At 71.8% G+C, this 56804-nt stretch carries 52 protein-coding genes (2 of these 52 only partly in view); 31 read left to right on the top strand and 21 right to left on the bottom strand.

Annotated elements, in window-relative coordinates; translation table 11 throughout:
• The 8 genes from AB0B72_RS16500 to AB0B72_RS16465 all read left to right on the top strand — a co-directional run.
• Positions 1 to 296: the 3' portion of an ABC transporter permease gene (locus AB0B72_RS16500; RefSeq protein WP_367739611.1), read on the top strand. The gene continues 529 nt to the left of window position 1, outside the view; the window shows 296 of its 825 coding nt (coding positions 530-825); its start codon lies beyond the left edge, outside the window; it ends in the stop codon at positions 294 to 296.
• Between the two features lie 87 nt (positions 297 to 383).
• Entirely contained in the window at positions 384 to 1196 is an 813-nt protein-coding gene (locus tag AB0B72_RS16495) for an aminoglycoside phosphotransferase family protein (RefSeq protein WP_367739610.1), read from the top strand.
• A gap of 153 nt (positions 1197 to 1349) precedes the next feature.
• Complete coding sequence (locus tag AB0B72_RS16490) at positions 1350 to 2318, top strand: cobalamin biosynthesis protein (protein ID WP_367739690.1); 969 nt, start codon at positions 1350 to 1352, stop codon at positions 2316 to 2318.
• A 142-nt stretch (positions 2319 to 2460) separates the two neighbouring features.
• Positions 2461 to 2703, top strand: a complete 243-nt coding sequence (locus tag AB0B72_RS16485) for an SHOCT domain-containing protein (protein WP_367739609.1) — start codon at positions 2461 to 2463, stop codon at positions 2701 to 2703.
• A gap of 10 nt (positions 2704 to 2713) precedes the next feature.
• Positions 2714 to 3091 carry a thiol-disulfide oxidoreductase DCC family protein gene (locus AB0B72_RS16480; RefSeq protein WP_367739608.1) on the top strand — a complete coding sequence of 126 codons (378 nt, stop codon included), beginning with the start codon at positions 2714 to 2716 and terminating at the stop codon, positions 3089 to 3091.
• A gap of 113 nt (positions 3092 to 3204) precedes the next feature.
• Positions 3205 to 4113 carry an ABC transporter ATP-binding protein gene (locus AB0B72_RS16475; protein WP_367739607.1) on the top strand — a complete coding sequence of 303 codons (909 nt, stop codon included), beginning with the start codon at positions 3205 to 3207 and terminating at the stop codon, positions 4111 to 4113.
• Positions 4094 to 4894, top strand: coding sequence for an ABC transporter permease subunit (locus AB0B72_RS16470; protein ID WP_367739606.1), 801 nt, complete (start codon positions 4094 to 4096; stop codon positions 4892 to 4894). The genes AB0B72_RS16475 and AB0B72_RS16470 overlap by 20 nt, the downstream gene beginning before the upstream one ends.
• On the top strand, positions 4894 to 5946 hold the full coding sequence (locus AB0B72_RS16465; protein ID WP_367739604.1) for a PucR family transcriptional regulator: 1053 nt from the start codon (positions 4894 to 4896) through the stop codon (positions 5944 to 5946). The genes AB0B72_RS16470 and AB0B72_RS16465 overlap by 1 nt, the downstream gene beginning before the upstream one ends.
• A gap of 25 nt (positions 5947 to 5971) precedes the next feature.
• Here AB0B72_RS16465 and AB0B72_RS16460 read toward each other — a convergent pair whose 3' ends face one another.
• The 6 genes from AB0B72_RS16460 to AB0B72_RS16435 are packed head-to-tail and all read right to left on the bottom strand — an operon-like array spanning position 5972 to position 11668.
• On the bottom strand, positions 5972 to 6931 hold the full coding sequence (locus tag AB0B72_RS16460) for a quinone oxidoreductase (RefSeq protein ID WP_367739603.1): 960 nt from the start codon (positions 6929 to 6931) through the stop codon (positions 5972 to 5974).
• A 39-nt stretch (positions 6932 to 6970) separates the two neighbouring features.
• Positions 6971 to 7666, bottom strand: a complete 696-nt coding sequence (locus AB0B72_RS16455; RefSeq protein WP_367739602.1) for an HAD family hydrolase — start codon at positions 7664 to 7666, stop codon at positions 6971 to 6973.
• A 9-nt stretch (positions 7667 to 7675) separates the two neighbouring features.
• The gene (locus AB0B72_RS16450; protein ID WP_367739601.1) at positions 7676 to 8776 is read right to left on the bottom strand and encodes an ABC transporter ATP-binding protein; all 1101 of its coding nucleotides are present in this window, start codon (positions 8774 to 8776) and stop codon (positions 7676 to 7678) included.
• A complete protein-coding gene (locus AB0B72_RS16445; protein WP_367739600.1) occupies positions 8773 to 9651 on the bottom strand; it encodes an ABC transporter permease in 879 nt (292 codons plus the stop codon). The genes AB0B72_RS16450 and AB0B72_RS16445 overlap by 4 nt, the downstream gene beginning before the upstream one ends.
• Complete coding sequence (locus AB0B72_RS16440) at positions 9639 to 10514, bottom strand: ABC transporter permease (RefSeq protein WP_367739599.1); 876 nt, start codon at positions 10512 to 10514, stop codon at positions 9639 to 9641. The genes AB0B72_RS16445 and AB0B72_RS16440 overlap by 13 nt, the downstream gene beginning before the upstream one ends.
• Positions 10514 to 11668 carry an ABC transporter substrate-binding protein gene (locus tag AB0B72_RS16435; protein ID WP_367739598.1) on the bottom strand — a complete coding sequence of 385 codons (1155 nt, stop codon included), beginning with the start codon at positions 11666 to 11668 and terminating at the stop codon, positions 10514 to 10516. The genes AB0B72_RS16440 and AB0B72_RS16435 overlap by 1 nt, the downstream gene beginning before the upstream one ends.
• A 108-nt stretch (positions 11669 to 11776) precedes the next feature.
• On the opposite strand from AB0B72_RS16435, the gene AB0B72_RS16430 reads away from it, so the two are divergent.
• The gene (locus AB0B72_RS16430) at positions 11777 to 12520 is read left to right on the top strand and encodes a GntR family transcriptional regulator (protein WP_367739597.1); all 744 of its coding nucleotides are present in this window, start codon (positions 11777 to 11779) and stop codon (positions 12518 to 12520) included.
• On the opposite strand, the gene AB0B72_RS16425 is transcribed toward AB0B72_RS16430, so the two are convergent.
• Positions 12521 to 13006 (bottom strand): macro domain-containing protein, encoded by a 486-nt coding sequence (locus AB0B72_RS16425; RefSeq protein WP_367739595.1) that lies wholly within the window; start codon positions 13004 to 13006, stop codon positions 12521 to 12523.
• Between the two features lie 311 nt (positions 13007 to 13317).
• Here AB0B72_RS16425 and AB0B72_RS16420 point away from each other — a divergent pair, with 311 nt between their 5' ends.
• A complete protein-coding gene (locus AB0B72_RS16420; protein WP_367739594.1) occupies positions 13318 to 13584 on the top strand; it encodes a DUF6504 family protein in 267 nt (88 codons plus the stop codon).
• A 100-nt stretch (positions 13585 to 13684) separates the two neighbouring features.
• Positions 13685 to 17143 carry a DNA polymerase III subunit alpha gene (locus AB0B72_RS16415; protein ID WP_367739593.1) on the top strand — a complete coding sequence of 1153 codons (3459 nt, stop codon included), beginning with the start codon at positions 13685 to 13687 and terminating at the stop codon, positions 17141 to 17143.
• On the opposite strand, the gene AB0B72_RS16410 is transcribed toward AB0B72_RS16415, so the two are convergent.
• The 3 genes from AB0B72_RS16410 to AB0B72_RS16400 all read right to left on the bottom strand — a co-directional run bounded on the left by AB0B72_RS16410 (position 17038) and on the right by AB0B72_RS16400 (position 20012).
• A complete protein-coding gene (locus tag AB0B72_RS16410; protein WP_367739592.1) occupies positions 17038 to 17949 on the bottom strand; it encodes a hypothetical protein in 912 nt (303 codons plus the stop codon). The genes AB0B72_RS16415 and AB0B72_RS16410 overlap by 106 nt on opposite strands.
• Before the next feature lie 292 nt (positions 17950 to 18241).
• Complete coding sequence (locus AB0B72_RS16405) at positions 18242 to 19255, bottom strand: LLM class F420-dependent oxidoreductase (RefSeq protein WP_367739591.1); 1014 nt, start codon at positions 19253 to 19255, stop codon at positions 18242 to 18244.
• Positions 19256 to 19295: 40 nt separating this feature from the next.
• Positions 19296 to 20012 (bottom strand): FadR/GntR family transcriptional regulator, encoded by a 717-nt coding sequence (locus tag AB0B72_RS16400; protein ID WP_367739590.1) that lies wholly within the window; start codon positions 20010 to 20012, stop codon positions 19296 to 19298.
• Positions 20013 to 20103: 91 nt separating this feature from the next.
• On the opposite strand from AB0B72_RS16400, the gene AB0B72_RS16395 reads away from it, so the two are divergent.
• The 3 genes from AB0B72_RS16395 to AB0B72_RS16385 are packed head-to-tail and all read left to right on the top strand — an operon-like array spanning position 20104 to position 23023.
• Positions 20104 to 20856, top strand: coding sequence for a (Fe-S)-binding protein (locus AB0B72_RS16395; protein ID WP_367739589.1), 753 nt, complete (start codon positions 20104 to 20106; stop codon positions 20854 to 20856).
• A complete protein-coding gene (locus AB0B72_RS16390; protein WP_367739588.1) occupies positions 20853 to 22274 on the top strand; it encodes a lactate utilization protein B in 1422 nt (473 codons plus the stop codon). The genes AB0B72_RS16395 and AB0B72_RS16390 overlap by 4 nt, the downstream gene beginning before the upstream one ends.
• On the top strand, positions 22271 to 23023 hold the full coding sequence (locus AB0B72_RS16385; protein ID WP_367739587.1) for a lactate utilization protein C: 753 nt from the start codon (positions 22271 to 22273) through the stop codon (positions 23021 to 23023). The genes AB0B72_RS16390 and AB0B72_RS16385 overlap by 4 nt, the downstream gene beginning before the upstream one ends.
• A gap of 10 nt (positions 23024 to 23033) precedes the next feature.
• Here the strand turns inward: AB0B72_RS16385 and AB0B72_RS16380 are convergent, their stop codons facing one another.
• Both AB0B72_RS16380 and AB0B72_RS16375 read right to left on the bottom strand, forming a co-directional pair.
• Entirely contained in the window at positions 23034 to 24101 is a 1068-nt protein-coding gene (locus AB0B72_RS16380) for a Vms1/Ankzf1 family peptidyl-tRNA hydrolase (protein ID WP_367739586.1), read from the bottom strand.
• Positions 24102 to 24125: 24 nt separating this feature from the next.
• A complete protein-coding gene (locus AB0B72_RS16375) occupies positions 24126 to 24545 on the bottom strand; it encodes a DUF2795 domain-containing protein (protein WP_367739585.1) in 420 nt (139 codons plus the stop codon).
• A gap of 136 nt (positions 24546 to 24681) precedes the next feature.
• Here AB0B72_RS16375 and AB0B72_RS16370 point away from each other — a divergent pair, with 136 nt between their 5' ends.
• The 9 genes from AB0B72_RS16370 to ettA all read left to right on the top strand — a co-directional run bounded on the left by AB0B72_RS16370 (position 24682) and on the right by ettA (position 38374).
• A complete protein-coding gene (locus tag AB0B72_RS16370; RefSeq protein ID WP_367739584.1) occupies positions 24682 to 25770 on the top strand; it encodes a GNAT family N-acetyltransferase in 1089 nt (362 codons plus the stop codon).
• Between the two features lie 121 nt (positions 25771 to 25891).
• Positions 25892 to 27043, top strand: coding sequence for a sirohydrochlorin chelatase (locus AB0B72_RS16365; protein WP_367739583.1), 1152 nt, complete (start codon positions 25892 to 25894; stop codon positions 27041 to 27043).
• Between the two features lie 296 nt (positions 27044 to 27339).
• Complete coding sequence (cobT, locus tag AB0B72_RS16360; RefSeq protein WP_367739582.1) at positions 27340 to 28425, top strand: nicotinate-nucleotide--dimethylbenzimidazole phosphoribosyltransferase; 1086 nt, start codon at positions 27340 to 27342, stop codon at positions 28423 to 28425.
• Between the two features lie 117 nt (positions 28426 to 28542).
• Positions 28543 to 29775, top strand: coding sequence for a uroporphyrinogen-III C-methyltransferase (gene cobA / locus AB0B72_RS16355; RefSeq protein ID WP_367739581.1), 1233 nt, complete (start codon positions 28543 to 28545; stop codon positions 29773 to 29775).
• On the top strand, positions 29772 to 32192 hold the full coding sequence (locus AB0B72_RS16350) for a dynamin family protein (protein ID WP_367739580.1): 2421 nt from the start codon (positions 29772 to 29774) through the stop codon (positions 32190 to 32192). Before cobA ends, AB0B72_RS16350 begins: the two co-directional genes overlap by 4 nt.
• Positions 32193 to 32240: 48 nt before the next feature.
• The gene (locus tag AB0B72_RS16345; protein WP_367739578.1) at positions 32241 to 33875 is read left to right on the top strand and encodes an ABC transporter; all 1635 of its coding nucleotides are present in this window, start codon (positions 32241 to 32243) and stop codon (positions 33873 to 33875) included.
• A gap of 240 nt (positions 33876 to 34115) precedes the next feature.
• Complete coding sequence (locus AB0B72_RS16340) at positions 34116 to 34883, top strand: single-stranded DNA-binding protein (protein WP_367739576.1); 768 nt, start codon at positions 34116 to 34118, stop codon at positions 34881 to 34883.
• A 517-nt stretch (positions 34884 to 35400) separates the two neighbouring features.
• Positions 35401 to 36702: a GGDEF domain-containing protein gene (locus AB0B72_RS16335; protein WP_367739575.1), complete on the top strand. Its 1302-nt coding sequence runs from the start codon at positions 35401 to 35403 to the stop codon at positions 36700 to 36702.
• Positions 36703 to 36712: 10 nt separating this feature from the next.
• Entirely contained in the window at positions 36713 to 38374 is a 1662-nt protein-coding gene (ettA, locus tag AB0B72_RS16330; protein WP_367739573.1) for an energy-dependent translational throttle protein EttA, read from the top strand.
• Between the two features lie 54 nt (positions 38375 to 38428).
• Here the strand turns inward: ettA and AB0B72_RS16325 are convergent, their stop codons facing one another.
• The 4 genes from AB0B72_RS16325 to AB0B72_RS16310 form a co-directional block, all read right to left on the bottom strand.
• Positions 38429 to 39979, bottom strand: coding sequence for an alpha-amylase family glycosyl hydrolase (locus AB0B72_RS16325; RefSeq protein WP_367739572.1), 1551 nt, complete (start codon positions 39977 to 39979; stop codon positions 38429 to 38431).
• 30 nt (positions 39980 to 40009) lie between these two features.
• Positions 40010 to 40393, bottom strand: a complete 384-nt coding sequence (locus AB0B72_RS16320; RefSeq protein WP_367739571.1) for a globin — start codon at positions 40391 to 40393, stop codon at positions 40010 to 40012.
• A 34-nt stretch (positions 40394 to 40427) separates the two neighbouring features.
• Entirely contained in the window at positions 40428 to 41432 is a 1005-nt protein-coding gene (locus AB0B72_RS16315) for a mechanosensitive ion channel family protein (protein ID WP_367739570.1), read from the bottom strand.
• 542 nt (positions 41433 to 41974) lie between these two features.
• Positions 41975 to 42235 (bottom strand): hypothetical protein, encoded by a 261-nt coding sequence (locus tag AB0B72_RS16310; RefSeq protein WP_367739569.1) that lies wholly within the window; start codon positions 42233 to 42235, stop codon positions 41975 to 41977.
• Positions 42236 to 42578: 343 nt separating this feature from the next.
• On the opposite strand from AB0B72_RS16310, the gene AB0B72_RS16305 reads away from it, so the two are divergent.
• From AB0B72_RS16305 to purU, 4 genes are all read left to right on the top strand, one after another.
• Complete coding sequence (locus AB0B72_RS16305) at positions 42579 to 44165, top strand: XRE family transcriptional regulator (RefSeq protein ID WP_367739568.1); 1587 nt, start codon at positions 42579 to 42581, stop codon at positions 44163 to 44165.
• A gap of 42 nt (positions 44166 to 44207) precedes the next feature.
• Positions 44208 to 44771, top strand: coding sequence for a GNAT family N-acetyltransferase (locus AB0B72_RS16300; RefSeq protein WP_367739567.1), 564 nt, complete (start codon positions 44208 to 44210; stop codon positions 44769 to 44771).
• Positions 44772 to 44938: 167 nt separating this feature from the next.
• Positions 44939 to 46927, top strand: coding sequence for a tetratricopeptide repeat protein (locus AB0B72_RS16295; RefSeq protein ID WP_367739566.1), 1989 nt, complete (start codon positions 44939 to 44941; stop codon positions 46925 to 46927).
• A gap of 54 nt (positions 46928 to 46981) precedes the next feature.
• Positions 46982 to 47830, top strand: coding sequence for a formyltetrahydrofolate deformylase (gene purU, locus AB0B72_RS16290; RefSeq protein ID WP_367739565.1), 849 nt, complete (start codon positions 46982 to 46984; stop codon positions 47828 to 47830).
• A 66-nt stretch (positions 47831 to 47896) separates the two neighbouring features.
• Here purU and AB0B72_RS16285 read toward each other — a convergent pair whose 3' ends face one another.
• Positions 47897 to 49963, bottom strand: a complete 2067-nt coding sequence (locus tag AB0B72_RS16285) for a prolyl oligopeptidase family protein (RefSeq protein ID WP_367739564.1) — start codon at positions 49961 to 49963, stop codon at positions 47897 to 47899.
• Between the two features lie 299 nt (positions 49964 to 50262).
• Between AB0B72_RS16285 and AB0B72_RS16280 the strand changes: the two genes are divergently transcribed.
• The 3 genes from AB0B72_RS16280 (at position 50263) to AB0B72_RS16270 (ending at position 52067) form a co-directional block, all read left to right on the top strand.
• Positions 50263 to 50772 (top strand): HNH endonuclease, encoded by a 510-nt coding sequence (locus AB0B72_RS16280; RefSeq protein ID WP_367739563.1) that lies wholly within the window; start codon positions 50263 to 50265, stop codon positions 50770 to 50772.
• A gap of 11 nt (positions 50773 to 50783) precedes the next feature.
• On the top strand, positions 50784 to 51599 hold the full coding sequence (locus AB0B72_RS16275; RefSeq protein WP_367739561.1) for a GNAT family N-acetyltransferase: 816 nt from the start codon (positions 50784 to 50786) through the stop codon (positions 51597 to 51599).
• 252 nt (positions 51600 to 51851) lie between these two features.
• On the top strand, positions 51852 to 52067 hold the full coding sequence (locus AB0B72_RS16270; protein WP_367739560.1) for a zinc ribbon domain-containing protein: 216 nt from the start codon (positions 51852 to 51854) through the stop codon (positions 52065 to 52067).
• 10 nt (positions 52068 to 52077) lie between these two features.
• On the opposite strand, the gene AB0B72_RS16265 is transcribed toward AB0B72_RS16270, so the two are convergent.
• Together AB0B72_RS16265 and AB0B72_RS16260 are read right to left on the bottom strand one after the other, a co-directional pair.
• Positions 52078 to 53775 (bottom strand): hypothetical protein, encoded by a 1698-nt coding sequence (locus AB0B72_RS16265; RefSeq protein WP_367739559.1) that lies wholly within the window; start codon positions 53773 to 53775, stop codon positions 52078 to 52080.
• Between the two features lie 414 nt (positions 53776 to 54189).
• The gene (locus tag AB0B72_RS16260) at positions 54190 to 54900 is read right to left on the bottom strand and encodes an alpha/beta fold hydrolase (RefSeq protein WP_367739558.1); all 711 of its coding nucleotides are present in this window, start codon (positions 54898 to 54900) and stop codon (positions 54190 to 54192) included.
• A gap of 252 nt (positions 54901 to 55152) precedes the next feature.
• Between AB0B72_RS16260 and AB0B72_RS16255 the strand changes: the two genes are divergently transcribed.
• Positions 55153 to 55935, top strand: a complete 783-nt coding sequence (locus AB0B72_RS16255; protein ID WP_367739557.1) for a helix-turn-helix transcriptional regulator — start codon at positions 55153 to 55155, stop codon at positions 55933 to 55935.
• Between the two features lie 87 nt (positions 55936 to 56022).
• Here the strand turns inward: AB0B72_RS16255 and AB0B72_RS16250 are convergent, their stop codons facing one another.
• Positions 56023 to 56517 (bottom strand): helix-turn-helix transcriptional regulator, encoded by a 495-nt coding sequence (locus AB0B72_RS16250; protein WP_367739556.1) that lies wholly within the window; start codon positions 56515 to 56517, stop codon positions 56023 to 56025.
• A gap of 88 nt (positions 56518 to 56605) precedes the next feature.
• On the bottom strand, positions 56606 to 56804 hold the 3' portion of the coding sequence (ilvD, locus tag AB0B72_RS16245; RefSeq protein ID WP_367739555.1) for a dihydroxy-acid dehydratase. The gene runs 1640 nt beyond the window's last position; 199 of the gene's 1839 nt are visible here — the last part of the coding sequence; its start codon lies off the right edge, out of view; the stop codon is at positions 56606 to 56608.

Genomic DNA, 56804 nt, shown 5'->3' with positions numbered 1-56804 from the left:
CGTACGCGCTGGTCCTGCGGAGCAGGGAGTCGCTGATCGGCCTGACGATGTTCCTGACGCTCCCGCTGTCGTTCCTCTCGTCCGCGCTCATGTCCTCCCAGGCCGCGCCCGGCTGGATCAGGACGGCGGCCCGATACAACCCCGTGGACTGGGCGATCGTCTCCGCCCGGGAGGCGCTCGCGGGCGGCGCCGACTGGGCGGCCGTCTGGGCCCGCCTCGGCTGGCTCGCGCTTCTGGCGCTCGCGCTCGGCTACCTGGCCACGCGGGCGTTCGGGGCCTACCAGCGTTCGATCTAGCCGGCGTTCGATCTAGCCGGCGTTCGGATTCGAACGGCGCTTGATTCAACCGGCCCCGCCGGTCCCGCTGCACTACGATCGACGGCCATGTCCCTGCGCCTGGCCCCTCCGGAGCTCCCCCTCGGCGGCGACGCCACAGGGGGAGTGGTCCGGGTCGGGGACACGGTCCGGCGACCGGTGCGGCCCTCCACCCCTTCGGTACACGCGCTGCTGCGCCATTTGGAGGCAGCCACGTTCGACCGGGCGCCCCGCGTCCTCGGCGTGGACGAGCGTGGCCGGGAGATCCTCACGTACGTCGACGGGATCGTGCCCGCCCGCCCTCTCCCCGCGTACGCCATCAGCGACGACTCGCTCGCCGAGCTCGCTCGGCTGCTGCGCCGGTTCCACGACGCGGCGGCCTCTTTCACGCCCTCCGAGGGCGCGGTCTGGGAGGACGGCTCCGCGCCGGACGGCGAGCCCGAGTTGATCGGCCACTGCGACGTCACGCCGCAGAACGTGGTCTTCCGCGCCGCGCCCGGCGGGGGCCCGGTGCCGTACGCGCTGATCGACTTCGGCATGGCCCGCCCGACGACACGGTTGTACGACGTCGTCACCACGCTGCGCCACTGGGCGCCCATCGCCGACCCCCTCGACCGTGACCCGCTGCAGCGCGCACTCGACGCCGGCCCCCGCCTCCGGATCTTCTGCGACGCGTACGGCCTGACCGCGCGGGACCGGTTGCGGCTGCTGGCGACGGCCAGGACACGGTTCGACCGCTCCTATGCCGTGATGCGCCGCAAGGCGCGGACCGAGGGCGGCGGCTGGGCCCGCCTGTGGGCGGACGGCGCCGGTCAGCGCATCAGGAGAGGGGCCGCGTGGCTCGACGCCAACGAGGACGCCCTGCACGCGCACCTCATCTGACATCTACAGGAGCATCCCCGCGTCCGTCACGTCTTCACGCGATCATGTGCCCGCCTCCGCGCCTGATCCGCGGACGTCTCCGAGTGTGGCCGTGACACCCCCGCCTCGCGGGCCGTGCGGGGCTGCGGGACAATCGCGGGCGTGATCCGGATCATGGACGGGGCGACGGCGGCGGGGCTGCTCCTCGGCGCGGCGCTCGACGCGGTGGCGGGCGATCCACGGCGCGGCCATCCGGTGGCGGTGTTCGGCGGTCGCGCCGCCGCCCTGGAGAAGCGCCTGTATCGCGACTCGCGGGCGGCCGGCGTCGTGTTCGCCGCCACGTGCGTCGGCACGGTCGCCGCCATCGGGTTGCTGGCCGACCGGATGACCCGGTCACGCCCGGCCGCCCGCACGGCCGTCACCGCCGCCGCCACGTGGGCCGTGCTGGGCGGCACCTCCCTGGCCAAGGAGGGCGTCGCGATGGCCGCCGCCCTGGAGAGCGGTGACCTCCGAGCCGCCCGGGAGCGGCTGCCGAACCTGTGTGGCCGCGATCCGTCGGGGCTCGCCGCCCCGGAGCTCGCGCGCGGGACGGTCGAGTCGATCGCGGAGAACACCTCCGACGCCGTCGTGGCCCCACTCGTCTGGGGCGCGGTCTTCGGCGTGCCAGGCCTGCTGGGCTACCGGGCGGTCAACACGCTGGACGCGATGGTCGGCCATCGCTCGCCGCGCTACGAGCGATTCGGGTGGGCCTCGGCCCGGCTCGACGACGCCGCCAACCTCGTGCCGGCCCGGCTGACCGGGCTGCTCACGGTCGCGCTGGCGGGCACCGCCGGCGGCTCGCCTGCCAGGGCCGCGGCCATGCTGCGCCGGGACGGCCACCGGCACCCCAGCCCCAACTCCGGGCGGTGCGAGGCCGCCTTCGCCGGCGCCCTCGGCGTACGGCTCGGCGGGGCCAACGACTACGGCGGGCGGGTGGAGCATCGCCCCGGGCTGGGTGACGGACCACCGCCGGCCGTCGCCGACATTCGCCGGTCCGTACGGCTGGCCCGCGCGGTCTCCCTCGCCGCCGTCGTGGTCACGGCCGCCGCCCGGCTCGCCCGCGGCCTCAGCGCGCCGGCCCATCTCCCGGACGAGTGTCTATGACGGCTGCCATCGGCCTCGCCTGCGGCCTCCATGCCTCCGGCCCATCTCCCGGACGACCGCCTCGGCCCTGTCTGCCGTGACCTGCGTACCGCACGTTCCGTTCTCCGGCGTGCGGGCGGGCGGCCCACGTCATGATGAAGCCATGACTTCAATCATCGCCCTCCTGGTGCTCGCGGTGATCTTCAGCATCCTGGTGGCGGTCGTGGTGATCGTCGTGCTCGCCGCCGGCAAGCGGAGAGAGGCGGCCCGAGTGCCGCCGCCTCCCGTCCTGCCGCCCAGCCCGTACGGGGACCCTCGCGAGATCCTCCGGGCACGGTTCGCCGCCGGAGAGATCGACGAGGACGAATACCTGCGGCGAATGTCCGCCCTGGCCCAGGATTGGTAGATTCGGAAGGGTGGGCGACCGGGAGAACCAGATCTTGCTGGTGTTCGACGGGGACTGCCCCTTCTGCCAGATGTGCGTGAACGCCGGGCGGAGGGTCCTGCCGTACATGCCCGCCGTCCGGGCCTGGCAGTTCCTCGATCTCGACGCGGTCGGCCTGACCCGCGAAGAGGTGGCCACGTCGGTGCGGCTCGTCGGCCCGCGCGGTCTCCACGCCCACGGCGCCCGGGCGATCGCGCTGATGCTGGCCCTGCAGCCGCACCCCTGGTGGCGTGCGGCGGGTCGCGTCATGCTGACCCCGCCCGTGAGCTGGCTGGCCGAGGCGGCCTACCGGCTGGTGGCGCGCTACCGCCACCTCATCCCCGTCCCCGCATCCATGTCGTCCGACTAGCACGGGAGCTCTACGGCGGCTTCGCGGTTTGCCGGATGTGGGAAGCGAACGCGCGGGGAACTGTCCAAGGCCGGCCATATCGCGGCACCGGCGCCGGGCATCACCATTGCGGCATGACAGCAGTGGTGGAAACCGAAGGGCTGACAAAGTTCTACGGTTCGAGAAGGGGTCTGGAAGACCTCACGTTCGCGATCCAGCCGGGCGAGGTGTTCGGCTACCTCGGCCCCAACGGCGCGGGCAAGACGACGACGATCAGGCTGCTCCTGGACCTGATCCGGCCGACGTCCGGCCGGGCGACCGTCCTGGGCGCCGACACCCGTGACACCGCCGTCCGGGCGCGGATCGGATACCTGCCGGGCGAGCTCGCGCTGGAGGGCAAGGAACGGGCGCACACCTATCTGAACTTCCTGGCCGACGTCCGTGGCGGCGTGAGCCGGGGGCGGATCGACGAGCTGGCCGAGCGGCTGGACGCCGACCTGTCGATCACGATGGGCGAGCTGTCCAAGGGCAACAAGCAGAAGGTCGGCCTGATCCAGGCGTTCATGCACGACCCCGAGCTGCTCATCCTCGACGAGCCGACGAGCGGGCTCGACCCGCTGGTGCAGCAGGAGTTCCTGGCGATGGTCCGGGAGGTGCGCACGTCGGGCCGTACGGTCCTCATGTCGTCGCACGTCCTCGCCGAGGTCGAGCACGTCGCCGACAGGGTGGGCATCGTCCGGTCCGGTCGGCTGGTCGCGGTCGAGGACGTCGCCGCGCTGCGCGAGCGGGCGGTGCGGCACGTCGAGCTCCAGTTCGACGCGCCGGTCCCCAAGGAGGCGTTCGACGGCCTGCCCGGCGTACGCGACCTGGGGGTCGAGGGAGCGAGCCTGCGCTGCACGATCGACGGCCGCCCCGACGCGCTCATCAAGGCTGCGGCGAAGTTCACGGTGGTCCACCTGGTCAGCGCCGAGCCGGACCTCGAAGAGATCTTCCTGACCTACTACAGCGAGGAGGAGGCGCCCCATGACCGCGCTGACGCGTAAGACGCTCCGCGAGTACCGCAGGGCGCTCATCGGGTGGACCGTCGGCCTGTGCGCGTTCCTCGGGATGTACATCTCGATCTTCGCGAGCATGAAGGACGACCCTGAGACGCTCAGCGCGCAGGCCATCGCGAAGTATCCCGGGCCGCTGAAGGACCTGATGGGCGGCATGGCCGACATCGCCACGGGCGCCGGATTCCTTCAGACGATCGCCTACCAGCTCCTCGGCCCGATGCTGTTCATCATGTGCGCCTCCATCGTGGGCAACCGGGCGATCGCCGGGCCGGAGGAGTCCGGCGTCCTGGAGTTGACCGTGACGCTGCCGATCGACCGCAAGCGGCTGGTCCTCGACCGCTGGCTCGCCTTGGCGCTGGGCGTGCTGGCCGTGGCCGTCGTGACGTTCGCCGTCGTCGTCACGGCCGCCTCCGCGGCGGGCATGGGCGTGCCGTTCGGGCGGATCCTGGCCGCGCACACCGGCCTGTTCCTGGTCGTGATGTTCTTCGGCACGCTGGCGGTGTGCGTCGGCGCCGCCAGCGGGCGAAAGCAGATCGCCCTGGCCGTCGTCGGCGTCTGGGCGGTCGCCGGCTACGTGATCGAGACCCTCGGGAAGACCGTCGACGCGATCGCGTGGCTGCGCTGGCTGTCGCCGTTCCACTACTACCTGGACGGCAGGCCGCTTTACCAGGGATGGCCGGTCGGCGACTACCTTGTGCTGCTGGGCGCGACGGCCGTGCTGCTCATGACGGCGGTGCTCGCGTTCGATCGGCGCGACGTGGGAGTGTGATGGACGGCGTTCTCGCTCGCGTGAGCGAGGCGACAGGGGTGCCCGCCGATCTTCTCGGCGGGTTCCTTTCCGTGCTGACCGCCTCGGCCGCCACGGGGCGGCTGCCCGGCCGGGACGACGTCGACGGGCTGCGGGAGTGCGGCGCCCTCGCCGCGGAGCGCGGCATCCCGCTGCGCGTGCTCGCCGACGCCTGCCTGCGCGCCGCCGAGATCACCTCCGGCGGGGCCTTCGGCGCCGTACGGCGGAGCCTGGCGGCCTTCGCCGAAGGGTACGAGGAGGCCCAGCGCACCGCCGTACGCAGGGAGGAGGAGGCGCGCCGCCTGTTCGTCGACGATCTCCTGCTGGGCAGGGCCGACGCCGAGCGGGCCGAGCACTTCGGGCTGCGGCTGGCCGAGGCCTACGTCGTGACCGTGGCCCGCGCCGATCCCCCGCCGTCGGCGGCCGACCCGCTGATCGGGAGGATCGAGCAGGCGATGTTCGCCCGCTTCGGCTCGCACAACATCCTCGTCGCCGTACGGGACGGCCTGCTGGTCTGCGCGTCCCCCGCGTCGCTGGCCGCGGCGGGCGGCGAGTTCACCCACCACGTGCGGTCCTCCCTCAAGGAGTGGCGGGTGGGGGTGGGCAGGCCGCACAACGGGCCGGGCGGCATCGTCACCTCCTTCAGAGAGGCGGCGAACGCCATCGAGCTGGGGGAGCGGCTCGGCCTGCGCGCCCAGGTCCTCAAGGCGGCCGACCTGCTGGTCTTCCCGGTGCTGCTGCGGGACAGGGCGGCGATCGTGGATCTCGTCTCCACCGTGCTCGGGCCGCTCACCGGGGCCCGGGGCGGGCCCGAGCCGCTGCTGGAGACCCTGGAGGCGGTCTTCGCCGCCCAGGGCAACCACACCGCGGCGGCCCGCAGGCTCGGCGTCAGCGCCCGGTCCATCACCTACCGGCTGGAGCGGATACGCAGGCTGACCGGGTTCTCCCCGACCGACCCCACACAGCGGTTCACGCTGGAGACGGCCGTGCTGGGCGCCCGGCTGCTCGAGTGGCCCTCCCGGCCGCTGTCCTGACCCGCCTCAGCTGTCCCGACCCGCTTCAGGGGATGAGCAGCAGCTTGCCGGTGGTCCGCCGGGCCTCGAGATCGTCGTGGGCCCGGCGGGCCTCGGCCAGCGGGTAGCGCTGGGAGATGTGCACCTTGAGCGCGCCGGACACCACCCAGCCGAGCAGCTCGCCGGCGCGCGACACCAGCTCCTCCCGCGTGGCGGTGTAGTGGGCGAGCGTCGGCCTGGTCAGGAAGAGCGAGCCCGCCGTGTTCAGCCGCTGCGGGTCGAAGGGCGGGACCGGCCCGCTGGCCGCGCCGTACAGCGCGAGCATCCCGCGGGGGCGCAGCGACGCGAGCGACCCCTCGAAGGTGGCCGCGCCGACGCCGTCGTACACCACGTGGACGCCGGCTCCGGTGATCCGCCTTACGGCCTCGGGGACCTCGCCGTAGCCGATCACCTCGTCGGCGCCCGCCTGCCGGGCGAGCTTCTCCTTCTCGGGGCTGGAGACCGTCCCGATCACCCGCGCGCCGCGCAGCTTCGCCATCTGGGTGATCAGCAGCCCCATGCCGCCCGCCGCGGCGTGGACCAGCACGTCGTCGCCCTGCCGTACGGCGTAGGTGGAATGGGTGAGGTAGTGGGCGGTGAGACCTTGGAGCAGCACCCCGGCGGCGAGCTCCGGAGACAGCCCCTCGGGCAGCAGCACCGCCTTGCCGGCCGGGACGAGCGCCTTGGAGGCGTAGGAGCCGATGACGTTCGCCCACGCGACGCGGTCGCCGGCGACCAGGTCGGTCACGCCGGGGCCGACGGCCGCCACGGTGCCCGCGCCCTCGCTCCCCGGGACGAAGGGCAGCGGCATCGGGTAGCGGCCCTCGCGGTGGTAGACGTCGATGAAGTTGACGCCGCTCGCCGCCACGTCGACCAGCACCTCGCCCGGCCCGGGGACCGGGTCGGGGAGCTCGGTGTGTTCGAGCACCGAGGAATCACCGCTGACGGGGACGACGATGGCACGCATGTGCGGCTCCAGACTGTCGGCTCGCTTCCTTGCCGGGTTTCAACCTCCTCCGCCGTGCGCGTTGTTCCCCGCCCCCGCCACCAGAAGGCGCAGCAGCCGCAGGTCGACGCTCTCCAGCGTCGGCACGGTCACCACTCCCTCGGGTACGGCGGCCGGATCGAGGCCGACGGCGATGACCGCGCAACCGGCCGCGCGGGCCGACGCGATCCCCGTGGGGCTGTCCTCGATCGCGACGCACGAGGAGGGATCGACGCCGAGCCTGCCGGCGGCGGCCAGGTAGGGGTCGGGCGCCGGCTTGTTCCTCGCGCTGTCCCCGGCCGCGACCGACAGGCGGAACCGGTGGCCCCCGACGGTGTCCAGCACCATGTCGACCACCGGACGGGGGGACGCGCTGACCAGGCCGGCGGGCACTCCCGCCGCGCCGAGGGCCTCAAGCAGGGCGATCGCGCCGGGAAGCGTGGTCACCCCGCTCTCGATCCGCTCGGTGAACGCTCTGGTGAGCATGGCCTCGACCACGCGCGGGCCGGGGCCGCCGGCGACTTTTCCCGACACGAGGACGGCGGCGTCCTCGACCGGCAGGCCGAACAGCGCCTGCCGGTCGCCCTGGGCCAGGGGTGACCGCAGTCCCAGGGCGACCTCGACGCAGGCCGCCCACCACAGATCCTCGGTGTCCACGAGCGTGCCGTCCATGTCGAACAGCACGGCCGACGGCACGCCGTGGAGATCAGGCGGCATCGGCCGGCGTCAGACGGCGTTGTGCTCGGGCACGGCGACGGCGGCCCGCGGGGTCGCGCCTGCGGCACGCTCCGTCGCCGCCGACACCAGCACGGGACGCTCGACCAGGGCGACCCGCACCCGGGTGCCGGGCGCGAGCCGTACGGCGTCGTGGCCGGGCACGTCGGACAGGACCTCGGTCCCGTCGGGCAGCACCACGGTCAGCCGCGCGATCGACCCGCGGAACGACGACACCATGACCAGCCCGCCGGCGTCCTCCTCCGGGGTGACCAGCACGGCCTCCGGCCGGACCAGCACGTCCACGTCCGTGGAGCCGGGGACCTCGCCGTCCACCGGCAGCATCTGCCCGAGGACCGTAACGCGGTCTCCGGACACCCGGCCGGGGATGTGGTTCATCGTGCCGACGAACTCCGCCACGAACGGGGTCGCGGGCCGGTCGTACAGCGTGGCCGGGTCGGCGACCTGCTCCAGGCGGCCCGCGCGGAGCACGGCGACCCGGTCGGCCATCGACAGGGCCTCCTCCTGGTCGTGCGTCACGAAGATCGTCGTGATGCCGAGGGAGAGCTGGAGCCGGCGGATCTCCTCGCGGAGGGTGACCCGGACCTTGGCGTCGAGCGCGGACAGCGGCTCGTCGAGCAGCAGCACCCGCGGCTCGAGCGCGAGCGCGCGGGCGAGCGCCACCCGCTGCTGCTGGCCGCCGGAGAGCTGGTGCGGGTACCGATCGCCGATCGAGGGCAGCCCGATCAGGTCCAGCAGCTCCTGCGCGCGGGCGTGCCGCTTCGCCGCGGGGGCCTTGCGCACCCGCATCCCGAAGGCCACGTTCTCCTTGACGCTCATGTTGGGGAACAGGCTGTAGGACTGGAAGACCATCCCCGCGTCGCGGCGGTTGGCGGGCACCGGCGTGATGTCCGACCCGTCGACCAGGATCTCGCCCTCGTCCGGATGCTCGAAGCCGGCCAGGCAGCGCAGGGCGGTGGTCTTGCCGCACCCCGACGGTCCGAGCAGGGCCACCAGCTCGCCCGGCTCGACCGTGAGGTCGAGACCGTCCAGTGCGGTGGTGCTGCCGAACGTCCGGCGCAGCCCGCGGAACTCGACCCGGGCCCCGTTCATGAACCACTCCTTTGCCTTGCTCCGGCGGAGGACAGGCCGAGCAGCAGCAGCCAGGTGATCAGCAGGCTGAACACCGAGACCGCCACCGACACCTGCGCCTGCGAATCGGAGATCGTGTAGATCCAGACGGGGAAGGTCTGGTAGCTGAGCAGCTGGGCGATCGTGAACTCTCCGAGCACGAGCGCCAGTGTGAGGAAGGCGGCGCTGGCCAGGGCTGCCCTCAGGTTGGGCACGATGACCCGGAAGAGCAGGTGCGGCCATGAGGCGCCGAGGTTCCTGGCCGCCTCGACCAGCGTGCGGACGTCCATCGCGCCCAGCCCGGCGTCCAGCGCCCGGTAGGCGAACGGCAGAGCCAGCACCACGTAGGCCAGCACCAAGACGATGGGGAAGTCCGGGTTCTGCACCGAGATGATGGTCTGGTAGAGCGGGGTGGTCGCCAGGTAGTCGGGCCCCCACTGGAGGACCCTGCTGATCCCGGCGACGAACGTGATCGGCGGCACGACCAGCGGGAGCGTGCACACGATCTCCAGGACCGGCCGCAGCTTCGGCACGCTGAGCCGTACGGCCAGCATGGCGGGCAGCGTCAGCAGCAGGACCAGCGCGATCGTGGCGACCCCGAGGCCGAGGGAGAGCAGGATGGAGCGCCCGAAGCCCTCGGCGGAGAAGATCTGCCCGTAGGCGTCCAGGCTGAAGCCCTGGTCGGGCTCCTTCACCGTGAACGCGAACGAGGCGATCAGCGGGACGAGGAAGTAGACGGCGGCGAAGAACAGGATCACGCCCCGCCACGCCCGGAACCGGCGCGGGCGGCCCGGCCTGGCCCCCGGCTCCGGGACCGTGGCCGGGGCCGGCAGGGTCTCGGGAGTCAGCGCAGCCATCGGGCGCTCCTTCGCTGCAGCGGGAGGTAGACCGCCATGACCAGGCCCGCGACCACGATCATGTCGAGGCTGAGGGCCAGCGCGACGTTCTCGTGACCGATCAGGACGTTGCCGCTCAGCGCGGCGTCGATCTGCAGGGTGACCAGCGGGACGGAGGCGCCGACCATCGCCTTGGCGGTCGCGTAGGCCGCGAAGGCGCCGCCGAACAGCAGCACCACGCCGCCCAGCAGCGTCGGGGCCAGGACCGGGATGCCGACGTACCGCCAGAACTGCCAGGCTCCTGCGCCGTTGTTCTGGGCGGCCTCACGCCACTGCGGACGCAGGCCGTCGAGCGCCGGCACCACCACGACGACCATCAGGGGGATGGAGAAGTACAGGTAGACCAGGGCGAGGCCCCAGAAGTTGTACAGGCTCCACCCGCGGTCACCGAGGCCGAGAGCCGAGGTGATCACGCCGGAGTTGCCGAGGGTGGCGATCCAGGCGAAGGCCAGCGGCACGCCGCCGAAGTTCGACAGGACTCCTGAGGCGGTCAGGATCGCCTCGCGCAGAGCCCGGAACCGGGAGGTGACCACGGCCTGGGCGAGGAATGTGCCCAGCACCGCGCCCAGCACCGCGACGAGCGCCGAGAGCTTGACGCTCCCGGTCAGCGCGGTGAGGTACGCGCCGTGCACCGAGTCGGTGAGGTTGGCCGTGCTGAACGTGCCGCCCCGGCTGAAGGTGCCGCCCAGGATCACCAGGAGCGGCACGCCGAAGATGAGGGCGATGAAGGCCAGCAGCGGCACCGCCGCGAGCCAGGTCCGCGACCTCGTACGGCCGCGCCGGGAGGCGGCGGCCGTACGAAGAGGGGTGTCGGCTGCCGACATCAGCCCGAGACCGCCGCGCCCCAGCCGGCCGCCAGGGTCTCCTTGGCCTTGTCGACCTGAGCGGGGGTGGGGAACGTCGGGGTGCCGTCCACCTGGGGAAGCTGCGCCACCAGGGCGGCGTCGGCGCTTCCGTCGGCCTGCATCGCGGGCAGCAGCACCGGGCGGGCGAAGCCCTTCAGCCAGAGGTTCTGGCCCTCGGGGCTGTAGAGGAACTCCTCCCACAGGCGCGCGGCGGCCGGGTGGGGGGCCGACTTGCTGATCGCCTGGGAGTAGAAGTTGGCGTACTTGCCGTCAGAGGGGATCGCGACCTTCCAGTCGACGCCCTTGGTGGCGAACTCCTTGGCGTAGCTGGCCTGGAGGTAGTCCCAGTCGATGGTGATCGGCGTCTCGCCCTTCTGGACGGTCGCCGGGGTGGCCTCGACGGGGGTGTAGTTCCCCGCCTCCTTCATCTTCTTGAAGAAGTCGATGCCGGGCTGGATATCGTCGAACGAGCCCTGGTTGGCCAGCGAGGCCGCGTAGACGCCGGCGAAGGCGGCTCCGGCCTTGGTCGGGTCGCCGTTCAGCGCGACCTTGCCCTTGTAATCCGGCTTCAGCAGGTCGGCGAACGACGCGGGGCAGGTCTTGACCCGCTTGGCGTCGCAGCCGATCGAGACGTAGCCGCCGTAGTCGTAGTACCAGGCGCCGGTGGACTCCTTCTGGCCGTCGGGGATCTTGTCCCAGGTCTGCACCTTGTAGGGGGCGAACAGGCCCTCCTGGGCGCCGCTGAGGGCGAACGCGCTGCCGAGGTCCAGCACGTCGGGGGCGCGGTCCTGGCCCTTCAGGGTCTTGACCGCGTTGATCTCGTCCTGGCTGGAGCCGTCGGGGTTGTCGCTGTTGATCTTGATGCCGTACTTGGCGGTGAACGCCGAGATGATCTCGCCGTAGTTGGCCCAGTTGGGGGGCAGCGCGATGACGTTGAGCTGGCCCTCCTTCTTGGCCGCCGCGACCAGCGCGTCGAGCCCGCCGAGGTCGGCGGCCGAGGTGGCCGTCGCGGCCTTGGAGCCACCCGACCCGGCGGAGCCGCCGGTCTCCGCCGAGGGAGCCGCGCCGCAGGCGGCGATCATTGATGTGGCTATGGTGAGCCCGGCCACGAGGCCGGCAGTCCGTGCGGACAAGGGGTTCCTCCCACTGTGGTACGTGGATCGAAAGTAAGCGAACTTGTACAAACAAGCCAGACCAAGTAAGTCGCATATCTATGTCGGTCGAGTGAACGGGAAGGGTCCATGACGGTGGCGCGTTACGAACAGATCGCAAGTGAGCTGCGGGACGAGATCGTCCGCGGCGACTACCCGATCGGCGCCCAGCTGCCCTCCGAGACCGAGCTGGCCTCCCGATATGCGGTCGCCCGAGGGACGATACGTCAGGCCGTGGCCGTCCTCGCGGCCGAGGGCCTGGTCGGGTCGCGGCAGGGCGCCCGGCGGATCGTGCTCGGCAGCGAGCGCAGCCAGAGCTTCGCGGAGTTGCACAGCTTCGCGCAGTGGGCGCGCTCGATGGGCTACCGGGCGAGCGGCTCCGTGCTGTCCTCCCGCCGCCGCGCGTGCACGGCCGCGGAGGCCGAACGGCTGTCGCTCACGCCGGGGGAGGAGATTCTCACCGTGCTGCGGCTGCGGCGGCTCGACGGCGAGCCCGTTCTCGTCGAGCGCACCGTCTACGCCGGCTGGATCGCCCCGGCCGTGGAGAAGCTCGATCCGGAGTGCGAGTCCGTCACCCAGGAGCTCTACGAGTCGGTCGGGCTGGTCTTCGCGTACGGCGAGCACCTGATCGACGCCGTGGCCGCCGGGAGCGACGACGCCCGCCTGCTCGGCGTACGCCGCGGCAGCCCCCTGTTACGCCAGCGCCGTACGACGACGAGCCAGGAGGGCCGCCCGGTCGAGTGGTCCGACGACCGCTACCGCGCGGGCAGCGTCACCTTCAGCATCCGCAACTCCACCTCCGCCAACCCCCTCGTCCGCCGCGCCGGCGACTGATCACTGCCGTCCGGAGACAGTGGGCATGTCCTCGCCTGTGGGAACGCCGAGCCCGTAAAGCCGGATGTCGACATCGAGATCGGCGAGTTTCGCGAAGATGAGGGGACGGACCCGGGCCCAGGGGAGGCCCCCGTTGCCGCAGCCCAATGGAGGGATCGCGACACTCCGGACATCAAGTTCGACGAGGAGTCGAGCGAGATCGTCCAGCCCTGCCTCGATGTCGTCCAGACGTGACGGTTGCCGCCAATGGCGCTTCGTGGGGAAGTTGAGCACCCATCGGTCACCATCGCCCAGCCGTACGGGGAGAACGCGGCCAGGCTCGACACGGCCGTCCGCGCAGGCGTCCGCGTAGGCGGCGAAGACATCCGGGAAGGCGCGCTTGAACTGCAGGGCGATGCCCTTGCCCATGACGCCGACGGTGTTCACGGTGTTGACCAGCGCCTGAGCGTCGTCAAGCAGCAGGTCGCCGGTGGTTTCGGTGATCAAGCGTTTCGCCCCCGTCTGACGTCGTCTCTGCTCCTGCCCGGCCGCCGAGCCGTTCACCTCCAGAAGTATCAGTGCCGTCCGACATTCACGGTTCCGGCCTCGGAGGCGTGGGAACGGCAGTGGGGTGCGCTCCGGGGCGGTGCGGCAGGCCGGGAGGAGCGCGACGGGCCTCCGGGGGCATGGTTCCAGGCATGTCGCGACTTGCGTTCGAGCAGCTGGGAACGTATGTTCGAAGTAGCGGCAATTCTGTCCGAATTTATCCGCCCGTCTTCCCCCGGGTGGCCACGACGCCACATCAGGGAGAAGGAGTCTTGAGCAGACTTTACGGCGATCCGATCGAGGTGTGGGTCCGGGACGGGCAGCCTGCTCAGTTCGTCTGGCGCGACCGGCTCTACGCCGTCCGCGAGGTCCAGGATCACTGGGTGGTCGCCCGCGAGTGGTGGAAGACCTCGGACGCCGATCCCGGCGAGCGGCGCTTCTGGCGGGTGGAGGCCGCGTCGGGCAAGGAGGTGGGGACCTACGAACTGCGGTTCGACACCGCAAGCGGCGGCTGGCTCCTGCTGAGGGCCTGGGATTGATGGGAACGCTCCATCGCCCCCGGCTCCCGGTTCGCGGGCCCTCACCGGGCCCCCGGGGCTTCCGGCCGGCAACGCTCCATGTGGCGGGAGGGCTCTCCTGATGGCCTCCTTCGTCCATCTCCACACGGCCTCGGCGTACTCGCCGCGGTACGGCACCGCCTTCCCCGACGCCCTGGTGCGCCGGGCGGCCGAGCACGGCATGGACACCCTTGCGCTGACCGACCGCGACGGCCTCTACGGCGCGATCAAGCACGTCCGGGCCTGCCACGAACGCGGGCTCACCCCGGTCGTCGGCGTCGATCTCGCCCTCGACGGCGGGGGCGACACCCGGGGACGGCGCGGCGAGCCGGCCCGGATCGTCGTGCTCGCCCGCTCCGGCGGGTGGGCCGCCCTATGCCGCCTCGTCACGGCCGCCCACCACGCGGGGGAGCGGGGTGAGCCGCACGTCACGCCGGGGATGGTGGCCGAGCACGCGGCGGGCCCGGACGGCGAGCCCCTGCTGGCGGTCATGCTCGGCCCGCGTTCGGGGGTCGGGCGGGCGGTGGCCGAGCGGCGCGACGACCAGGCGCGCGCCCTGCTCGCGGCCTGGCGCTCGGTCGTGCCCGATCTGATGGTCGAGGTCACCGACCTGTACGGCTACCGCGACGCCAACATCGCCGCCCGCATGGCCGGGCTGGCCGACTCGATGGGCGTCCCTGCCGTGCTGACCAACGAGGTCCGCTACCTCGACGCCGCCGACCACCAGGTGGGCAACGTGCTCGACGCGGCGCGCAAGCTCGTGCCCCTCGACACGCGGCACCTCGATCACCCCACCGCCCACGCGTACCTGAAGGACGGCGCGGAGATGGCGCGGATCGCCGCGCGGATCTGCGGCGGCGACGCCGGCCGTGCCGGGCGGCTGCTGGACGAGACGCGCCGGGTGGCGGACCGGTGCGCGCTCGACCCGGTGGAGATCGTCCCCCTCCTGGAGCCCGAGCACCCCCGGCTCCACCTGCCCGAGGTCGACGGGGACCCCGTCCCCATGCTGCGTGATCGGTGCGAGGACGGCATGGCCCGCCGTGGCCTGGACCGCTCGCCAGGCGCGCGGGAACGGCTCGCCGCGGAGCTGGCGGTGATCGAGCGGAAGCGACTGTCCGGATACTTCGTCGCCGTCGCGGGGATCACCGACATGATCCGCTCGATGGGCGTACGGTGCGCGATCAGGGGGTCCGGCGCGGGCAGCCTGGTGAACTACCTGATCCGCATCGGCGAGGTCAACCCGCTCGACCACGGCCTGCTCATGGAGCGCTTCCTCTCCGAGGGACGCAAGGGCCTGCCCGACATCGACATCGACGTCGAGTCCGCCCGCCGCCTCGACTGCTACCGCGCCATCCTCGACCGGTACGGCGAGGCCAGGGTCGCCTGCGTGTCGATGATGGAGACCTACCGCGCCCGCAGCGCGATCCGGGACGTCGGGTCGGCGATGGGCCTGCCGCCGCACGAGATCGACGTCATCGCCAAGGCCTTCCCGCAGGTGCGGGCCAAGCAGATCCGCGCCGCCCTGTCCGACCTGCCCGAGCTGCGCGACAGCGGGCTGAACGATCGGTCCCTCCAGGCGGTGTTCCGGCTGGCCGAGCGGCTCGACGGGCTGCCCAGGCACATCGCGCTGCACCCGTGCGGGGTGCTGGTCGGCAATTCGGCGCTCCGTGACCGCACGCCGGTGGAGCGGAGCCTGCTCGACTTCCCGATGTCACAGTTCGACAAGGACGACGTGGAGGACGCGGGCCTGCTCAAGCTCGACGTGCTCGGCGTGCGCATGCAGTCGTCACTGGCCTACGCGCTCAAGGAGATCGAGCGGGTCGACCACCGGAGCGTCGACCTCGACGCCGTCCCCCACGACGACGCCGCCACCTACGACCTGATCTGCGCCAGCCGTACGCTCGGGTGCTTCCAGATCGAGTCGCCCGGCCAGCGGGAGCTGGTCGCCAAGCTGGAGCCCAGGACGATACACGACCTGATCGTCGACATCTCCCTGTTCCGCCCCGGCCCGGTGAACTCCGACATGGTCACGCCCTACCTGGAGGCGAGGCACGGTTTCCGCGAGCCGTACTACCCCCACCGGGACCTGCGTGAGCCGCTCCGGGAGACCCACGGCGTGGTCGTCTTCCACGAGCAGGTGCTGAAGGTGATCGACGTCATGACCGGGTGCGGCCTGTCGGAGGCGGAAAGCGCCCGGCGCGCCCTCGGGACGCCGGAGGGCCGCAAGGCCGTCCGGGCGTGGTTCGTGCCGCTGGCCACGGAGAAGGGCTTCGCCGCCGGCACGGTCGAGCGGGCGTGGAAGGTGCTCGACGCGTTCGGCGCGTTCGGGTTCTGCAAGGCGCACGCGGCGGCGTTCGCGCTGCCCACCTACCAGTCGGCCTGGCTCAAACGGCACCACACCGCGGCGTTCTTCGCGGGGGTGCTCACCCACGAGCCCGGCATGTACCCGAACCGGGTCATCCTCGATGAGGCCCGCCAGTGCGGGGTCGGCATCCTGCCTCTGGACGTCAACCGCTCCGGCGCCGCCTGGCTCGTCGAGCGGACCGGCCCCGGCCCCGGGCGCGGGCCGGCGCTGGAGCAGATCGGGCGGGGGTACGGCCTGCGCGTGCCGTTCTCGGCGGTCAAGGGGGTGAGCGAGGCCGAGGTGGAACGCATGGTCGCCGGCCGGCCGTACACCTCGCTGGCGGACTTCTGGGAGCGTGCCCGCCCGTCCCGCCCGGTCGCCGAACGGATCGTCGAGGTCGGGGGGCTCGACGCGCTGCACGGGCTGCGGCCGGGGGAGCCCAGATGGCGGCCGGGCGAGCTGACCAGGCGGGATCTGATCGCCCAGATCGGCGCCCTCGACCGGGCCTCCTCCACCGGCACCAGCCAGCTGTCCATGGGGTTCACCGACCGGGTCGCGCCGGGAGAGCTGCCCGAGATGACCGAGGCCGAGGCGGTGGAGGCGGAGCTGGCGATCCTCGGCATGGACGTCAGCCGCCACGTGATGCGCTTCCATGACGAGCTGCTCGACGCGATCGGCGTGACCCGGTCGAAGGACCTGCTCAGCCGGCGCAACGGCGCGGAGATCCTGGTCGCGGGGGTCAAGGTGGCCACCCAGACCCCGGCCGTGCGGTCGGGGCAGCGGGTCATCTTCACCACGCTGGACGACTCGACCGGCCCGGTCGACCTGACGTTCTTCGAGTCGGTGCAGGGGCACACGGCGGCGACCGTGTTCGGGTCGTGGCTGCTGGTCGCGCGTGGCGTGGTGCGGCGCACCGGCGCGAGGGCCGTCTCGCTGCGCGCGGTGAACTGCTGGAACCTCGCGGACCTGGACCGGCTGTGGCGCACCGCCGGCCTCGACGCGGTCCGCGCCGTGCTGAACGAGGCGCCGGAGCCCGGCGGCGGCGTGGGCGGCAGGCCCGTCGAGTACGGCAACGGCTTCCGCGTGTCGCCCTACTCCGACAACGGTGCGCCCCCGAACGCCGGCCGGCCGGGGGAGCCGCCGCGCCGGATCTGGCACGCCAGCTCGGGGAGCTCGGGCCCGACCGCCGGCTGGTGACGGTGCCGTACGGCGCGCAGGCGGCCGGAGCCGGACGCGGCCGGCCGGACGGTGCTCCGCCGGGCCGGGATCCCGGCAGGGCCGCTCGCGTCGAGCACGGTGATCTCACGGACCGTCGCCGCGCACAGGAGGGCGGCGATCGCCGTGGCCGCGAGCTCGGGCAGCCCGATCCCGGTCAGGCCGGCGCCGGGGCGCGACGGCCCCGCGAGCACCAGGAACAGCGCGGCGAGCGAGCTCAGCCACCAGCAGGTGAGTAGCACGAGCCAGCGCACCCGGCCGGGAGCGGCCGCGTGTCCCGGCGGCCCTGCCTCCCGCCCCGGCCCGGAGGCGCTCACGGCGCCGCCTCCGAGCTGCCCGGCACCGCCTCCGAAACGTACGGCGCCGCCTCCAGCCCGGAGGCCTCCGGCGCGTACGGCGGGGGAGGCGGGAGCGGCGTCGCGCCAGGCGTGGTCGGCCAGGACCGGCGGCATCACGAGGTTGACCCCCGGCACCAGCCACGCCGCCGCGAGCGCGGGGCCGGGCACGCCGGGCCGTACGCGCCGCAGCCAGGTGAGGTAGGTCAGGCCGGTCGCGGCGGTCGTCGCGGCGACAAGCAGCACGAGCACGGCGAAGACGGTCGCCGCGCCCGCGACATGGCGTGCGGCCGGCGAGCCGGGATCACCGCCGAACGCCGCGATCTGCCCGGCCAGCCGCCCGCCCCGGGCCTCCTCGAAGACGGTGAGCGCGGCCATGGAGGCCACCTGGGCGGCGAGCCCCGCGTACACGCCGACGGCCGCCCGGTCCACCGCTGACGACGTGGAACGCATGTGTTCTCCCTCTGGCCGCACACCCTGTCTCACTTCTATCCATCCGGTCTCGTCGCCAATCAGGAGATGTTCCTTGCCGGCCGTTGGCGTGTCGCGCTCGCCTCGTCTCGGTCGGGGACGCCGGCGGCCGGGCGCCCCGAGGAGCTGAGCCCGGCCGGGCAGGACCGGCACTCCCCGAACGCGGCGTTCTTCCGCCGCGTGGACCTGACGCCCCCTCCCACGGCTGGAAAGCGCAGGTCAGGTAGGGGCCGCGCCTGCGCCGCCTCATGGCGGGGACGCGCCCGCCGGACGGTCATCCCAGCACGAGGTCGCGTACGGCCCTGAGGGCGGGCTCGTCCCTGGGGCCCATGACGAGGAGGTTGGTGACCGGGCTGGCCCGCCACAGCGCGAGCCGCTCGCGGATGCGGCCGAGCGGGCCGAGCAGCGAGATGCCGTCGGCCAGCTCGTCAGGGATGGCGTCGAACGCCTCGTCCCTGCGCCCGGCCAGGTAGAGCTCCTGGATCTTCCGCGCCGCGTCGGCGTAGCCCATCCGGCCGATGATGTCGGCGTGGAAGTTGCGGCTCCGGGCGCCCATCCCCCCGATGTAGAGGGTCAGCATCATCTTCACGCCGTCGAGCGCGGCCCGCAGATCGTCGGTGACGACGACCATGACCATGGCGGCGATGTCGAAACCGGGATCCGCCCCGGCCAGCGCCTCGCCGTACATCGCCTCGATCTTCTCTGGGAAGACGAACAGGGGCAGCCAGCCCTGCGCGATCTCGGTGGCGAGCGCGACGTTCTTCGGCCCCTCGGCCCCCAGGTAGACCGGGATGTCGTCCCGCAGCGGATGGGTGATCAGCTTGAGCGGCTTGCCGAGGCCGCCGGGCAGGGGCAGCGGGTGATGCGGCCCGGGAGCGGTGACGGGTTCGGCGCGCCGCCAGACCTTGCGCATGATCTCGACGTACTCGCGGGTCCTGGCGAGCGGACGGCCGAACGGCTGGCCGTACCAGCCTTCGACCACCTGCGGGCCCGACGCGCCGACGCCGAGCAGCAGGCGGCCGCCGGTCAGGTGGTCGAGGGTCATCGCGGTCATCGCGGTGGTCACCGGGGGCCGCGCGGACAGCTGGGCGACGCTGGTGCCGAGCTTGATCCGGCTGGTCCGCGCGCCGTACCAGGCGAGCGGCGTGAAGGCGTCGCTGCCGTACGCCTCGGCCGTCCACACCGACTCGTAGCCCAGCCGCTCGGCGGTCAGCACGGTCTCGGTGGCGTCGTCGGCGTGGCGCTGCCAGTAGCCGAGATTCAGCCCGAGTCTCAGGTCGTCAGCCACACCGCAGATTAGAACACGTTCTACCCGGGCTCGCCAGATGTCAGAGCGGAGGGTAGACGCGGTCCAGATGCCCGGCGATCGCCGCGGCAGCGGCGTCGGCGTCGCCCTCCCTGACGGCCTCGTAGACGCGCCGGTGGTCCGCCTGCAGGGCGGTGGTGTCGCCGAGCCGTACGACGGCGTCGACCGCGAACCGGTGCAGGACGTCGCGCAGCGCCTGCATGATCGCGGCGGTCAGGCGGTTGCCCGAGGCCTCGGCGATCGCCATGTGGAAGGCGATGTCGTGCTCCACGAACTCGTCGGGACCGGCGGCGCCGTCCATCGCGGCAAGCGCGCGGGCCATCCCCTCCAGGCCAGTGCCCGACCGGGCGGCCTGCCCGGCCGACCACTGCTCGATCATCAGCCGGGTGTCCATGACCTCGCGCATGGAGAGCGTGGCGAGGCCGAGGTGCAGCCGCAGCAGGCCGGTCAGCGCGCTGCCCGGCCGGGAGATCAGCACCGCGCCGGCGTCCGGGCCCCGGCCGGCCTGCGAGGACACCACGCCGAGGGTTTCCAGCACGCGCAGCGCCTCGCGGATCGACGATCGGCCGACCTGGAGCTCCTCGGCGAGCCGTCGCTCGCCCGGCAGCCGGTCGCCCACGGTGAGGCCGTCGGCCTCGATCCGCTCCTCGATGCGGGCCAGCACCTCCTCGAAAGCCCGGGTGCGCGTCCCCCGGGGCGGGGTGAGGGCGCCGGGCCCCGGCCGGTCGTCGGCGGTCATTCGCGGTCCTCCGCAGCCCCCCGGGGTACGGGCGGCGATCGGCGATGTATGGTCTGACCATATTTGGTCTGACCATACATCGGGAGGGAATGTGCGGGTCGCCCTGTTCGTCACCTGTGTCAACGACACGCTCTTCCCCGGCACCGGGCGCGCCGTCGTGACGCTGCTGCGCCGCCTGGGCGTCGAGGTCGACTTCCCGCAGACGCAGACCTGCTGCGGGCAGATGCACGTGAACACGGGCTACCGCGAGGAGGGCGCGCGGCTGGCGCGCCGCACCGTCGCCGCGTTCCGGCGCCACGACGCCGTCGTGATGCCCTCGGGCTCGTGCGCCGCGATGGTCCGCGAGCAGTACCCCCGGCTGACCGGGCCGATGGCCGGGGAGCTCGTGCCGAAGGTGTACGAGCTCAGCGAGTTCCTCGTCGACGTGCTGAAGGTGACCGACGTCGGGGCGTACTTCCCCCACAGGGTCACCTACCACCCGACCTGCCACTCCCTGCGCGGGCTCCGTCTCGGCGACCGGCCCGCCACCCTGCTGAGGCACGTCAAGGGCATTGAGCTGGTCCCGCTCGCGGGCGCCGACGAGTGCTGCGGCTTCGGCGGGACGTTCGCGGTGAAGAACCCCGACGTGTCGGCGGCCATGTGCGGCGACAAGGTGAGCAGCGTCCTGGACACCGGCGCCGAGGTGCTCTGCGCGGCCGACAACTCGTGCCTGATGCACATCGGCGGCGCCCTTCACCGCCAGAAGGCGGGCGTGCGGGTGATGCACCTGGCCGAGATCCTGGCCGCCACCGAGCCGGCGGCGAGACGGCGCGGCGTGAGCACGCTGCCCGGAGGCGCCGGATGAGCGCGACCTTCCTCGGCATGCCAGGCCACACCGGCGGGACCTTCCCCCGCAACGCCGCCGCGGCCGTGCAGGACTCCCAGCTCAGGTTCAACCTCCGCAAGGCGACCAGGACCATCCGGGCCCGGCGGGCCCGCGTCGTGGACGAGCTCCCCGACTGGGCGGAGCTGCGCCAGGCGGGCAAGGTCATCAAGGACCACACGCTCAGGAACCTCGACACCTACCTCCTCCAGCTGGAGGAGGCCGTCACCGCCGCCGGGGGCCACGTGCACTGGGCGGCCGACGCGGACGAGGCCAACCGGATCGTGGCCGATCTGGTCAAGGCCACCGGGGAGACCGAGGTGGTCAAGGTCAAGTCGATGGCCACCCAGGAGATCGGGCTCAACGAGGCCCTGCTCGCCGAGGGCATCACCGCGTACGAGACCGACCTGGCCGAGCTGATCGTGCAGCTCGGCGACGACTGGCCGTCCCACATCCTGGTGCCCGCGATCCACCGCAACCGGTCGGAGATCCGCGAGATCTTCGCCGGCCGCATGGCCGACTGGGGGCGTCCCGCGCCCGACGACCTCACCGACGAGCCGCACGCGCTGGCCGAGGCCGCCCGGCTCCACCTGCGGGAGCGGTTCCTCGCGACCAAGGTCGCGATCTCCGGGGCCAACTTCGCCGTCGCGGAGACCGGGACGATGGTGATCCTGGAGTCGGAGGGCAACGGCCGGATGTGCCTGACCCTGCCGGAGACCCTGATCACCGTGGTCGGCATCGAGAAGCTGCTGCCCACCTGGCGCGACCTTGAGGTCTTCCTCCAGCTCCTGCCGAGGAGCTCCACCGGCGAGCGGATGAACCCGTACACGTCGATGTGGACCGGCGCCACCGAGGGGCAGGAGTTCCACCTCGTCCTGCTCGACAACGGCCGGACCAAGGTGCTGGCGGACGAGGTCGGGCGGCAGGCGCTGCGCTGCATCCGCTGCTCGGCCTGCCTCAACGTCTGCCCGGTGTACGAACGGGTGGGCGGCCACGCGTACGGGTCGGTCTATCCCGGGCCGATCGGGGCGATCCTGACGCCGCAACTGCACGGGATGGGCTCGGACCTGGACCGCTCGCTGCCGTACGCCTCGTCGCTGTGCGGCGCCTGCTACGAGGTCTGCCCGGTCGCCATCGACATCCCCTCGGTGCTGGTCCACCTGCGCGCGGAGGGGCGCCATCCGCCGGCCGAGCGCGCCGGCATGGCGGCGGCCGGATGGGTGCTCCGGCGGTCCGGGCGGCTGGCCCGGATGCAGCGGCTCGGCGGGCGGCTGCGCAACTTCGTCCCCGAGCGGCTGCCTGGCCCGCTGGGCGGGTGGACCGACACGCGGGACCTTCCCCCGATCCCCAAGGAGTCGTTCCGCGAGTGGTGGACACGTACGGACGGAGGCCGCCGATGAGCGCGCGACAGCCGGGCGCCGGGCCGCGGGCAGGAGGCGGGTCGCGGGAGCGCATCCTGGCGGACGTGCGCCGCGCCGTCGCCGACGTCCCCGACGTCGAGATCATCCGTGCCTACCGCGGGGCGGCGGCCACGCCCCCCGAGGGGCTCGCCGAGTTGTTCGCCGAGCGGGTGCGCGACTACCGAGCCGTCGTCCACGTGCTGCCCGAGCCGGGTACGGCGGAGCGCGTCGCGCGGTCGCTGGCCGGGCGGGGCGCCCGGCGGGTGGTCGTGCCGGACGGCTTCCCCACGTCATGGCTCCCGACCTCGGACGCGTCGTGGGTCACGACTCCGGAGGCAGCGTCGCTCACGAGCCGGGAAGGGGCGCCGCTCACGGCTCCGGGGGCGTCGTCGTCCACGGCTCCGGCGATCGAGTGGATCACGGATGAGCCGAGGCTGACCGCCGCCGCCCTGGACGGGGTGGACGGCGTCATGACGACCTGCGCCGTGGCGATCGCGGAGACCGGCACCATCGTGCTGGACGCCGGCCCCGGGCAGGGACGGCGGGCACTCAGCCTGGTGCCGGACTACCACCTGTGCGTGGTGCGGGCGGACCAGATCGCCCCCGGTGTGCCCGACGGGGTCGCCCGGCTCGACCCCGTGAGGCCGCTGACCTGGATCAGCGGCCCCTCGGCCACCAGCGACATCGAGCTCAACCGGGTCGAGGGCGTCCACGGCCCCCGCACGCTCGAAGTGCTGATCGTCACCTGACCCGTCCGGGTCAGAACCGGAGCAGCGCGCCCACGCCGTCCCGCGAGGCGATCTCCTCGACGAACCAGACCTCGGCGTCCGTCGCGGCGGTCGCCCTGGCCAGGGCGGCGTCGGCCCGTTCCTCCACGGGTTCTCGCACGCCCCAGTCGAGCAGGTCGGCCCGGTCGGTGGACACCTGGGCCGGCTCCGGGCCGATCCAGGCGGTCGCCGTCGACGAGGGGTCGTCGCGCAGCAGCACCGTCCGCACGCGGCGGTCGCGAAGGGCGCGCGTCGTCTCCTGCAGGCCCGTGACGGACTGCCCCGCCGCGTACGCGTCGAGCAGCAGGGCCCGGCGCGCGTCCGCCCAGGCCGCGCAGGCCCGCTCCACCTCGGCGTCGAAGTGCTCCAGCCCTGCCCCCGGCGCGCGGCTGCCGTGGTCGGCCACCGTGAGCCGCCGGGCGCTCTCCTTGCCGAGCTGGTCGATCACGAGGCAGCGCGCCTTGGGGTCGCCGGCCAGCACGATGACCTCCGCGCCGGTCCGCTGGGCCTCCCTGTCCACGATCCCGGCGACGGCGGCCGCGTTGCGGCGCCAGGTCTCCTCGACGTTCTGCTCGTAGTGGCGCTGCGACCAGCCCCCCTGGCCGGTCTTCTGCAGCGGCCGGTCCGTGGCCTCCACCGACAGCTCCCGCCGCCCGCTCCCGGTCACGACGACCACGTCGGCCCCGGCGTGGTCGGCCAGCACCCGGATGTGCGGGACGGGCTCGCCGAGCTGGGCGAGCAGCGGCATCACATGAGGCAGCGGCCCCCACCGCGCGATGTCGCGGCGAGGGGGAGCCGACAGGGGCGCGGTCAGCAGGATGTCCGACCCTCGCGCGAAGACGGCACGCCCCGGCGCCGAGTGCGAGGGGTCGAGCAGCAGCTCGCCGATGGGGTCGAGGACCTCGTCCGGCGCTCCCGCCTCGGTGAGCCGCTCCCTCAGCCCCGCCCAGCGCCGCTGGATGACGTTGGCGAAGCCCTCAAGCGACCGGTCGGTGTCGAGATAGACCGAGGCGAAGGGGCCGGGATGGTCGTAGAGCGGCCGGATGGCGTCGAGTTTCACGAGGCCTCCCCTCTCACCTGCCTCTCACCAGCGCTGACGCTCGATGCCGAGCCCCAGGGCCTCGGCCACCTCCCCGATGTTGTGGAACTTCATGTCGGGCAGACGGCGGACGGCGTCGATCACGGCGTCAGGCGCGTTCCTCTCCTCGGCGTGCGCGAGGAGCCTGACGGAATCCGCGGGGAAGCCGGCGTCGCTGAGCCATTTGGCGAGATTGCTGCGGCGCTCGACGTCAGCGGGGGTGATGCCTATGGGGGTGCCCGGCTCACGGCCGGACGGCTGCCGGCGCTGCGGCGCCAAATCGTTCTCCGGCTGGTGCGTCGGCTCGGGCTCTCGCCACTCCTCTGCGCGACTGGTGCCGCTCCCCTTCACGAGGCCCTGGGTCTCGTGCTTCTGCTCCTCGTCGAGCCTGCGGCCGTGCTTGTCGCTTCCGCGCTGGATGCTCATGACCTCACCTCCCGAATAGGGTCACTGACGTGCCTCGTACCCGGCCCCCCCGCGCCAAACATCGAACGACGGCGAGCTGTGCGCCGTATCTGACCAGGGGCGGGAGAAAAATCCGCTTATTTCATGGAGTGACGCAGTGTTCGACGAGCGGCTGACAATCAACACCGAGCGGCTGACCCTGCGGCCGTTCGGTCCCCGCGACGCGCGCCACGTTCGCGCGATCATCGACGACGGCGCGCACACCACCGCCCTGCCGCCCGGCGCGCCCGGCCACCCGGCGGGGATCTCGCAGTGGTTGTCCCAGGGGGTCCACGAGCTGTGGCGCTCCGGCCAGGGGATCCACCTGGGCATGTGGGCCCGCGACACGGTGGTGGGATCGATCAGCGTGTTCAAGGCCCAGTGGGGCGCGGGCACCGCGGAGGTCGGGTACGGCGTCCATCCGGCCCACCGGCGCCGCGGGTACGCGACCGAGGCCGTACGCGGACTCACCGGCCGCCTGCTCGGCGAGGGCGTGCTGCGCCGCGTCGAGCTGCGGGCGAACTCCGACAACGCCGCCTCCCTCCGCGTGGCCGAGAAGGCGGGGTTCCTCCGGGAGGGCCTGCTGCGCGGCGCGGGATTCGAGGACGACGGCCCGCATGACCTCGTGGTCTTCGGCATGCTGAAGGGCGACGGCGCGGCCTTCGCCGAGCACCGCCTGACGAGTGACCGCCTCGTGCTGCGCCGGTTCAGCCGGCGGGACGCCTTCGACGTCGTCGACGCGGTGAGGAACGACCCGGAGATCGCCCGCTGGATGACGTGGGCGGCGGGCTACACGCTGGAGCGCGCGCTGGAGTGGTGCACGCGGCTGGCACACGCCTCCGGCCAGGGCTATGGTGGCAACTTCGCGATCGAGCCCAAAGACGGGGGGCGGCTCGCGGGGGCGATAGGAGTGCAGCGAGAGGACCACGAGCGTGGGGACGCCGAGGTGGGGTACTGGATCTCCCCGTGGGCACGGCGACGGGGGTACGCCGTCGAGGCCACACAGATGATCACGGCGCACCTGTTCTCTCTGGGCTTCCATCGCGTCCACCTGCTGGCGGCGACGGGGAACCACGCCAGCCAGGCGGTCGCCAGGAGGGCCGGGTTCATCGAGGAGGGCATCCTCAGGCAGGCGCTCCCGGTGCCCGGCGGCAGGGCCGACGCCGTGGTGTTCAGCATCCTGAACGGGGAAAATTCATGGCAATAGGTAAAGAATTGCCCCATCGCCTGGGCCTACCGGTCAAGCGACGCCCATGATTGGGCTCCGAACGTTATCCTCGCGAGCCGGATCACGCGTCCCGCAGGTCAAGGCATGGGAGATCAGGTAAATGAAACCGCCGCTGCTGCTCATCGGCCACGGCACCCACGATGAGACCGGCGTGGCCGAGTTCGGCAGGTTCGTCCATCGCCTCCGCTGCCGCCTCGACGGGCTTCCCGCCGAGGTCAGCGGTGGCTTCATCACGAACGCCAGGCCGCCGCTGAGCGACTCGATCGCCTCTCTCGTCGCCCGGGGCCACCACCACCTGATCGCTGTGCCGCTCAGCCTCACCGGCGACCGGCACGCGCTGGGCGACGTCCCCGGCACGATGGCGCTGGAGCAGGAGCGGCACCCGACGCTCGAGTACGATCTCGGCCGCTCTCTCGGCCCCGACCCCCGGGTGCTGGCGGTGCTCGCCGAGCGGCTCGCCGACGCCCGTGCCGAGATGCCCAGGTTCGTGACCGACGATCCTCCGGCCGAGATCGGCCCGTCGGAGACGGCCGTGGTCCTGGTGGGCCACGGGTCCACCGATCCGGCCGTGAACGCGGAGGTCCACCGGGTCTCCCGGCTGTTCTGGGAGACCCACGCCGCCGATCTGCTCACCGTGGAGACGGCCTATGTCTCCCACACCCGCCCCGGCGTTCCCGGCGGTCTGGAGCGCTGCCGCAGGCTCGGCGCCAAGCGGGTGATCGTCCTGCCGTACGTCCTGTTCGCCGGGGCGGTGCTCGAACGCATCTGGGCCCAGGCCCTCGCGTACGGCGCGAACCACGAAGGGCTCGACATCCGCTGCGCCGAGGTCATCGGTGACTGCGAGGGCCTGGCCGACGTCGTCATCGACCGGTACGAGGAGGCCCTGGCGGGAGCGGGGCAGTCGCCGAACGCCCACGACCGGCACGTGTCCCACGCACCGCCGCCCGCGCGGCCCTATCTGGCGGCGGCCGGCCTGCAGGAGCGCGACATGGACGCCGAGCTCGACGCGGATCTGGACGTCGATCTGGAGGCGGAGATCGAGGCGGGGATCGAGGCGGAGATCGGAGCGGGCATCGAGGCCGATCTCGGAGCGGTGGAAGCGGAGTTCGGCGCCGAGCTCGAGGTGGTCGAGACGCGGGCCGAGGCCGGGCTCGACGCCGTGGACGCGCGGATCGACGCCGTCGGCGCGGGGATGGACGTGAAGCTCGGCGGCGAGCCGCTCGCGCAGCCCGGAGTCGCCAGCGCCGTCTGAGCCGGGCCGCGCGGGGCGGCCGGTCCAGCACAGTCGTCCGCGGGCACGGCCGTGCGCAGGGGCAGTCGCCCGGCGGCACGGCGGTCCGTCCAGTGGCGGTCCGCCGGGCACTGCAGGTCCGTCCAGTTGCGGTCCGCCGGGTACGGCGGGTCCGTCTAGTGTGTCGGGCATGGCGGGTCCGTCCAGTGCGGCCCGTCGGGACGGCCGTCCGTCAGGAGGGCGGTCGGTCAGAGCAGCGGTCCGTCACAGGGCAGTCCCCCCACACTGCCGTCCCCAGCCCGCCGAAGGAGTGAGCGATGACGCCTCTCGAAGAGACGATTCACGCCATCCGGCCGATCGACCCCGGCCCGATGGCCGACGCGCGATCCCACCACGACCGGCTCACCAAGCCGCGCGGCTCCCTTGGAGTGCTCGAGGACGTCGCGGTACGGCTCGCCGGGATCGCGGGCTGCTGCCCGCCACCGCTGCCGGTGCCGGCCGCCCTCGCGATCTTCGCCGCGGACCACGGCGTCCACGCCCAGGGCGTCAGCCCGTGGCCGCAGGAGGTCACCGCCCAGATGGTGGCCAACTTCGCCGCCGGAGGCGCGGTGGCCAACGCCTTCGCCGCCGAGGTGGGAGCCTCCGTGACCGTGGTCGACGTGGGTGTCGCCGCCGATCTGCCCCCGGCACCCGGGCTGATCGTCCGCAAGGTCGCCTACGGCACGGCCGACCTGTCCATCGGGCCCGCGATGACGCGGGAGCAGGCCGTGCGGGCACTGACGGCCGGCGTGGAGGTCGCCCGGGAGCTGGTCGCCGCCGGGAACCGGTGCCTGATCACCGGAGACATGGGCATCGCCAACACCACCGCCTCCGCTGCCCTCATCTGCGCTTTCGCCGGTCACGACCCCGCCTCCGTCACCGGGCGCGGCACCGGCATCGACGACGCCACGTACCAGCACAAGATCGAGATCGTACGGCGGGCGCTGGACGCCAACGGGATCCCGCCCGCGGGAGCCGTACAGGACGGGCCCGAGGAGGCCCTGCGGGCGCTCGCCGCCTTGGGCGGGCTGGAGCACGCGGCGCTGGCCGGGTTCGTCCTCGGCGCCGCGGCCGCGCGGGTGCCGGTGATCCTCGACGGTGTGATCGCCGGAGCGGCCGCGCTGGTGGCGGCCGCGCTCGCCCCCGACGCGGTGGGTTACTGCGTCGCGGGGCACCGCTCGGTGGAGCCCGGTCACGCGGTGGCGCTGGCGCACCTCGGCCTGCGCCCGCTCGTCGATCTGGAGCTTCGTCTCGGCGAGGGCAGCGGGGGACTGCTCGCCCATCCGCTCGTCAGCGCCGCGGTGCGCGTCATGCACGACGTGGCCACCTTCGACTCGGCTGGAGTTGCGGACAAGGACTCCTGATACGCCTGGGGACCGCCCGGTGGGCCGATAAGTCTCATCTGGTGAATGCGGTCGTAGACCAACGGGTAGGTTTGCCTCCTAACAATGCACCCTTGACGCATTAGGGAGACTGGGGTCATGGCGCCCTACCTGCTTGGTCTTCGCCTCGACGGGCGGCGGGTGCTCGTCGTCGGGGGCGGCCGGGTCGCCCAGCGGCGGATTCCCGCCCTGCTCGACGCCGGAGCGTCCGTCACCCTGATCTCGCCTGGGGTCACCCCGGCGCTCGACGATCTCATCGCCGACGGCAGGGTGACCTGGGAGCGACGGCCGTACGAGGTCGGCGACTGCGACGGAGCATGGCTGGTTCACGCCTGCACCGACCGCCGGGACGTGAACACGGCCGTCGCCGCCGAGGCCGAGGCGAAGCGGATCTGGTGCGTGCGGGCGGATGACAAGGACGCCTCCGCGGCGTGGACCCCGGCGAGCGGCCGGGTCGACGAGGTCGGCGTCGCCGTCACCGCCGGGGGCGACCCGCGGCGTGCCGCCGGGATCCGTGACGCGATCGTCGGGGCGCTGCGGGACGGCACGGTCGACGCGCGCCGCCACCGCACCAAGCCCGTGGGTGTGGCCCTCGTCGGCGGCGGGCCGGGCGACCCCGGGCTCATCACCGTCAGGGGCCGCCAGCTCCTGGCGCAGGCCGACGTCGTCGTGGCCGACCGGCTGGCGCCTCGCGCGCTGCTCGACGAGCTCCCGTCCGACGTCGAGCTGATCGATGCCGCGAAGGTCCCGTACGGGCGGTCCCTGTCGCAGGAGAAGATCAACGAGCTGCTCATCGAGCACGCCCGGCAAGGCAAGTTCGTGGTCCGGCTCAAGGGAGGCGACCCGTTCGTCTTCGGCCGCGGCGGCGAGGAGATGATCGCCTGCGCCAGGGCCGGCATCCCGGTGACAGTGGTCCCGGGCATCACCAGCGCGGTCGCCGTCCCCTCGGCGGCCGGCGTCCCGGTCACTCATCGCGGGGTCAGCCAGGAGTTCCACGTGATCTCGGTCCATGTGGCCCCGGGAGACCCGAGGTCGACGGTGGACTGGCCGGGATTGGCAAGATCACAGGGAACCCTGATACTTCTCATGGCGGTCGAGCGCATCGGCGAGATCGCCGAAACGCTGCTGCGAGACGGACGTTCACCGGAAACTCCCGTAATGGTGGTACAGGACGGTACTCTTCCCACCCAGCGAGCTGTTACCGCCACGCTCTCCACGGTGGCGGAACGGGTGACCGCGGCTGGGGTCCGGCCCCCGGCGATCGTGATCGTCGGTGACGTCGTCAGAGTCGGCCAGGAGATCGAGATGGTGCGAGCGGAGCGGGTCCCGTGAAATCGGCAGCCAGGAAGACGCCCGACCACGAGACCGCGACCAATTCCGGAGACGCCGTGACCGAGGAGCCGGCCATCGAGGAGCATCCGGAGACGCCGGGGGAGCAGACGATCGCCTTCCACGCCATTCGCGAGGACGATCCCGCCCCCCGTTCCGCCGCGCCCGCCCGTGGGGTCCGTACGTCACGCAAGCGCCCAGGGACCGGCCCCACGTCCCGTGGAACGTCCCAGAGCGAGGTCCCGGCCGTACATGACGGGGATCCCGACCCTCCGGCCGATGCCCATGCCGAGCCGCCGCCGGCCGGGGACGAGACCACCGCCGAGGAGCACCGGGCTGCCGAGCATGAGGCCGTGAGCCCCGGTGGGATCGCCTCCCCGGAAGCGGGCTCAGAGGCGCCGGTCCCCGCTGTGGCCGCCGTGGACGAGGCCGATGCGGCAACTGCGGACGAGGCCGGGCCCGAAGCCGTGGGCGACGGCCGTTCCGATGGGGACGACGCCACCGACGGTGCGGCCCCGGAGGGCGCCGATAGCCCCGCCCCCGATACGGCGTCCGATCCCCACGCCGACGCGGGGCAGGAGCTCGTCGACGAGAGCCCGGTCGACGAGGGCCCGGTCGACGAGGGCCCGGTCGACGAGGGCCCAGTCAGCGAGGGCCCAGTCAGCGAGGACCCGGTCGACGAGGAGCCGGGCGGCGAAGAACCAGGCGGCTTGGGGCCGGGCCACGGGCACGTCCGCGAGGTCCCCCTGCCGGAGCCGGTGTCCGCCGCGCTGACCCAGGCGCTCAACCAGCTCCGCGTGGCCGTGAAAGGCCTTCACTTCGGGCTCGACGTGCCCGGCTCGGACGAGGCGCGCAAGGCGCAGGCGACCGTTCTCGCCCAGCTCGACGACTACGTCATCCCCCGCGTGCACATGAGCACCGCCCCGGCCCTGATCGTCGTCGCGGGCTCGACAGGGGCGGGGAAGTCCACCCTGGTCAACACTCTCGCGGCGCAGAAGGTGACGGCCACCGGCGTCCGCCGCCCGACGACGGGGACGCCGGTGCTCGTCTGTCATCCCGACGACCTCGAGTGGTACTCGAAGGGCGACCTTCTCGGCGGGCTGACCCGGCTCGACCAGGCGGCCGAGGGGGCCGGGACCGGCAGCGTGGTGCTCGTCTCGACGCCGCGGCTGCCGCAGGGCGTGGCCCTGCTCGACACGCCCGACATCGACTCCGTCGTCGAGGAGCATCACGACATCGCCCACCGCGTGCTCGACGCCGCCGACCTGTGGGTCTTCGTCACCACGGCGGCCAGGTACGCCGACGCGCCGTCGTGGGGCCTGCTGCGCCGGGCCAAGGAGCGCGGGGCCCGCCTGGTCATCGTGCTGTCCCGGGTGCCGTCCAAGTCCCGTGACGTCATCGTCAAGCACTTCGGCCGGATGCTCGACGAGTACGGCCTGGGCGAGGTCGAGCGGTTCGTGATCCAGGAGACGGCGGTCAGGGACGGACGCCTTCCCGACACCGAGGTCGCCGACCTCCGGATGTGGGTGGCCGAGCTGTCCGTCGACGACGAGCGGCGTTCGGCCGCCGTGCAGGCGACGTTGAACGGCGTGTTCAACAGTTTCAGGACCCGGCTGCCCGCTCTCGCCCGCCACCTGGAAACCCAGGTGGCCCTCCGGGCCGACCTGCGGTCCGACGTCGACGCGGCCTACATGGGGGCCCTCGCGGAGATCGACGAGGCCACCCGGAACGGCTCGCTGCTCCGCGGTGAGGTGCTCGCTCGCTGGCAGGACTTCGCCGGCTCGGGCGACCTCATGCGTACTCTCCAGCTGCGGCGTGGCGGCAAGGCGCAGCAGCACCTGGGCCCTGAGCGGGTCCGCGCCCTCAAGGCGGCCCTGCGCGCCGGCCTCGAATCGGTCATCACCTCGGCCGCGCAGCGCGCCGCCGAGGAGGTGGTCACGCGGTGGAGGCAGCGCGCCGGCGCGGGCGACCGCCTCGCCGCCACCCCCGGTCTCGGCCGCCCTTCCGAGGAAGCCGTACGAAGGACCGCACGGACCATCACCTCCTGGCAGGACCACGTCACCGAGCTGATCCGCACCGAGGGCGTGACCAAGCGTTCGGTGGCGAAGCTCGTCTCCTTCGATGTGGAGTCGCTCTCGCTGATCTTCACGATCGGCCTTCTGGGTTACGGCACGACCGACGTCTCCGTGGGCACGGGGAACAGCGCGCTGCCTCAGCGGCTGCTGCGCGGCCTCCTCGGCGCGGAGTCGCTGCGCAGCATCAGCGCCAAGGCCAGGAGCGACCTGAGAGCACGGATCGGCCTGCTGTTCGACGAGGAGACGCTCCGATACGTGGACGCACTCGACAGCGCGGGCATCCCCGACGAGGCGGCCGCCACCCGCCTCTACCAGGCGACGTACAACCTCGAGGTCGCGCGATGACCGGCACCATGCCGTTCTACCGGCCTCCGGCACGACGGTGAGGGAACGATGACCACTCTCAGCACCGCCGACACGCAGCAGCACGGGCTGGGGCGCCGCCTGTCCGCCCTGGCCAGGATCGTCGAGCTCGGCCAGGGCCGGATCGAGCCGGCGCTGCTCGCCGAGGCCTCCCAGCTCCTCATGCGCGCGGGCGAGCGGCTCAGGCTGTCGTCCGACCACACGGTCGTGGCACTGGCGGGAGGCACGGGCAGCGGCAAGTCGTCCCTGTTCAACGCCGTCTCCGGGCTGGAGCTTTCGCCCATCGGCGTTCGCAGGCCGACCACCGCCCGTACGCACGCGTGCGTATGGGGCCTGGACGGCGCGGCCCCACTGCTCGACTGGCTCCAGATCCAGTGGCGCCACCGCTTCGCCCGTGCGAGCGCGCTCGACAGGGGTGAGAGCCAGCTTCACGGCCTGATCCTGCTCGACCTGCCCGATCACGACTCGATCCGGGCGCTCACCGACCCCGAGGCCGACCGCCTGATCCAGCTGGCCGACCTCGTCGTGTGGGTGCTCGACCCGCAGAAGTACGCCGACGCCTCCGTGCATCGCCGCTACGTCGCCGAGCTGACCGGGCACGACGCGGTGACGGTGTTCGTGCTCAACCAGGTGGACCGGCTGACCCCCGAGGAGCAGGCGGAGTGCGTCGCCGACCTGGAGGATCTGCTCCGGCGTGAAGGCGTCGCCCACCCGACGGTGGTGGCGACCTCGGCGACGGCAGGCAGGGGCATCGACAGCCTCAAGGCCGTCCTCGCAGAGTCCGTCGCCGCCCGGCGGGCCGCCTACCAGCGCCTGGAGGCCGATCTCGACCGGCTGATGCTGCGGGTCGCCGCCGACATGCCCGAGATCCTGCGCGTCGAGCCCACCGTGGACGGCGCCCGCCGCGCCGGGCTCGCCGACGCCCTGTGCGACGCCATCGGTGTCTCCGCGCTGGGCGAGGCCATGGAGAACGTGTACGGCGTCCGCTCGGTCGACTGGGTGGGATGGCCGTGGGCGCGGTGGGCCGCGAAGCTGCGGCCCGACCCGCTGAGCAGCCTGCGTCTCGGCGCGGTGAAGGAGGACATCCGCAACCTGGTCGGCAGCTCGGTGAGCGCGCAGCCGGCGGAGGTGGACAACGCGGTGCAGGCGCTGTCCGACGGGCTCACCGCCGGCATGCCGGAGGTGTGGCGGCACGGCGTTCGGGACGCCGCCCGTTCGCGGTCGGCGCAGCTCCCCAAGGCCTTGTCGGACGAGCTGTCGGAGGTCGCCCCGCCGCTGGACCGGGTGCCCGCCTGGTGGTGGCTGCTGAAGATCTGGCAGTACCTCCTGGTCCTCGCGTTCGCGGGGGGCCTGGCCTGGGCCGCCGCCATCATCGCGTACGGAGTGTTCAAGGCGGGCCGGCCGCCGGCCGAGATCTTGGGGGACGTGGCGGTGCTGCCCTGGCTCGCGCTGATGATGGCCAGCGTGATGGGGCTCGGGCTGCTGTCCGCGGTGGCGAGCAGGAACTTCGTCGTGCTGGGCGCGGGCAAGGAGCGCGACCGGCTCGAACGGGACATGCGGCGCCGCGTGGGCGTCGTCGCTCAGGACATGGTCGTCCAGCCGGTCGAGCGCGAGCTTGACCGCTACAACGAGTTCTTCGCCGCCATGACCGTCGCCAAGCGCTGATCGTCGCGAAGCGCTGACGTCGTGAAGCTCTGACGTCTCCAAGCGCTGACGTCGCCAGGCCTTGACGTCGCCTCCGCACCGGAGCGGTCCGCCGGTCGGAGGGGCGGCGTCGCCGTGCGCTGCGCCGTCCACAGAAGGCCGGCTGTCCACAGAATGACGTTCTGTGGCTGGGGCCCTGCGGAGCGTGGGCCACTGTGTCATCGGAGCCCGGCGAGTGCCCGGGCCCGGGAGGCATTTTCGATGAGCGACATCTACGTCACGCTGAGCGGGAACGTCACCGACGACCCCCGGCAGTACCAGTTCAGGGATGGTTCCCGCGTCACCTCGATGCGGATGGCCGTCAACAGGCGGGTTCTCGACCAGCAGACCAACACATGGCAGACCCGGGACACCACCTACTACACCGTCCGCTGCTGGCGGGGCCTGGCCGACAACGTGCAGCAGTCGATCAGGAAGGGCCATCCCGTCGTCGTGTACGGCAGGCTGCGGATCAAGCAGTTCGAGCGCGACGGTGAGCAGCGGTTCTGGGCCGAGATCGAGGCGAGCTCCGTCGGCCACGACCTCAAGTGGGGCATCGCCACGTTCGAGAAGCCGATCAGGGCCTACTCCGGCGGCGCGCCCACCGACGACGACCGCCAGGCGATGGAAGACGCCACCAAGGAGTGGGAGCTCACACGCGGCCTGGCCCCGCGGGCACTGGAGGGAGCTTCCGCGGACTTCGGCGGCCGGGCGGGCGGCGGCCTGGACGGTGGTCTGAGCGGCCCGGACGGCCCGGACGGCCCGGGCGGCCTGGCGGAGGGGGGCGAAGGGCCGGGCGACGCCTCCGAGTTCCCCGGCGGGGATGACGAGGCGAAGGACGGCGCGGCGCCGGGCGGCCGGGCGCGTGAGGTCACCGCCGGCTCCGGCGACGGTCCGGACGACGCCGACGCCTCTAACGGCTCCACGGACGGTTCTACGAGTGGCTCCGAAGACGCCGACGCCTGGCTTCCGAGGGCGTTGGCAGCCTGACGACATCGTTGGAAGGCCCCACCGTCGAAATCCCCGCGCGGGCCTCCAGCCCGGCTCGACGCACGCGCCGAGGACGGCGACGGGGTGCGCGAGCCGGGCTGCACACGGCCACCGCGATGTCGCGGGTGGGGAAGCACGGGCCGGGGGGAGGGGCAGCGGCCGGGGGAGACGACAGCGAAGGGACGACACGCGCGGAGGAGGGGCATCGGCCGTGCACGGCCTCAGTTCGCAGAAGCAAGCCGGGGAGCGGCCGACGGCGGTGTCCGCTTCGCTGTCAGAGCACCACAATCAGGTCCAGATGATGCCTCGGACCATGGCCGCTCCTTTCCCAACGGGTCGCTCCGAGGAGCGGACCCCCACTGTGAGGAGTCCGCGGCCAAATCGCCGCAGACACCCCCTTAGGCCCTCAGATCCAGATGACCTATGTGTCAAGGTAGCGGTTCCCGTCGCGCATCGCACACTCCGCAACTATTGTGTTACACATCGTGAGATGCTGTTCTGCTGCATTGGGGGCGGGATGACGGCGAGCAGTGAGACATCGGCCAGGCCGCGCAGCGTCCTCTGCTCGCGGGGCCGATGGCCCTTGCTGGCGCAGCCGCGTGCCCTCGTCCTCTATCTGATCTCGGTCATCGTCCTCGACGTCGTCCTGATCGCGGCTCTGGCGAGCGTCACCTCCTTCCGCGCCGCCGACGTGGCGACGCTGGCCGCCCTCATGGGATGCGGGGCGGTCTGCATCGAGGCGACCCGCCGCCTGGGGATGCCCGCGGGCGTCTCCCGTGACCTGCTGTCGGCCTGGTGGCTACCGGTGGCCTTCCTGCTGCCACCGGTCTACGCCGTGCTCGCGCCGATCCCGCTGCAGATCCTGCTGCAGCTCAGGGTGCGCGCCACGGTCCTGTACCGGCGCGTGTTCAGCGCGGCGGCGATCGGGCTGGCCGCCGGCGCCGCGTCCGGCGTCTTCCACCGCTGGGTCCCCCACCCGGCGGACCTGTACGGCGGCTCCGGGAGGCCGATCGCGGTCGCCGCCGCCTGCGCGGTCGTCTTCACCGTCCTCAACACGGCGCTGATCGCGGTCGCCGCGCACACCGCGGATCCCGAGGGCCGGTGGGGTGAGGTCCTGTGGGACCGCGAGCGCGTCCTGCTCGACGCGGTGGAGCTGTGCCTGGGCGTGGTCGTGGCCGTCGTCTGCGGACTCAACTTGGCGCTGCTGCTCCTGGTGCTGCCGCCGGTCGTGCTGCTGCAGCGGAGCCTGCTCCACGCCCAGCTCCAGGCGGCGGCCCGTACGGACCCGAAGACGGGCCTGCTCAACGCGGCCGCATGGCAGCGGGAGGCCGACACCGAGATCGTCCGGGCGCGGCGCACGGGCGTCCCGCTCGCGCTGATCCTCGTGGACATCGACCACTTCAAGAGGGTCAACGACACCTACGGGCACCTGGTTGGCGATCAGGTCCTGGCCCAGGTGGCGGCGACCCTGCGCGGGCAGCTTCGCGACTACGACGTGGTCGGGAGGTTCGGCGGCGAGGAGTTCGTCGTGCTGCTGCCCGGCGCCGACGTGCACGAGGCCCGCCGGGTCGCTGAGCGGCTGCGCACCCGGGTGGGCCGGATGGTCGTGGCCGCCGAGCAGGCGACGGTCGCGGTGACTGTCTCGGCCGGAGTCGCCATCATGAGCATCCACGGCGACGACCTGATCGAGCTTCTCGCCGCCGCCGACCTCGCCCTTTACCGCGCCAAGGAGCTCGGCAGGGACCGCATCTGCCTGCCGGCGGCTCCGCTGGCGCCTCCGCAGCGCAGAGCGGACGGCGCAACCGGCGCGATCCCCTAGTCTTGAAGGCATGCCGGAGTACATCTACACGCTGCAGCGCGTGCGCAAAGCGCACGGTGACAAGGTTGTCCTCGACGACGTCACGCTGTCGTTCCTCCCGGGGGCGAAGATCGGTGTCCTGGGGCCGAACGGCACGGGCAAGTCGACGCTGCTGAAGATGATGGCGGGCCTGGAGCAGCCGTCCAACGGCGACGCCCGGCTCATGCCCGGCTTCACCGTCGGGATGCTGCAGCAGGAGCCCCCGCTCAACGAGTCCAAGACCGTCCTCGGCAACGTCGAGGAGGGCGTCGCCGAGACCAAGGCGATGCTCGACCGGTTCAACGAGATCGCCGAGCAGATGGCGACCGACTACAGCGACGAGCTGCTCGACGAGATGGGCCGCCTGCAGGAGGTCCTCGACCACCGCAACGCGTGGGATCTGGAGAGCCAGCTCGAGCAGGCCATGGACGCGCTGCGCTGCCCCCCGCCGGAGGCCGACGTCACCCAGCTCTCCGGTGGAGAGCGACGCCGCGTCGCCCTGTGCAAGCTGCTGCTGGAGCAGCCCGACCTGCTGCTGCTCGACGAGCCGACCAACCACCTGGACGCCGAGAGCGTCCAGTGGCTTGAGCAGCACCTGGAGAAGTATCCCGGCACCGTCCTCGCCGTCACCCACGACCGGTACTTCCTGGACAACGTCGCCGGCTGGATCCTTGAGCTCGACCGCGGCCGGTGCTACCCCTACGAGGGCAACTACTCCACCTACCTGGAGGCCAAGGCCGCCCGCCTCAAGGTCGAGGGGCAGAAGGACATCAAGCGCAAGAAGCGCCTGGAGGAGGAGCTGCAGTGGGTGCGCTCCAACGCCAGGGCGCGGCAGACCAAGAGCCGGGCCCGGCTCCAGCGCTACGAGGAGATGGCCGCCGAGGCGGACAAGTACCGCAAGCTCGATTTCGAGGAGATCCAGATCCCGCCGGGCCCGCGCCTGGGCACGACGGTCATCCGGGCCGAGAAGCTGACCAAGGGCTTCGACGAGCGGGTGCTCATGGACAAGGTCTCCTTCGACCTGCCCCGCAACGGCATCGTCGGCGTCATCGGGCCGAACGGCGTCGGCAAGACCACGCTGTTCCGCATGATCATGGGTGACGAGACGCCCGACGAAGGCGGGATCCTCGTCGGCGACACCGTCAAGATCTCCTACGCGGACCAGAGCCGCGGGAACATCGATCCGAAGAAGAACGTGTGGCAGGTCGTCTCCGACGGGCTCGACCACATCAAGGTCGGCCACGTCGAGATGCCGTCCCGGGCGTACGTCGCGGCGTTCGGCTTCAAGGGACCCGACCAGCAGAAGCCGGCGGGTGTCCTGTCCGGCGGCGAGCGCAACCGGCTCAACCTGGCGCTGACGCTCAAGCAGGGCGGCAACGTCCTGCTGCTCGACGAGCCCACCAACGACCTCGACACCGAGACGCTGTCCAGCCTGGAGAACGCGCTGCTCGACTTCCCCGGTTGCGCCGTGATCACCTCGCACGACCGGTGGTTCCTCGACCGCATCGCCACCCACATCCTCGCGTGGGAAGAGGGCTCGAACTGGTTCTGGTTCGAGGGCAACTTCGCCGACTACGAGAAGAACAAGGTCGAGCGGCTCGGCGCGGACGCCGCCCGCCCGCACCGCGTCACCTACCGCAAGCTGACCCGCTAGCAACTGCCGCCCGTCCCCGCCGCCCGATCAGGACGGCGGGGACTCGGCGTCCCATCAGTCGGTGAGGAGCCAGACGGCGGTGTCGGGCGGCAGATCCGTCCCGTCGACCGGGCCGCTGGCGATCAGCACCCGATCGTGGGGCGGCAACGCCACCGCTTCCACGCCGCAGTTGATCACGCAGGTCAGCGGGCCCCGGCGGAAGGACAGCGCGTCACCCGGCGCCTCCACCCAGGTGATCCCACCCGGCAGGGTGCCGACGACCTCCCGGCGGGTCGCGAGCGCGCGGCGGTAGAACGACAGCGTCGAGATGGGGTCGGCCGCCTGACGCTCGGCGGTGAGGCCGGCCCAGTCGGCGGGCTGCGGCAGCCACGAACCCCCCGGCCCGAAGCCGTACGGCGGGGCCGTTCCCGACCACGGCAGGGGCACCCGGCACCCGTCGCGGCCCAGGAGCTCGCCGTTCGAGCGGAAGAAGATGGGGTCCTGGCGCGATTCCGGCGGCAGGTCTCGCACCTCGGGCAGCCCCAGCTCCTCGCCCTGGTAGAGGTACGCGGACCCGGGAAGGGCGAGCATGGCCAGCAGCGCCGCACGCGCCCTGGCCAGGCCCATCGACGGATCGGACGCCCCCTCCCCATAGCGGGTGGGATGCCGTACGACGTCGTGGTTGGACAGCACCCAGGTCGGCGAGGTCATGGAGCGCAGCGTGTCGTCGATCACCTTGCGGAACGCCGTGGCCGACCACGGCGCCTCCAGCCAGGCGAAGTTGAAGCTCTGGTGCAGCTCGTCGGGGCGCACGTAGAGGGCGAGGTCCTCGGCGGAGTCGGTCCAGACCTCGCCGATCGCGACACGCGTCCCCGGGAAGGAGTCGAGCACCCTGCGCCACTCGCGGTAGATGTCGTGCACCTCCGGCTGGCTCCAGATCGGCGACCGGGAGGTGAACCCGGGCTCGGTGTCGGGCAGCGCGGCGTCCTTGATGAGCCCCATGGCCACGTCGATGCGGAAGCCGTCCACGCCGCGCGCGAGCCAGAACCGCAGGATGTCGAGGAACTCCTCGCGCACCTCGGGGTTGCGCCAGTTGAAGTCGGGCTGCTGGGGGGCGAACAGGTGGAGGTACCACTGCCCGTCGGCCACCTGCGTCCAGGCAGGCCCGCCGAAGGTGGACATCCAGTTGTTCGGCTCCCGCCGCCCGCCGTCGGCCGCGGGGGCGGGGGCGTCGCGGAACATGTACCGCTCGCGTTCCTCGGAGCCCCTGGTGGACGCCAGGGCCTTCTGGAACCAGGGGTGGGCCGAGGAGCTGTGGTTGGGCACGATGTCCACGATCAGCCGCAGCCCGTGGGCGTGCGCCTCCTCGACGAGCGCGTCGAAGTCGTCGAGCGAGCCGAAGAGCGGGTCCACGTCGCGGTAGTCGGCCACGTCGTAGCCGCCGTCGGCCATGGGGGAGGGGTAGAAGGGGGTCAGCCAGATCGCGTCGACACCGAGCTCCGCCAGGTACGGCAGGCGGTCACGCACTCCTGCGAGGTCGCCGATCCCGTCACCCGAGGCGTCGGCGAAGCTGCGGACATAGATCTCGTAGACGACGGCGTCGCGCCACCAGGGGGTTGTTCGCATGATTCAGTCGCTGCCCGATGTTTCCCCGACTTATGCGTTGACCATGCTGTGGGCGGCGTACACCATGTAGTCCCACAGCTGCCGCTCCCGGTCGGGCGGCAGCTCCAGTGAGCGTACGGCGTCGCCCATGTGGCGCAGCCAGGCGTCCCGCTCGGCCTCTCCGATGACGAACGGCGCGTGCCGCATGCGAAGCCTGGGGTGGCCCCGCTCCTGGCTGTAGGTGTTGGGCCCGCCCCAGTACTGGATCAGGAACATCCTCAGCCGCTCCTCGGCGCCCGCCATGTCGTCCTCGGGGTAGAGGGGGCGCAGCAGCGGGTCCTCGGCGACGCCTTCGTAGAAGCGGTGGACGAGTTTGTGGAAGGCGTCCTCGCCCCCGACCGTCTCGTAGAAGGACTGTGTCTGCTCGCTCGTCACGGTTTAAGCCTAGGTCAAGAACCGGATGATGCGGTCAGGCCGCGAACGTGATGCTCTTCTCGTCGAAGGCCCGCTTCACCCGGAGCCGCAGCTCCCTGGCGACCTCGAGTTGCCTCGCCGGCGCGGTCTTCACGGTGACGCGGAAGATGATGGAGGTGCCGGAGACCTGCTCAAGCCCGTAGACCTGCGGCTCCTCCACGATCAGGGTGTCGCGGAAGTCCGGGTCCTCCCACAGGTCCACGGCGATGTCCTTCAGCAGGTCGCGGACGGCCGCCACGTCCGCCTCGTACGGCACGGGCACGTCGACCAGGGCTCGCGACCAGCCCTGTGACTCGTTGCCGACCCGGGTGATCGTGCCGTTGCGCACGTACCAGACCTTGCCGTCGGCGTCGCGGAGGCGGGTGATGCGCAAGGTGACGGCTTCGACCGTGCCGGTGGCCACTCCCGTGTCGATCACGTCGCCCACGCCGTACTGGTCCTCCAGCAGCATGAACATCCCGGCGATGAAGTCCTTGACGAGCTCCTGGGCGCCGAATCCGACGGCCACGCCGATGATCCCGACGCTGGTCAGCAAAGGAGCCAGAGGAAGCCCTAGCCGCTGCAGCATCATGAGCGCGGCCGTGCCCAGTACGAGCACGGAGGCGAGGCTCCGCAGGACCGAGCCCATGGTCTCGGCTCGCTGCCGGCGGCGCTCGGTGAGGATCGCGGTCGTCGCGTTGCCGGACAGGAGCGCCCGGTTGCGCAGCCGCTCCGGCAGCACGCCCTCGCTCGCGCGGAGGGTGAGCCCGGTGATCAGCCGGTGGATCACGTTACGGACGATGAGCGCGCCGGCCAGGATCAGCACCAGCACCAGCAGGACGTCCACCACCCCCGCGACCAGTGGCACCCATGGCGGTAGCGCCCTGCCCGGGAATGAGCTGTTGATCAGCGTGCAGATGAAGCCCTCGTTCTTCTGGCAGTCCGACATCACCCCCTGGATGACCCGGCTGGGATCCACGGACGGCGTTGGGTCGGGTGTCGCGGGCGTCAGCGGCAACACGAGGTGGATCCCCCTCTTGGAGCGGTTCGGTCGGCAGATGCGGGCAGGTCGTGAAACCTAGCCCATACTGCCGACTGAACCGGCCTCGCGTCACATCGCCGGGGAAGACGGGAGCCTGTCCCGCCCGGGGCCGCGGAGGGCGGGCCGGACAGTCTCCAGTGACGGAAGGCAGGACGCGGGCACGCACCCGGAAGCGTGTCCGACGCCGTTCTCCTTGAGGGGGATCCCCCCGGTGGCCGTCCGGTCCCGCCTCGCGGGCCGGTCCGGACGACGTTCGGTGGCGCGCGGCGCACCGCGCGCGGTCTCATCCCCCGCGTACGGCATGCCGCACGCGGGCCTTCGTCCGCCTGCCCCGGCGGGGTGCCCCCGCCGGGCGGACGGGCGGCGGGGGTGACGCAGGGCCGGCGGGAGGCCGCAGCGCCGCAGAGCCGTGCGCGCACGGCTCCGCGACACTCCGCACCCGGCATCCCGCCGGCCCCGGGGGCCGCGGTGGGTGCGGCGTCCCTGTGGTGACTGCGCTTCACCCGGGCCGCCGCCTTCCCCTACTCGCTCACCGCGGCGAGCACGCGCGCGACCTTGGTGGCCGCGCCCGCGGGGTCGTCCGCACGGTGCATCCGCTCACCCCACGACCACCAGTAGTCCGCCGCCTGGCAGACCACGTTCTCGGTGAGGCTGGTCGCGTGAGGATTGATCACCCGTGCGTACGGGCGGCCTGACGGGGTTCGCACGACACGTGCGATCAACCCTCGGGCGTCGAGCTCCGTCACCAGACGCTCCAATAGCCGGAAATCGTCCTCCCCCACCGTGAGTCCTCCTTCATTTGGTGCTTAGGGGTCGATATGTGTGCTTCTCGTCCCCCGGCACGTTCGGCCTGGTGCGCCAAAGATGACTCACCGAACTCATTGGGTCAACGTCGAGTAGTGAGGGCGTGGTGGAGGAAAACCCAAGTTGGTTGAAAGAACCTCCTAACCGGGAGACGATCCTTATTCAGCGCGTTCAGACATGGGTCTTGGCCGCGGCGTGGTTGGTCCATCATTATTGTGTGGGCGGAGTGCGACGACCGTGTCACTCTCCGCCACCCAGTGAATGGGACCGGCCGGGAACATGTGGGCTGTGGACGCGGCCGGCCACGAGAGAGGGGCCGGAATGTCCGGCAGGCAGCACAGGGAGACGGAGATCGCGCGCCAGGTGCGGGCGCGTGGCCTGGCCGCCGGGCGTGGCCTGGCACAGATCGCCGAGGAGATCCACGAGGTCTGCGGGCCGCAGTTCGGCACGACGAAGATCAAGGCTCACCGCCTGTCGAACGGCATCGCGCTCGCCGATGTCACCGAGCAGGTGCGGGCACTCTTCGAAAGAGACGGAAAACCCGTCCCCGGCATCGGTGAGACGCTACTGTCCGCGTACGAGTCGGGGATGAAGCGTCCGGGTCCGGAATATCTTCACTACCTGTGTTCGGTCTACCGGGTTGAACCGCTGGCCCTCGGCTTCGAGGGCCCGTGCATCTGTGGCCACGCCCACGTGGTCTGCGGAGCCCCGGGTGGCGGGGTCTCGCAAGTTGACTTATCTGATACTTCCCCTGTTCCGCGCGAAGCGCCGGTCCTCGTGGACCGCGGCTACCCCTCGCCGGACGGGGGTGAGGAGGACGAGAACGTGCTACGGAGGACGCTGTTGCAGCTCCTCGCCGGCACCGCGGGGGCGTCTGCGCTTGACAGCCAGGTGCACGGCGCGGTGGAGAACCTTCGGCGGCGGATGGACGACACCATGGTGTCGGCCACCGTGTCCCCGGCGATGCTCGACCAGTGGGAGCAGTCCACCACCGGCTTCGGCCGGCAATACATGAACACCCCCCCGCTGCGGCTGCTCTGCGATGTGATGCTGGAGTTCTCGGCCGTACGGAAGGCCCTGGAACGCCGCCAGCCCGTCGACGTCCAGGAACGGCTGTGCCGGATGGCCGCCCAGCTCGCCGGCCTGTCCGGCATGATCATGATTGATCTCGGGGACCACCGCATGGCCCGTTCGTTCTTCCGCACCGGCCGCACCGCGGCCGACGAGACCGGCGATCGTGCGCTGCGCGCCTGGGTGACCGCGCGCGAAGCGCTGGTCCCGCTCTACTACGGCGATCCGCGTGAGGCGCTCACGCTCGCCAAGAAGAGCCGCGACCTCGCCGGCCACACCCCCTGCGCGGCGCGCACGATGGCACCGGTGGTCGAGGCCAGGGCGCTCGCGATGCTGACCGGTGCCAACGGCCCCAGGCACGAGGTCGTGGAGCAGGCGAAACGGGCGCTGCACCGGGCCAGGGCCGCCTTCGAGCAGATGAGCGTCAACGAGCAGGAGGACGCGGCCTTCGGCTACACCGAGCGGCAGCTCTACTTCTACCAGGGCGATGTCCTGGTCAAGCTGGGCCAGACGCTGGAGGCCGACGTGATCCTCGAACAGGCCCTCGGGAAGTACTCGGGGGAGGATCTGCTCGACCAGACGCTGATCCGGTTCGACCGGGCGCTGTGCCGGCTGATCGAGGGCGACGTCGAGGCGGCGCTCAAGATGGGGCAGGCGGCCATCGAGATGGTGGACGAGGGATATCGCACCGACCTCATGATGCGCCCCGCCTACGATCTGATGAAGGCCGTCCAGGCCAAGTACGGCGACGTGCCGGCGCTCAAGCAGTTCCGTGAGTCGCTCGTGCCGGGCGCGGTCGCTCCACCGGATCCCGATCTCGGCAAGGACATCGCGTGACCGCCGGCGAGGGGAACGGGTGACCCGGTGCGGGAGAAGTACATGCGCGAAGAAGTCGAGACCACGGGTGTTCCTGCTGGTTCTGAGGGCAGCGGCCAACGCATGACGGCGCGGCTCAGGGTTCGCCGGTACCGGTGGTCCGACCTCGACGCGGTGTGGTCCCTGCACCAGCTCGGCCTGGCTCAGGTCGGGCTGGCCCCGGGCGACGGCGTCTACTACGACGACGACTTCCCCCGCATCACCGAGATCTATCTCGCCGATCGGGGGGAGTTCCTTGTCGGGGAGGTGCGGGGCGCGGGCATCGTCGCCATGGGTGGCCTGCGCCGCATCGACGACGACGTCGCCGACATGTGCCGCCTGCGCGTCCACCCGGACCACCAGCGCCAGGGCTACGGGACGCGGATCACGCGGGAACTGGAGAGCCGGGCCCGCCGGCTCGGCTATTCGGTCCTCCGCGGGGACACCACGGTGCGGCAGACGGCGGCCCTGGAGCTTTACCGCAAATCCGGCTGGCAGGAGGTGCGCCGCGAGGCACGCGGGGACACAGTGGTGATTTACATCGAGAAACAGCTAGACGCGGTAGTTTCTCGGCTTTTCTCCCGATAGATAATGCTTCCGGGCCTTGGCGGATAGTGGATTCAACTCAATACTTGTGCCTTGTCCGTACATCTCACCGCAGTACCTGTGGGGAATGAGGCACAAGTGAAGAAGATCATCATTCGCAAGCCGGGGACGATGAAGCTCACAGGCAGCGCGAGCGTCATCCACAAGGGGTGAAGGACCACCTTCGCCTCGTCTGGGTCCGGGGAGACCTTTCCCGCGACCGTGTGGCGGCGCTCCGCTCCCTGGAGCTGCCCTTCCCCCTGACGCCCGTGCTGAACGGGCATCGCCGGCTGCGCGGTCCTTACACCGTGGGTGGTGCGATCCTTCGCGCCCTCGTTCCCGCGGCGTTGGAGCGTTCCCCCGGCCTGCTCTCCGAGCACGACATCGAGATCCGGTCCGTGGCGCCCGACCTGGGGTCGCTGGTTCCGGCTCGCCGGGAGACCATCGAGGCGCACCTGCCCGAGGACGAGCGGATCCTCGTCCCCGCGCCTCGGCGGACGCTGCGGATCGCCAACGGCGTCGCCGAGTTCGTCCGCGACTGCCTTCCCGGGCCGTCGGCCCTGCGGGTGGACAACGTCCACGAGGCCGATCCGACCGACTGGGAGCTGCTGCGCGTCCTCGCGCGCCGGGTGCCCGGGCTCACGGTGGCCGTTGGTTCGCCGGAGCCGCCCTCCGTCGCCGCGGTGCCGATCGAGGCGGCCGCCGCGGACGGCCCTCCGGACGACTACGTCGCGTCCGACGGCACCTGCGACGATCCCCGGGCATACCAGGCCTACCTCGCGCTGCCGCCCGGGGAGCGGGCACGACGGCACGAGAGGCGCGCCGCCGAGCTAGGGGAGGAGTTCGCCCTCGGCGCCGTGCCGTACCACCTGGAGCACGCGGGCGATCGGGACGCGGCGGCCAGGGCGCTGTGGACCGCCGTCGACCGGTGCGTCACCGAGGGCTACCTGCACGCCGTCGCCGAGCTGGGCCGGCGTGGGCTGCGGTTCGCCGAGCCCGGCTCGGACCTGTGGTGGAGGTTCACCCATCGCACGGCCACAGCCCTCGCGGGGCTCGGCCGGCGGGAGGAGGCACTGGACCTCTACGACCGCGCGCGGCGGGTGAGCGTCGATCCGGCCGTCCACGCCGCCTCGGCGTACGGCACCGCGATGCTGGACGCCCGCCACCCCGACCCGCGGCAGCGCGACCTGCCGCGGGCCACGGAGTGGATCAACGAGGCCATCGCCATCTCGACGCTGCTGCCCGACCGGCGTGAGCGGGCGTTCAAGCTCGGCTTCGACCAGAACGGGCGGGCGCTGATCGAGATGCGGGAGGGCAGGCTGGCCGCGGCTCTGGACCTCGTGGAGTCGGCGATCGACCTCGCCGAGCGTGATCTGCCTCCGCAGGCCCATCCGGTGCACCGGATGGTGCTGCTCGCCAACCGGGCCCAGCTCCTGGCCCGCGCGGGGCGGGGCGGTGAGGCCCTGCGTGATCTCGACCGGGCGATCGCCATCGACCCGGTCTTCCCCGACCACTATCTCGAACGGGGGAATCTGCTGGTGGAGCTGGGCCGGCCGGACGACGCGCTGGCCGACTACGAGACCGCGATGCGCGTCAGCCCGCCCCTGCCGGAGGCGTACTACAACCGGGCCGAGCTCCACCTCGCCGCGGGAAACCTGGAGCGGGCCAGGGCCGACCTCGATCATGTGCTGGAGCTCGATCCCGAGTATCTGAACGCGTACGTCAACCGCGCGGGTCTCCTGGAGATGCTCGGCGAGCACGACGCCGCGCGCCGGGACGTGGAGGCGGGCCTGGCCCTCGACCCCGGCAACGCCCACCTGCACGGCGTGCTCGGGCAGCTGGAGACCGCGGCCGGCCGCCACGACGAGGCGAGGCTGGCCTTCGACACGGCGCTGGCGGCCGGCCCCGGGCTCGCCTCGGCCTGGGCCAACCGGGCGATCCTGCGCTACGAGACCGGTGACTGCCCGGGCGCCGTCGACGACCTGACGAGGGCCATCGAGCTGGGCGAGGACGCGGCGCTCTACTTCAACCGGGCGACGGCCCTGGCCGCCCTCGGCCGCACCGCGGAGGCGCGGCGGGACCTCGCGAGGGCGCACGCCCTCGCCCCCGACGATCCGGACGTCCTGCTGGCGTTGAAGCGCCATGAGGAGGCCCGGTGAGCGGTGGCCCTACCCTAGGACCGAAGCAGTCACTCCCCGCCGAGGATCGAAGCCATGAGCGCTGAATACGTGCTGACCCTGTCCTGCCCGGACCGTCCCGGAGTGGTCGCCGCCGTCTCCGGGCTGCTGGCCAGGGAAGGCTGCAACATCATCGAGAGCCAGCAGTTCGGCGACCCGGTCGAGCGGCGGTTCTTCATGCGGGTCCAGTTCTCCGGCGAGCCCACCCTGGACGCGCTGCGCACGGCCTTCGCGGCGCTGGCGCCGGAGTTCGGCATGGACTTCCAGCTCTTCGACCGCGCGGTGCGGACGCGGGCGCTGGTGCTGGTCAGCAAGTTCGACCACTGCCTCAACGACCTGCTGTACCGGGTCCGCTCGGGGCTGCTGCCGATCGACATCGTCGGGGTGGCCTCCAACCACCCGGACCTGCGGCCGCTCACCCAGTCGAACGGCGTCGACTACCACCATCTGCCGGTGACCCCGGAGACCAGGCCGCGGCAGGAGGCGGACATCCTCACCCTGGTCGACCACTACCAGGCCGACCTCGTGGTGCTCGCGCGCTACATGCAGGTGCTGTCGGAGGACCTGTGCGCCAAGCTCGCCGGCCGAGTGATCAACATCCACCACTCGTTCCTGCCGTCGTTCAAGGGAGCCAAGCCGTACCACCAGGCGCATTCGCGCGGGGTGAAGCTCATCGGCGCCACGGCGCACTACGTGACGGGCGACCTGGACGAGGGCCCGATCATCGAGCAGGAGGTCGCCCGGGTGAACCACACCCACTCGCCGGACGACCTGACCGCGATCGGCCGCGACCTGGAATGCCAGGCGCTGGCCAGGGCGGTCCGGTGGCACGCCGAGCACCGCGTGCTGCTCGACGGGCACAAGACCGTCATCTTCCCCCGGTGAGCCCCGCGAGGGCCGCGGTGTGAATCCCGCCGTGGGCCCGCCCGCAGTGAGCGGGCCCACGGGGAGTCAGTCCGCGACCCGCAGGCCCGTGTGCCGGGCCAGGAACGCGAGCTGGTCGGCGGCCAGCTCGACAGACTTGCTCACGGCGCGGGCGCCGTGGCCCACCTCGGTCTCGTTGCGCAGCAGGATGGGGCGGTCGCCCGCCTGGGCGTGCTGCAGGGCCGCGGCCATCTTCCACGCGTGCAGCGGGTGCACGCGTGTGTCGGAGGCGAACACGGCGAACAGCGTGGCCGGGTAGGAGACGCCCTCACGAACATGGTGATACGGCGAGTAGCCCCACAGCCAGGCGAATTCCTCGGGGACGTCGGCGGAGCCGTACTCGACGTTCCACGTGGCGCCGAGCCCGAACTTCTCGTACCTGATCATGTCGAGCAGCGGCGCCGCGCACACGACGGCGGCGTACAGGTCGGGCCGCTGGGTGAGCGCCGCGCCCACGAGGAGGCCGCCGTTGGAGCCGCCGGAGATCGCGAGCATGTCCGGGTTCGTGACACCGCCGGCGATCAGGTGCTCGGCGGCGGCGTGCAGGTCGTCGAAGACGTTCTGCTTGCTGCCCAGCATGCCGGCCCGGTGCCACTGCTCGCCCTGCTCCCCGCCACCTCTGAGCTGGGCGACGGCGTAGACGCCGCCCGCCTCCACCCAGGCGAGCGTGGTCGCCGAGAAGCCGGGGTTCAGCGAGATGCCGAAGCCGCCGTACCCGTACAGGATGGTGGGCCGTGGGCCCGCGCCCTCCCGTGAGGTCACCAGCATGTGGACCTCGGTGCCGTCCGCCGAGCGGTAGACGACCTGCTCGGTGGTCGCCTCGGGCACCTGGACCGCGCCGGGAGGGGCCTCCCACAGCGTCGTCTCACCGGTCAGCGCGTCGAACCGGTAGACCGCGGTCGGCGTGATGTTGTCGGTGTAGCTGAACCACGCCTCGTGGCCGCCCTCGGGACGCTCGGAGATGCCGCCGATCGAGCCGAGCCCGGGCGCGGGGACCTCGCCGACCCGCGCGCCGTCCTCCAGCGCGTGGATCGTGATCTCGGAGATCGCGTGCCGCGTCCAGCCTGCGAGCATGACCGGCGCGGGCAGGTCGTCGAGGATCGCGAAGTCCGACAGAACCGCCTCCGGGTCCTCGGGGACCAGGTCGCGCCAGCTCCGCGGCTCGGGCGCGCCGGGTGTGGTGACGCAGATGCGGCCGCGCGGGGCGTCGAGGTCGGTGAAGACGTACAGCCTGCCGTCCCTGCCGAAGTGGAGCCCGGTCTGGGCGTCGACGTCCTGCTGGACGGTGATCAGCTCCGGCGCCTGCGCGGGTGACGCGGACAGGTCGGCGATCCACAGGTCGTTGCGCGGCGCCGTGCCGCGCGAGGCGGAGATCGACAGCCAGCGGCCGTCCCGGGAGACCGAGACGCCGTAGTAGTTGGTCTTCTCCAGGCCCTCGCCGAAGATCATCACGTCGTCGTCGGGGGAGGAGCCGACGCGGTGCAGGTAGACCCTCCGGTGGAACTGCTCCTCGCCGTCGGGCACCTCGGAGGGGGCGAGCCTGCGGACGTAGTAGTACGCCTCGCCACCGGGCAGCCAGGCGACGGGGGAGTACCGGCACCGGTCGATCGGTCCCTCGACGATCTCGCCGGTCGCGACGTCGATCACGTAGAGCCGTGACTCCTCGTCGCCGCCCACGGAGATCTGGTACGCGAGCCGGGCCCCCTCCTTGTCGGGCTGGTAGGAGTCGAGCGTGGTCAGCCCCGAAGGGTCGAGGGCCGTCGGATCGAGCAGCGCACGCTCGCCGCCGGCGTCGGCGACGTACAGCACCGGGTGCTCCTGGTCGGGGGTGCGGCGGGTGAAGAACCGGCGCTCGCCCCGCCAGGACGGCGTGCCGATCGATCCCGACCGCAGCAACTCGGCGACGCGCCGCCGGAAGTGGTCCCGCCCCTCCAGCTCGGCGTCGCGGAACAGCGTCTCCTGCGCGTCGAGCCACTCCTTGGTCGCCGGGTCGTCCGGGTCCTCCAGCCAGCGGTACGGGTCGGGGACGGGAGTTCCGTGGAGCGCGTCGACGATGGCGTCACGGCGGGCGGGCGGGTACGGCGGTCGCGTCATGCTGGCACTTTAAAGCAGGCGGGCGGGTGAGTCGGTACATCGTCCACACCCGGCCAAGACGGGAATAAAGGGACGATGCGTGGGGCATAAGAGCAGCAGGCGTCCCGGTCGCCGGCTCCGTACCCGCTTATGGGGTGGCGAAGTGGCCGCCGAACAGGCCACACTTTGGTGAGAGGGCGGTGCCGTGGTGACTATCCGCTGGGCCGTCCGGCGGAGGTCCCTGTGACGGAAGCACCCGGGTCCCAACCAGCGGGGCCACAACCCAGGCGCACAGCCGAGACTGCTGTGGAGGCCGGCTGATGCGCCAAGTCCTTCTGCTCAACGCCACCTATGAACCGCTCACCACTCTCTCCATGCACCGGGCCGTCATCCTGGTTCTGAGGGAGAAGGCGGACATCGTCCACCGGGACGGCCGGGGCGCGGTGCTGCGCTCCGCCACCCGGACGCTCGACGTTCCGTCGGTGATCCGGCTGCGCCGATATGTCCGCATCCCCTTCAGAAGCCGTATCCCGCTCACGCGGGCGGCGCTGATGCGCCGTGACAACTTCCGCTGCGCCTACTGCGGCCAGCGGGCCGAGACCATCGACCACGTGATCCCACGGTCGCGGGGAGGCCCCCACACCTGGGAGAACTGCGTGGCCTCCTGCATGCCGTGCAACCACCGCAAGGCCGACCGCCTGCTGGAGGAGCTGGGGTGGACGCTCGGCGTCGCCCCGGTGGTGCCACACGGCGCCCACTGGCGGCTCATCGGCGCGCAACTCGACGGTGATCCCCTGTGGGCGCCCTATCTGGCCGAGTCGGCGGCCTGAAGAAGACCCACATGAACTGGACGTACACCACGGATGTGGAGGAGTACGCCTCCGTCGCCGAGCCCTGGCTGCTGCGTGACCCGGTGCGGAACACGGTCCCGCTGACCGTGCTGCGCGGGATACGCGGCGGCCAGTTCGCGGAGACCGCCCTGATGGGGTGGGCCGTCGACGCCGGGGAGGTGGTGGGCGCGGTCAGCCACACGCCGCCCTACCCCCTCCTGCTGGGCGAGGTCCCGCTCGCCGCCCTGCCTCCGCTCGCCGGCGACCTCATCGAGATCGATCACGTCATCCCCGGGGTCGCCGGCCCGATGCCGGTCGTGGAGGCCTTCGCCGGTTCCTGGTGGCGACCCGAGACCGGACGCCGGTCGGAGCGCCTCTTCCGGCTCGGCACGCTGGAGCCGGCGCAGGCGTCCGGGAAGGCTCGTACGGCGACCCTCGCCGATCTGCCGCTGGCGGTCGGATGGTTCCGGGGCTTCCAGGAGGAGGCGCACGTCGACCGGGCGGCCGATCCCACCCCTGCCGTCTCCGTACGGATCAACCGTGAGGAGCTGGTCTTCTGGGAGGACGGCGGCTCTCCCGTGTCGATCGCCGGGGTCTCCGCGCCGATCGCCGGCATGTCGCGGATCGGCCCCGTCTACACGCCGCCCGGCCTGCGCCGCAAGGGGTACGGCGCGGCCGTCACCCACGCGGCCAGCCGTAAGGCGCTGGCCGAGGGGGCAGGGGAGGTGCTCCTGTTCACCGACCTCGCCAACCCGACGTCCAACTCGATCTACTGGAAGCTCGGCTACCGGCCGGTCGACGACTACGCCACCATCCATTTCCAGTGAGTCGTGGCCGCCCCTCCGGCGCGCTCGCGGCCGGCCCCGTTGCCACGCTCGGCTGCGCGCCCCTCACGCCGCAAGGACGGCAGGCGTCCCGGCAGCACGCGGCGGCGCTGGAGCGGATCGTCGAGATCGCCCGCGTGAATCTCCCTCGTCGCACGTCCCGTCCTGCACGAAAGTCCGGGGTGCTCTCCTGGCGGGTCAGGTCGCGGGAATCCGGCCGCGCGCCGGGCGGTGGCCGGGCCTTACGCTAGGGGCATGCCTCGTTACGACTACCGCTGCCGCGCGTGCGGATCGACCTTCGAGCTCAACCGGCCCATGGCCGAGGCGAGCGCCCCGGCGGCCTGCCCCTCCGGGCACGACGACACGGTGAAGCTGCTGTCCACCGTCGCGGTCACCGGTAAGGCCTCCGGCGGGCCGGCGCCCTCCGCCTCCTCGGGCGGCGGGTGCTGCGGGGGCGGCTGCTGCGGCTGACCGGCCGCCCTCAGGCACTGGTACCCGTCGCGGCGGGGTCGTCGCCGTCGATCCCGGACAGTCGTCCTTCGCTGATGTCGCGAAAGGCATCCTGCGCGACCCAGCGTTTCTCGGCATCCTCGATGTCGATCTGAACGAGCCGCACACCCACGTTGCCCCTGCTCGTCGGGCTCTGGGTGAGATGTCGTAGGCGGAGGCACGACGCGTGGCTCGCCAGTGACCTGAAGCTCTCTCCCGCCAGACGGTAGTGCGCACGCCTGCTCGGTTCCCTGCACCACTCGACGATCTCGTGAACGTTGCCGCAGCAGTCGTCGACGCCATGCCGCGAGCGTCCCCCGGGGAGGGTCCCCACCGGTTGAAGGCGCCCCTCTTCTTCCCAGGAGTACGTGAGATTCGCCCTGAGCGGATCCGCCGGCTCGGAGCCCCAGGGGAAGAGGCAGTCTTCACATCCCGCCAGCGTGATCCATTCGGCGGCGGTCGGTACAGCCCACATCTTCCCCGATCGGTAGGCCCTCTTGTTGCACTGGACGAGCAGTCGCGTCAGGTGTTCGGCCAACGCCTCTTCTGGCGCGGGTCGCTCCAGTTCGATGACGTAGGGATAACTGGCCCGGCCCGCCGCCGGTTCCAGATCGTCCAGCAGGCGAACGACATCGCCCATGGTCAGGGGATGCGCTGTGGCCGCGAAGCGATAGTCGCACAGGGCACCGGCCGGGACGGGTTTCAGTTTGCCGGCGAAGTCGTATCCGGTGGATTGACGGTATGTCCGGGTGAGACTGCGGAGTCTGCCGAAATGGTGTCGCATCTGGGGCGTGGCATCCTCGGTCAGCTTGCGTTCCTCGGAACCGAGGGCCAGATGGAGCTCTTTACGCAGGGCTGGATCGTCGCGCACGATCTCGAAGAGCAATCCCATGACCGAGGAGAAGCGACTGGCCGAATTGTCGGCTTTCTTCGTTATGTCTGCGACCATCCGTGAGATCGGCCACGCCGTGCGCGTTCCTGAAGCGGCCCGCTGCAGGAGATCGAGCAGAGCCACCCAGGCCATGCGCAGCTGTGTCTCCCGAGCCTGATCCTTGGCTTTGAGGATCTTCTGACTCTGCTCGATGAGCCACAACCGCGAACCTGGATCCTGCTTGTCCGGGTGCAGGACCATGTCCGCGGCGAGCACGGCCAAGAACTCCGCCACCGAGGTGACACGCACGCGAAAGCCGTGAAAACGGGTCACCGCCTCCACGACCCAGCCCTTGGCCAGGACGGTCTCCAGGAACGTGAGCAGTTTCGCCAGCGCATCATCCTTGGTGGCCTCCAGCGGCTTGCGGTCTCCGCGGAGGATGTCGGCGGGCGCGGAATGAAACTTCACGTCGTAGCGGGCCAGCAGGTTCGTCAGACGGATGCTGAAGTCGGGCTCGTCGCCTGCGGTCGCGGTCGGCTGCAGGCTCCGGGCCTCCACCCGGCCCCAGGCCGCCCCCCACTGCTCCGCGACGGCTTCCGACTCTCCGCAGGCGATCACGAAGTAATAGAGCCCCTTACGAGGTGGGTAGCGGCGATTGATGATGTAGTCGTTCAGCGAGGAGGCGGAATACTCCTCGTTGATCCGCCTGGCCATCTCCCGCATGGACGGCTTCCCGCTGAGGACGTGCAGACGGCGCAGGAGAAGAATCAGCTCCTCCCGTGTCGTGACGGAGGCCAAGTCGAAATCGTCAGCCTCCATGGATGCGACCTCTGGCCGTCCAGTTTCGTCCAGACATGTCACGAGAGTGTACGAGAACGGCGGTCGCTGTCCCGGATTGTTCACCCATCTACTGGACATCGCCTCCCTTGGGTCTTCTGGATTCGCACGCATCCGAGACCGAGGAGACTCCGATGAACGAGAGCCATGCCAAGCTGTACTGGCGTATCCGTATCGTCCTGGAATTCGTGAAGACGGCGCTCTGGGCCGTTCTCCAGATCGCCTGGCATTCGTGGATCTGACGGCTCACCTGGCGGGTGGCGCTGACCGGCCGGGTGCACTCAACCGGCCACAGCCCACCCGCGGGGTGATCTCAGCCCTTCGAGCGGCCGGGCCGCCACGCGAGGGCCGTGGATCGCGCGGCAGGGCAGCTGACGTCGAGAGCCTGTGCGGCCCTCAACGGAAGGCCGGCCGTCTGTGCGCCGACGCGTCCGCGACGCGGTCGCCGAGCAGGAGCGCGGCGACCGCTTCCGGGGCCTCGTGCATCGCGTCGTGCCCGGTGGGGAGGTCGTGGACCTGCCACTCGGGGTCGGCGTGGAGCCGGGCGCGGAGCTCGGCGAACGGCGTCCGGTCTTCCCATCCCGAGCAGTAGACGAACTCCCGGCGGGGGACCTGGGCGAGCGCGCCGGTGAGCCGGATCGTCTGCAGGAACGAGGCCAGGGGGTGGGGGCGGCGGCGGGGATCGCCGCCGTCGGGCGGCCGGACGGCGTAGCCGGTGGCCGCGGCGCCGGCGGCGAACACTCCACGGAAGTGGTCGTTCGTCGACGACCAGCACGACTCGCCGTCGCGCGGTGCGTAGGCGTCGAGATGCACCAGTCGTGAGATCCGGCCGTCAGCGCGGTCGGCGGCGGCGGCGATCACCATCCCGGCGTAGCTGTGGCCGACCAGCGTCGCGTCGGTGATGCGATTGCGATCGAGGTGCCGCAACACGTCGTCGGCGTGCGTGTCGAGGTTGGCGGTCGCGACCGTCGCGTTGTCGTCGTCTGGCCGCAGACCGGTCAGGGTCAGGGCGTGAACGGTGTGACCGGCACGCTCCAGCAGCGGAACCACCGCCTCGAACGACCAGGAGCCCTTCCAGGCGCCGGGCACAAGGACGAACGTCGTCATGCGTCTCTCCTTCTCTCTCAAGCCGCGGCATCGAGGCGCGCCGCGCTGATGACATGTGGTGCGTCCGGGCGCTGTGCGCGACGGACGACCACTTCGCATGAAGGAAGTCTCGCCAGATCAGGGTGTGGCGGGCTACCGATAGGATGCCAACTGATGCCTGTTCGCCGCCAACCTGGCCCGATCACCGGTGTGACGTCACATATATGGCCGTCCGCCGGGCGCCACCTGTGGCCATCCGGTGGGACAAGCGCGGTGCAGTCGCACGCACGGGGACACCTGGTGTACGCGGCCGGCGGCGTCCTGGCGGTTCACACCGAGAGCGGCACGTCGATCGTTCCCGCCAACCGGGTCGCCTGGACCCCCGCCGGATTCACGCACTACCACCGTGCCCACGGCGACACCGATATGCGGATCGTCTTCCTCGCGCCATCCCTCGCCCGGCTCCTCCCCGGCCATCCCGCCGTGTTCCTGGCCTCCGGCCTCGCCCGCGAAGTCCTGCTCGCCCTGACCGGACCCCGCGACCGCGACGCCGCCGCGCCCGAATACAGCCGGTCCGCGCGCTCCCGCCTCCATCGAGTCCTCGTCGAGGAACTACGCGAAGCACACGAACAGCCACTGCACCTGCCGGAGCCGCGGGACGACCGGCTGCAGGCCATCGCCCGGATGCTGTACGAGAAGCCGGCGGACAACTCCACGCTGGCCGAGCTCGGGAAGGCGATCGGAGCCAGCACCCGCACCCTCAGCCGACTGTTCCGCGACGAACTCGGCATGACCTTCTACGAATGGCGCACGCAGCTACGCGTCTACCACGCGCTCGTGCTCCTCGCCGACGGCCACGACACCACCCAAACCGCCTACGCCTGCGGATGGGCCAACCCCAGCGGCTTCATCGCAGCGTTCACCGAGATCATCGGAACGACCCCGGGCCGCTACCGAACCGGTCGCCGGTCCACCGCACGCGCATCTCAACGTCTGGACCCGAGCCGCCCGGGAGGCGGGCGGCTCGAGCCGGACGGGTCAGACCCGACGGGGTAGACCGGACGGGCGCAGGCGGGACGGGCCAGGCCGCCGGACGACGCAGGGGGGACGGGCCAGGCCGCCGGACGGCGCAGGGGGGACGGGTCAGGCCGCCGGGCGGCGCTGGGCTGTCACGCGGCGCTGGAAGGGGAGGTAGCGGGAGGGGAGATGAGCCCGGGCCGGGAGGTCGGTCGGCTCGACGGCGAGGATGCGGTCGAAGCGGAACGCCCTGATGGACCGGCGCATCCGGCACCAGCCCACCAGGTACCAGTACTCGCCGTGGACCAGGCAGGTCACCGGCTCGACGTCGCGGACCGACAGCCGGCCCCCGGCGTCGTGGTACTGGATCCGGACCACCAGGCGGGCGGTGATCGCACCCGCGACCACCCGGGCTCGCCGGGCGACGTCGGTCGGGAGCGGGGTGGTCAGGGTGGTCAGAGTCGTGGCGATGACCTCGTCGTCGAGGTCGAGGTGGGCGAAGGCGTGACGCAGTCCGCGACGGGCGGTGACGGACTGCGGGCCCGCACCCAGATGGGCGAGTGACAGGGCGAGGGCGGCGAGTTCTTCGGCTGTCAAGGCGTGGCGTGTGACGTTGGCCATACCTTGACGATAACGACGACCACTGACATTTTCCGAACGCCCTCTCGGAAAAACGGTCCGAGAGGGCTGTCCGAATGGACAGAGCTTCCTAACGGGAGAGCTGGGACAGGTCCCGGGAGGCACCCGTGGACGCGGAGGTCGTCAGGGCGGCGTAGGCCTGCAGCGCGGCCGACACCGGCCGCTGCCGGTTACGCGGGCGGTAGCCGCCGAGCTCGGCGAGCAGCTTCTCGCGGCGCGCGGTCAGCACCTCCTCGGGCACCCGCAGTTCCATGGAGCGGCCGGGGATG

Source organism: Microbispora sp. NPDC049125, from assembly GCF_040802045.1.
Taxonomy (GTDB): Bacteria; Actinomycetota; Actinomycetes; order Streptosporangiales; family Streptosporangiaceae; genus Microbispora.
Note: the sequence above shows the minus strand (reverse complement) of the source record. Positions and strands in the feature narration are given on the sequence as shown.

Excerpts from the sequence above, each read along its gene's own strand:
- AB0B72_RS16495 (WP_367739610.1), top strand. The coding sequence starts at position 384 with ATGTCCCTGCGCCTGGCCCCTCCGGAGCTCCCCCTCGGCGGCGACGCC.
- AB0B72_RS16490 (WP_367739690.1), top strand. The coding sequence starts at position 1,350 with ATGGACGGGGCGACGGCGGCGGGGCTGCTCCTCGGCGCGGCGCTCGAC.
- AB0B72_RS16485 (WP_367739609.1), top strand. The coding sequence starts at position 2,461 with ATGACTTCAATCATCGCCCTCCTGGTGCTCGCGGTGATCTTCAGCATC.
- AB0B72_RS16475 (WP_367739607.1), top strand. The coding sequence starts at position 3,205 with ATGACAGCAGTGGTGGAAACCGAAGGGCTGACAAAGTTCTACGGTTCG.
- AB0B72_RS16470 (WP_367739606.1), top strand. The coding sequence starts at position 4,094 with ATGACCGCGCTGACGCGTAAGACGCTCCGCGAGTACCGCAGGGCGCTC.
- AB0B72_RS16465 (WP_367739604.1), top strand. The coding sequence starts at position 4,894 with ATGGACGGCGTTCTCGCTCGCGTGAGCGAGGCGACAGGGGTGCCCGCC.
- AB0B72_RS16460 (WP_367739603.1), bottom strand. The coding sequence starts at position 6,931 with ATGCGTGCCATCGTCGTCCCCGTCAGCGGTGATTCCTCGGTGCTCGAA.
- AB0B72_RS16455 (WP_367739602.1), bottom strand. The coding sequence starts at position 7,666 with ATGCCGCCTGATCTCCACGGCGTGCCGTCGGCCGTGCTGTTCGACATG.
- AB0B72_RS16450 (WP_367739601.1), bottom strand. The coding sequence starts at position 8,776 with ATGAACGGGGCCCGGGTCGAGTTCCGCGGGCTGCGCCGGACGTTCGGC.
- AB0B72_RS16445 (WP_367739600.1), bottom strand. The coding sequence starts at position 9,651 with ATGGCTGCGCTGACTCCCGAGACCCTGCCGGCCCCGGCCACGGTCCCG.
- AB0B72_RS16440 (WP_367739599.1), bottom strand. The coding sequence starts at position 10,514 with ATGTCGGCAGCCGACACCCCTCTTCGTACGGCCGCCGCCTCCCGGCGC.
- AB0B72_RS16430 (WP_367739597.1), top strand. The coding sequence starts at position 11,777 with ATGACGGTGGCGCGTTACGAACAGATCGCAAGTGAGCTGCGGGACGAG.
- AB0B72_RS16415 (WP_367739593.1), top strand. The coding sequence starts at position 13,685 with ATGGCCTCCTTCGTCCATCTCCACACGGCCTCGGCGTACTCGCCGCGG.
- AB0B72_RS16410 (WP_367739592.1), bottom strand. The coding sequence starts at position 17,949 with ATGCGTTCCACGTCGTCAGCGGTGGACCGGGCGGCCGTCGGCGTGTAC.
- AB0B72_RS16400 (WP_367739590.1), bottom strand. The coding sequence starts at position 20,012 with ATGACCGCCGACGACCGGCCGGGGCCCGGCGCCCTCACCCCGCCCCGG.
- AB0B72_RS16390 (WP_367739588.1), top strand. The coding sequence starts at position 20,853 with ATGAGCGCGACCTTCCTCGGCATGCCAGGCCACACCGGCGGGACCTTC.
- AB0B72_RS16385 (WP_367739587.1), top strand. The coding sequence starts at position 22,271 with ATGAGCGCGCGACAGCCGGGCGCCGGGCCGCGGGCAGGAGGCGGGTCG.
- AB0B72_RS16375 (WP_367739585.1), bottom strand. The coding sequence starts at position 24,545 with ATGAGCATCCAGCGCGGAAGCGACAAGCACGGCCGCAGGCTCGACGAG.
- AB0B72_RS16365 (WP_367739583.1), top strand. The coding sequence starts at position 25,892 with ATGAAACCGCCGCTGCTGCTCATCGGCCACGGCACCCACGATGAGACC.
- cobT (WP_367739582.1), top strand. The coding sequence starts at position 27,340 with ATGACGCCTCTCGAAGAGACGATTCACGCCATCCGGCCGATCGACCCC.
- cobA (WP_367739581.1), top strand. The coding sequence starts at position 28,543 with ATGGCGCCCTACCTGCTTGGTCTTCGCCTCGACGGGCGGCGGGTGCTC.
- AB0B72_RS16345 (WP_367739578.1), top strand. The coding sequence starts at position 32,241 with ATGACCACTCTCAGCACCGCCGACACGCAGCAGCACGGGCTGGGGCGC.
- AB0B72_RS16340 (WP_367739576.1), top strand. The coding sequence starts at position 34,116 with ATGAGCGACATCTACGTCACGCTGAGCGGGAACGTCACCGACGACCCC.
- AB0B72_RS16335 (WP_367739575.1), top strand. The coding sequence starts at position 35,401 with ATGACGGCGAGCAGTGAGACATCGGCCAGGCCGCGCAGCGTCCTCTGC.
- ettA (WP_367739573.1), top strand. The coding sequence starts at position 36,713 with ATGCCGGAGTACATCTACACGCTGCAGCGCGTGCGCAAAGCGCACGGT.
- AB0B72_RS16325 (WP_367739572.1), bottom strand. The coding sequence starts at position 39,979 with ATGCGAACAACCCCCTGGTGGCGCGACGCCGTCGTCTACGAGATCTAT.
- AB0B72_RS16305 (WP_367739568.1), top strand. The coding sequence starts at position 42,579 with ATGTCCGGCAGGCAGCACAGGGAGACGGAGATCGCGCGCCAGGTGCGG.
- AB0B72_RS16300 (WP_367739567.1), top strand. The coding sequence starts at position 44,208 with ATGCGCGAAGAAGTCGAGACCACGGGTGTTCCTGCTGGTTCTGAGGGC.
- purU (WP_367739565.1), top strand. The coding sequence starts at position 46,982 with ATGAGCGCTGAATACGTGCTGACCCTGTCCTGCCCGGACCGTCCCGGA.
- AB0B72_RS16285 (WP_367739564.1), bottom strand. The coding sequence starts at position 49,963 with ATGACGCGACCGCCGTACCCGCCCGCCCGCCGTGACGCCATCGTCGAC.
- AB0B72_RS16280 (WP_367739563.1), top strand. The coding sequence starts at position 50,263 with ATGCGCCAAGTCCTTCTGCTCAACGCCACCTATGAACCGCTCACCACT.
- AB0B72_RS16275 (WP_367739561.1), top strand. The coding sequence starts at position 50,784 with ATGAACTGGACGTACACCACGGATGTGGAGGAGTACGCCTCCGTCGCC.
- AB0B72_RS16270 (WP_367739560.1), top strand. The coding sequence starts at position 51,852 with ATGCCTCGTTACGACTACCGCTGCCGCGCGTGCGGATCGACCTTCGAG.
- AB0B72_RS16265 (WP_367739559.1), bottom strand. The coding sequence starts at position 53,775 with ATGGAGGCTGACGATTTCGACTTGGCCTCCGTCACGACACGGGAGGAG.
- AB0B72_RS16260 (WP_367739558.1), bottom strand. The coding sequence starts at position 54,900 with ATGACGACGTTCGTCCTTGTGCCCGGCGCCTGGAAGGGCTCCTGGTCG.
- AB0B72_RS16250 (WP_367739556.1), bottom strand. The coding sequence starts at position 56,517 with ATGGCCAACGTCACACGCCACGCCTTGACAGCCGAAGAACTCGCCGCC.